General features: G+C 68.7%; 46 protein-coding genes and 2 pseudogenes (2 of these 48 only partly in view). 25 read left to right on the top strand and 23 right to left on the bottom strand.

What is annotated here, in order from left to right; genetic code table 11:
- Positions 1-246 carry the 3' end of a S10 family peptidase gene (locus BLV92_RS17315; protein ID WP_090547370.1) on the top strand. It extends 1,458 nt beyond the left edge of the window, so 246 of the gene's 1,704 nt are visible here — the last part of the coding sequence; its start codon lies beyond the left edge, outside the window; the stop codon is at positions 244-246.
- Positions 247-337: 91 nt separating this feature from the next.
- Here the strand turns inward: BLV92_RS17315 and BLV92_RS17310 are convergent, their stop codons facing one another.
- A complete protein-coding gene (locus BLV92_RS17310; protein ID WP_090547368.1) occupies positions 338-874 on the bottom strand; it encodes a nucleoside 2-deoxyribosyltransferase in 537 nt (178 codons plus the stop codon).
- Positions 875-1,436: 562 nt separating this feature from the next.
- On the opposite strand from BLV92_RS17310, the gene BLV92_RS17305 reads away from it, so the two are divergent.
- The 3 genes from BLV92_RS17305 (at position 1,437) to BLV92_RS17295 (ending at position 5,309) form a co-directional block, all read left to right on the top strand.
- Complete coding sequence (locus BLV92_RS17305; protein WP_090551108.1) at positions 1,437-2,741, top strand: MFS transporter; 1,305 nt, start codon at positions 1,437-1,439, stop codon at positions 2,739-2,741.
- A 234-nt stretch (positions 2,742-2,975) separates the two neighbouring features.
- Positions 2,976-3,896: a transporter substrate-binding domain-containing protein gene (locus BLV92_RS17300; protein ID WP_090551105.1), complete on the top strand. Its 921-nt coding sequence runs from the start codon at positions 2,976-2,978 to the stop codon at positions 3,894-3,896.
- A gap of 162 nt (positions 3,897-4,058) precedes the next feature.
- Entirely contained in the window at positions 4,059-5,309 is a 1,251-nt protein-coding gene (locus BLV92_RS17295) for an NAD(P)/FAD-dependent oxidoreductase (RefSeq protein WP_090547366.1), read from the top strand.
- A 41-nt stretch (positions 5,310-5,350) separates the two neighbouring features.
- Here the strand turns inward: BLV92_RS17295 and BLV92_RS17290 are convergent, their stop codons facing one another.
- From BLV92_RS17290 to BLV92_RS17265, 6 genes are all read right to left on the bottom strand, one after another.
- The gene (locus BLV92_RS17290) at positions 5,351-6,385 is read right to left on the bottom strand and encodes an NAD(P)-dependent alcohol dehydrogenase (protein WP_090547364.1); all 1,035 of its coding nucleotides are present in this window, start codon (positions 6,383-6,385) and stop codon (positions 5,351-5,353) included.
- A gap of 105 nt (positions 6,386-6,490) precedes the next feature.
- Positions 6,491-7,255, bottom strand: coding sequence for an SDR family oxidoreductase (locus tag BLV92_RS17285; protein ID WP_090547363.1), 765 nt, complete (start codon positions 7,253-7,255; stop codon positions 6,491-6,493).
- A complete protein-coding gene (locus BLV92_RS17280) occupies positions 7,236-8,261 on the bottom strand; it encodes a sugar-binding transcriptional regulator (RefSeq protein ID WP_090547361.1) in 1,026 nt (341 codons plus the stop codon). The genes BLV92_RS17285 and BLV92_RS17280 overlap by 20 nt, the downstream gene beginning before the upstream one ends.
- Before the next feature lie 87 nt (positions 8,262-8,348).
- On the bottom strand, positions 8,349-9,257 hold the full coding sequence (locus BLV92_RS17275) for a carbohydrate ABC transporter permease (RefSeq protein ID WP_090547360.1): 909 nt from the start codon (positions 9,255-9,257) through the stop codon (positions 8,349-8,351).
- A gap of 2 nt (positions 9,258-9,259) precedes the next feature.
- On the bottom strand, positions 9,260-10,174 hold the full coding sequence (locus BLV92_RS17270; protein WP_090547358.1) for a carbohydrate ABC transporter permease: 915 nt from the start codon (positions 10,172-10,174) through the stop codon (positions 9,260-9,262).
- 111 nt (positions 10,175-10,285) lie between these two features.
- The gene (locus BLV92_RS17265; RefSeq protein WP_090547357.1) at positions 10,286-11,635 is read right to left on the bottom strand and encodes an ABC transporter substrate-binding protein; all 1,350 of its coding nucleotides are present in this window, start codon (positions 11,633-11,635) and stop codon (positions 10,286-10,288) included.
- Between the two features lie 378 nt (positions 11,636-12,013).
- Here BLV92_RS17265 and BLV92_RS17260 point away from each other — a divergent pair, with 378 nt between their 5' ends.
- The 9 genes from BLV92_RS17260 to BLV92_RS17220 all read left to right on the top strand — a co-directional run bounded on the left by BLV92_RS17260 (position 12,014) and on the right by BLV92_RS17220 (position 20,630).
- Positions 12,014-13,141, top strand: coding sequence for an ABC transporter ATP-binding protein (locus BLV92_RS17260; protein WP_090547355.1), 1,128 nt, complete (start codon positions 12,014-12,016; stop codon positions 13,139-13,141).
- A gap of 57 nt (positions 13,142-13,198) precedes the next feature.
- A complete protein-coding gene (locus tag BLV92_RS17255; RefSeq protein WP_090547353.1) occupies positions 13,199-13,771 on the top strand; it encodes an SIS domain-containing protein in 573 nt (190 codons plus the stop codon).
- Positions 13,772-13,821: 50 nt separating this feature from the next.
- Complete coding sequence (locus BLV92_RS17250) at positions 13,822-14,904, top strand: alcohol dehydrogenase catalytic domain-containing protein (RefSeq protein ID WP_090551103.1); 1,083 nt, start codon at positions 13,822-13,824, stop codon at positions 14,902-14,904.
- Between the two features lie 253 nt (positions 14,905-15,157).
- Positions 15,158-15,652, top strand: coding sequence for a 2,4'-dihydroxyacetophenone dioxygenase family protein (locus BLV92_RS17245; protein WP_090551100.1), 495 nt, complete (start codon positions 15,158-15,160; stop codon positions 15,650-15,652).
- A complete protein-coding gene (locus BLV92_RS17240) occupies positions 15,649-16,389 on the top strand; it encodes an SDR family NAD(P)-dependent oxidoreductase (RefSeq protein WP_090547352.1) in 741 nt (246 codons plus the stop codon). Before BLV92_RS17245 ends, BLV92_RS17240 begins: the two co-directional genes overlap by 4 nt.
- A gap of 41 nt (positions 16,390-16,430) precedes the next feature.
- Positions 16,431-17,720, top strand: a complete 1,290-nt coding sequence (locus BLV92_RS17235) for an MFS transporter (protein ID WP_090547350.1) — start codon at positions 16,431-16,433, stop codon at positions 17,718-17,720.
- A gap of 28 nt (positions 17,721-17,748) precedes the next feature.
- The gene (locus BLV92_RS17230) at positions 17,749-18,477 is read left to right on the top strand and encodes an SDR family NAD(P)-dependent oxidoreductase (RefSeq protein WP_090551097.1); all 729 of its coding nucleotides are present in this window, start codon (positions 17,749-17,751) and stop codon (positions 18,475-18,477) included.
- Positions 18,478-18,559: 82 nt separating this feature from the next.
- Complete coding sequence (locus tag BLV92_RS17225; RefSeq protein WP_090547347.1) at positions 18,560-19,357, top strand: IclR family transcriptional regulator; 798 nt, start codon at positions 18,560-18,562, stop codon at positions 19,355-19,357.
- Positions 19,358-19,481: 124 nt separating this feature from the next.
- Positions 19,482-20,630 carry an iron-containing alcohol dehydrogenase gene (locus tag BLV92_RS17220; RefSeq protein ID WP_090547345.1) on the top strand — a complete coding sequence of 383 codons (1,149 nt, stop codon included), beginning with the start codon at positions 19,482-19,484 and terminating at the stop codon, positions 20,628-20,630.
- Positions 20,631-20,692: 62 nt separating this feature from the next.
- Here BLV92_RS17220 and BLV92_RS17215 read toward each other — a convergent pair whose 3' ends face one another.
- The 6 genes from BLV92_RS17215 to BLV92_RS17190 form a co-directional block, all read right to left on the bottom strand.
- Positions 20,693-21,922 (bottom strand): porin, encoded by a 1,230-nt coding sequence (locus tag BLV92_RS17215; protein WP_090547344.1) that lies wholly within the window; start codon positions 21,920-21,922, stop codon positions 20,693-20,695.
- A gap of 313 nt (positions 21,923-22,235) precedes the next feature.
- On the bottom strand, positions 22,236-23,420 hold the full coding sequence (locus BLV92_RS17210; RefSeq protein WP_167627106.1) for an acyl-CoA dehydrogenase family protein: 1,185 nt from the start codon (positions 23,418-23,420) through the stop codon (positions 22,236-22,238).
- Between the two features lie 48 nt (positions 23,421-23,468).
- A complete protein-coding gene (locus BLV92_RS17205; RefSeq protein WP_090547341.1) occupies positions 23,469-25,064 on the bottom strand; it encodes an ABC transporter substrate-binding protein in 1,596 nt (531 codons plus the stop codon).
- Positions 25,065-25,152: 88 nt separating this feature from the next.
- Complete coding sequence (locus BLV92_RS17200; protein ID WP_090547339.1) at positions 25,153-26,214, bottom strand: ABC transporter substrate-binding protein; 1,062 nt, start codon at positions 26,212-26,214, stop codon at positions 25,153-25,155.
- Between the two features lie 50 nt (positions 26,215-26,264).
- Positions 26,265-27,407: an LLM class flavin-dependent oxidoreductase gene (locus BLV92_RS17195; protein WP_243842557.1), complete on the bottom strand. Its 1,143-nt coding sequence runs from the start codon at positions 27,405-27,407 to the stop codon at positions 26,265-26,267.
- Between the two features lie 314 nt (positions 27,408-27,721).
- Complete coding sequence (locus BLV92_RS17190) at positions 27,722-28,504, bottom strand: MetQ/NlpA family ABC transporter substrate-binding protein (RefSeq protein ID WP_244283929.1); 783 nt, start codon at positions 28,502-28,504, stop codon at positions 27,722-27,724.
- A gap of 330 nt (positions 28,505-28,834) precedes the next feature.
- Here BLV92_RS17190 and BLV92_RS17185 point away from each other — a divergent pair, with 330 nt between their 5' ends.
- The 4 genes from BLV92_RS17185 to recD all read left to right on the top strand — a co-directional run bounded on the left by BLV92_RS17185 (position 28,835) and on the right by recD (position 39,969).
- Positions 28,835-30,052: an acyl-CoA dehydrogenase family protein gene (locus BLV92_RS17185; protein ID WP_090547334.1), complete on the top strand. Its 1,218-nt coding sequence runs from the start codon at positions 28,835-28,837 to the stop codon at positions 30,050-30,052.
- Between the two features lie 298 nt (positions 30,053-30,350).
- A complete protein-coding gene (recC, locus tag BLV92_RS17180; RefSeq protein ID WP_244283837.1) occupies positions 30,351-33,944 on the top strand; it encodes an exodeoxyribonuclease V subunit gamma in 3,594 nt (1,197 codons plus the stop codon).
- On the top strand, positions 33,941-37,768 hold the full coding sequence (gene recB, locus BLV92_RS17175) for an exodeoxyribonuclease V subunit beta (protein ID WP_090547329.1): 3,828 nt from the start codon (positions 33,941-33,943) through the stop codon (positions 37,766-37,768). Before recC ends, recB begins: the two co-directional genes overlap by 4 nt.
- Positions 37,765-39,969, top strand: coding sequence for an exodeoxyribonuclease V subunit alpha (gene recD, locus BLV92_RS17170; protein WP_090547328.1), 2,205 nt, complete (start codon positions 37,765-37,767; stop codon positions 39,967-39,969). The genes recB and recD overlap by 4 nt, the downstream gene beginning before the upstream one ends.
- Before the next feature lie 72 nt (positions 39,970-40,041).
- Here the strand turns inward: recD and BLV92_RS17165 are convergent, their stop codons facing one another.
- A complete protein-coding gene (locus BLV92_RS17165; RefSeq protein ID WP_090547326.1) occupies positions 40,042-40,872 on the bottom strand; it encodes a CerR family C-terminal domain-containing protein in 831 nt (276 codons plus the stop codon).
- 101 nt (positions 40,873-40,973) lie between these two features.
- On the opposite strand from BLV92_RS17165, the gene BLV92_RS17160 reads away from it, so the two are divergent.
- From BLV92_RS17160 to BLV92_RS17150, 3 genes are read left to right on the top strand one after another with little or no spacing between them, the layout of a single operon-like run.
- Complete coding sequence (locus BLV92_RS17160) at positions 40,974-42,110, top strand: HlyD family secretion protein (RefSeq protein ID WP_090547325.1); 1,137 nt, start codon at positions 40,974-40,976, stop codon at positions 42,108-42,110.
- Complete coding sequence (locus BLV92_RS17155; RefSeq protein WP_090547324.1) at positions 42,103-43,710, top strand: MDR family MFS transporter; 1,608 nt, start codon at positions 42,103-42,105, stop codon at positions 43,708-43,710. The genes BLV92_RS17160 and BLV92_RS17155 overlap by 8 nt, the downstream gene beginning before the upstream one ends.
- A gap of 20 nt (positions 43,711-43,730) precedes the next feature.
- Positions 43,731-45,227 (top strand): efflux transporter outer membrane subunit, encoded by a 1,497-nt coding sequence (locus BLV92_RS17150; RefSeq protein ID WP_090551092.1) that lies wholly within the window; start codon positions 43,731-43,733, stop codon positions 45,225-45,227.
- Between the two features lie 74 nt (positions 45,228-45,301).
- Here BLV92_RS17150 and BLV92_RS17145 read toward each other — a convergent pair whose 3' ends face one another.
- Positions 45,302-46,054 carry a dihydrodipicolinate synthase family protein gene (locus BLV92_RS17145; protein WP_244283836.1) on the bottom strand — a complete coding sequence of 251 codons (753 nt, stop codon included), beginning with the start codon at positions 46,052-46,054 and terminating at the stop codon, positions 45,302-45,304.
- A 388-nt stretch (positions 46,055-46,442) separates the two neighbouring features.
- Between BLV92_RS17145 and BLV92_RS17140 the strand changes: the two genes are divergently transcribed.
- Positions 46,443-47,057, top strand: a complete 615-nt coding sequence (locus tag BLV92_RS17140; RefSeq protein ID WP_090547320.1) for a VC0807 family protein — start codon at positions 46,443-46,445, stop codon at positions 47,055-47,057.
- Positions 47,058-47,248: 191 nt separating this feature from the next.
- Here BLV92_RS17140 and BLV92_RS17135 read toward each other — a convergent pair whose 3' ends face one another.
- Both BLV92_RS17135 and BLV92_RS17130 read right to left on the bottom strand, forming a co-directional pair.
- Entirely contained in the window at positions 47,249-47,986 is a 738-nt protein-coding gene (locus tag BLV92_RS17135; protein WP_090547319.1) for a FadR/GntR family transcriptional regulator, read from the bottom strand.
- 95 nt (positions 47,987-48,081) lie between these two features.
- Positions 48,082-48,561, bottom strand: a pseudogene (locus tag BLV92_RS17130) (IclR family transcriptional regulator domain-containing protein); the annotation flags it as partial.
- Here BLV92_RS17130 and BLV92_RS32600 point away from each other — a divergent pair.
- Positions 48,524-48,679, top strand: a pseudogene (locus tag BLV92_RS32600) (2-keto-3-deoxygluconate permease); the annotation flags it as partial. The pseudogenes BLV92_RS17130 and BLV92_RS32600 sit on opposite strands and share 38 nt — an antisense overlap.
- A gap of 82 nt (positions 48,680-48,761) precedes the next feature.
- Here the strand turns inward: BLV92_RS32600 and BLV92_RS17125 are convergent.
- The 5 genes from BLV92_RS17125 to BLV92_RS17105 form a co-directional block, all read right to left on the bottom strand.
- Positions 48,762-49,463, bottom strand: coding sequence for an energy transducer TonB (locus BLV92_RS17125; protein WP_244283835.1), 702 nt, complete (start codon positions 49,461-49,463; stop codon positions 48,762-48,764).
- Positions 49,456-49,854, bottom strand: a complete 399-nt coding sequence (locus tag BLV92_RS17120; RefSeq protein ID WP_090547318.1) for an ExbD/TolR family protein — start codon at positions 49,852-49,854, stop codon at positions 49,456-49,458. The genes BLV92_RS17125 and BLV92_RS17120 overlap by 8 nt, the downstream gene beginning before the upstream one ends.
- Positions 49,851-50,477 (bottom strand): MotA/TolQ/ExbB proton channel family protein, encoded by a 627-nt coding sequence (locus tag BLV92_RS17115; RefSeq protein WP_090547316.1) that lies wholly within the window; start codon positions 50,475-50,477, stop codon positions 49,851-49,853. The genes BLV92_RS17120 and BLV92_RS17115 overlap by 4 nt, the downstream gene beginning before the upstream one ends.
- A gap of 8 nt (positions 50,478-50,485) precedes the next feature.
- A complete protein-coding gene (locus BLV92_RS17110) occupies positions 50,486-52,675 on the bottom strand; it encodes a TonB-dependent receptor (protein ID WP_090547315.1) in 2,190 nt (729 codons plus the stop codon).
- A gap of 363 nt (positions 52,676-53,038) precedes the next feature.
- On the bottom strand, positions 53,039-53,950 hold the full coding sequence (locus tag BLV92_RS17105; RefSeq protein WP_090547313.1) for a LysR family transcriptional regulator: 912 nt from the start codon (positions 53,948-53,950) through the stop codon (positions 53,039-53,041).
- Between the two features lie 200 nt (positions 53,951-54,150).
- On the opposite strand from BLV92_RS17105, the gene BLV92_RS17100 reads away from it, so the two are divergent.
- The 3 genes from BLV92_RS17100 to BLV92_RS17090 are packed head-to-tail and all read left to right on the top strand — an operon-like array spanning position 54,151 to position 57,273.
- Positions 54,151-55,422, top strand: a complete 1,272-nt coding sequence (locus BLV92_RS17100) for a YbfB/YjiJ family MFS transporter (RefSeq protein WP_244283834.1) — start codon at positions 54,151-54,153, stop codon at positions 55,420-55,422.
- Between the two features lie 24 nt (positions 55,423-55,446).
- The gene (locus BLV92_RS17095; RefSeq protein ID WP_090547310.1) at positions 55,447-55,932 is read left to right on the top strand and encodes a YybH family protein; all 486 of its coding nucleotides are present in this window, start codon (positions 55,447-55,449) and stop codon (positions 55,930-55,932) included.
- A 57-nt stretch (positions 55,933-55,989) separates the two neighbouring features.
- Positions 55,990-57,273 carry an MFS transporter gene (locus tag BLV92_RS17090; RefSeq protein ID WP_090547309.1) on the top strand — a complete coding sequence of 428 codons (1,284 nt, stop codon included), beginning with the start codon at positions 55,990-55,992 and terminating at the stop codon, positions 57,271-57,273.
- Positions 57,274-57,299: 26 nt separating this feature from the next.
- Here the strand turns inward: BLV92_RS17090 and BLV92_RS17085 are convergent, their stop codons facing one another.
- Positions 57,300-57,519 carry the 3' end of an SDR family NAD(P)-dependent oxidoreductase gene (locus BLV92_RS17085; RefSeq protein WP_090547307.1) on the bottom strand. 647 nt of this gene lie beyond the right edge of the window, so the window shows 220 of its 867 coding nt (coding positions 648-867); its start codon lies off the right edge, out of view; its stop codon occupies positions 57,300-57,302.

Here is a 57,519-nt window from a genome sequence, read left to right as displayed (position 1 = left end):
GTCACGCCGTTCTACCAGACCGTGATCGACCTGCAGAAGATGCCGCTCGCCGATCAGAAGGTGCGCAACAACCTGAGCGCGCGGTTTTATCCGTCCGGGCACATGGTCTATCTGGACAACGGCTCGCGCACCGCGCTGAAGGCCGATCTCGCGCAGCTATACCAGAGCGCGGTGGCCGACGGGCGCGCGGTCGCGCGCATCCGCGCGTTGCAGCGGATGAGCACGATGAGCGGGATGCATCACTGACTTCGCCGGCGCGGCGCGGCGCGGCGCGGCCTGCGCGGCCGGCGTGGCCGGCGGGGCACGAAACGCGGCGGGTTTCGCCTTCCGTCGCGCGCTAACGCTTCTCCGCCGCGTAGTGGCAGTCGGCCATCGCCGCGAGGCACGCGTTCGCGTCGCCGTGCACGATCCGCGCGGCGCACGCGATCATCAGGTTCTTCGCGAGCCCGAAGTCCTCGACCAGATAACCGCGCTCGCACAGATGCCCCTGCGGCACCGGCTGCGAACGCACGCGGTCGAGCAGCGTGCCTGCGTCGGTCGTGTACGCCCAGATTTCCTTGCCGAGCGCCGCCGCGAAGCCGATCTCGAACGCGGTGCCGGAATCCGGCTCGCCGGGGCCGCGAAAGTCGTCCACGTTCGCCATCACGATGTCCGCGTTGCGGATCGCGTCCACGTTCGACCGGTAGATCCACGCGGCCTTGCGCGGGCCGTCGAGATCGGCGGGCGCCTGCGCGTCGAGCGGGTACAGGCCGTCGAAGCCGTGTTCGGTGCACAGCACGCGCAGTTTCGCGCCGTATTCGAGCGCGTCGCGGCGAAACACGTCAAAGCCGGCGAGATACACGCGCGGACGGCGCGGCAGTCGGGTGGTGTTCATGGAGTCCGTCCCTGTCGTGTGACGGCGGCGGCGCGCGACGGGCGCGGCCGGGCCGTATCGTTCGTTATGGAAGGCCGGCGCGCGGATGTTGCCGCGCCGATCGCACGATTCTAGCGACGTCGCGCTCGCGACGGCAGATCGTGCGCCGCAGTCGTGCTGGCACAGCCCGGACGGTGCTGCAAGCGGCATGCCGCCGCAGTTAGGGCGTCCGAATTATGCGGATTGACAGCAAATGTCGCAGGCGGCTACCATCGCGCGGTTTATTCTGCTGCGGTTTAAGAAAATTCCGACGCGCAGAGAGATGGGGCGGTGCAGTCCTCGGTGCGGACGAGTGCGGCCGCGATTATGGCTGCCATGGTACGCGGGCACTTCGATCGCTGCGCTACGCGGTATTCGACCCATCATCTCTCGCAGCGATCCGCCGCTCGCCGGGCAGCAGCGTCGCGCAGCATCCGGGCCAACCCGGGCGCGCTTTCTTTTTTGCAATCCATCGAAAGCGCAGACGGCGGGGCCGGTTTTCCGGCCTCGCCGCGGCAGCAATCGAATAACGAATGTGGAGACGATGAACACGATCGCCAAAGGCCTGTCGCAGGCCAATCTCAATCTGGAGGCCGGGGCCTATTCGAAGGTCACGCGGCGGCTTCTGCCCTTCCTGTTCCTGTGCTACGTCGCGGCCTACCTGGACCGCGTGAACGTCGGTTTCGCGAAGCTGCAGATGCTGAGCGACCTGCAGTTCAGCGAGACCGTCTACGGCCTCGGCGCGGGCGTGTTCTTCATCGGCTACTTTTTCTTCGAAGTTCCAAGCAACATCCTGATGCACCGGGTCGGCGCCCGCGTGTGGATCGCGCGGATCATGCTGACGTGGGCGGTGATCTCGGCCGCGTCGCTGCTCGTGAAGACGCCCACGCAGTTCTACATCGTGCGCTTCCTGCTCGGCGTCGCGGAGGCGGGCTTTTTCCCGGGCATCGTGCTGTACCTGACGTACTGGTTCCCGGCCGCGCGCCGCAGCCGGATGAACGCGCTGTTCATGATCGGCATTCCGGTCGCCGGCGTGATCGGCGGCCCGCTGTCCGGCTGGATCATCGCGGCGTTCAACGGCGTCGGCCACTGGGCGAACTGGCAGTGGCTGTTCGCGATCGAGGCGATTCCGTCCGCGATACTCGGCGTGGTCACGCTGTTCTATCTGCCGAACAGCATCCGCGCGGCGGCGTGGCTGACCGACGACGAAAAGGCGCTGCTCGCGCGCAACATCGAGGCGGACGGCGCGGGCAAGGCGCACGCGTCGATCGCGTCGGTGTTCACGAACGGCCGCGTGTGGCTGATGGCGGCGATCTACTTCTGCTGCATGATGGGCCTCTACGGGATCGGCTTCTATCTGCCGACGCTCATCAAGGCGAGCGGCGTGAAGAACGCGTTCGACGTGGGCCTGCTGACCGCGATTCCGTATGCGTGCGCGGTCGTCAGCATGATCGCGGTCGCGCGCAGCGCGGACCGCACCGGCGAGCGCCGCTGGCACTTCGCGATCGCGTCGGCGGCGTCGGCGGTCGGCCTGTTCCTGAGCACCGTGTTCGGCGCGAACGTGCCGCTCGCGATGGTCGCGCTGTCGATCGGCACGGCCGGGATGCTCGCGACGATGCCGGTGTTCTGGACGTACCCGAGCGCGATTCTCGCCGGCGGCTCGGCCGCGGCGGCGATCGGCATGATCAACTCGATCGGCAACCTCGCGGGTTTCGTCAGCCCGTCGATCATCGGCTGGATGAAGGACGTCACGCAGAGCACGAACGCGGGCATGTACTGCGTCGCGTTCGCGATGGCGCTCGGCGCGGCGCTCGCGCTGCTTCAGCCGAAGCAGATGGTGAACCGCTAATGCGCGCCGGCTCGCGGGACGCCCGGCTGCGCCGGCTTCTCGCGGGCGGCTGAACCGTAGGTTCGCATCGCGCCACCCCACGCCGCGCCTCGTGCGCGGCGTTTTTCTGTCCGGGTCAACCACGCGTGTCCGCGTGCATGGCCGCCCGAATATGTTGTACGCACATCCGCCATGGCACCATACGCATTCGACGAACCGACCACCCGCACCCACGCAACGACGGAGAACCAGCCGATGAGACCCCCCAGGCGATTGGCGGCCGTGGCCGCGCTGTGCGCGTCGTGCGTCGTGCTGTCGGTCGCGGTCGCGCCGCGCGCGTCGGCGCAGGTCGCGCAGCCGACGCTCGACAAGATCGCGTCGACGAACACGATCGCGATTGGTTACCGCGAGGCATCGGTGCCGTTCTCGTACGTCGATGCGGACGGCCGCGTGATCGGTTTCTCGCAGGACCTCTGCAACAAGGTGATCGACGCGGTGAAGGCGCGCACGAATCGCCCGCAATTGCAGGTCCGCTTCGTCGCCGTCACGGCGCAGAACCGCATTCCGCTCGTGCAGAACGGCACCGTCGATCTCGAATGCGGCGTCACGACGAACCTGAAGGCGCGGGAGAAGCAGGTCGCGTTCTCGTACACGTTCTTCGTCGCGACGACGCGGCTCCTGACGCGCCGCGACTCCGGCATCCGCGACTTCCCCGATCTCGCCGGCAAGACGGTGCTGACGAACCGCGGCGCGACGTCCGAGCGGATCCTGCGCACGATGAACGAGCAGAAGCCGATGCACATGGAGATCCTCAGCGCGAAGGACTACGCGCAGGGCCGCGCGATCCTCGAAAGCGGCCGCGCGGTCGCGTACATGATGGACGACGTGCTGCTCGCCGGCACCCGCACGCTGACCCAGCATCCGGACGAATGGATGCTCACCGGCACGCCGCAGTCGTCGGAGCCGTATGCGCTGATGATGCGCAACGGCGATCCGGCGTTTCGCCAGCTGGTGAACGACACGCTTGGCGGCTTGATGAAGAGCGGCGAGATCGGCGCGCTCTACACGAAGTGGCTCGAACGGCCGATTCCGCCGAAGGGCGTGAACTTCAGGTTTCCGATGACGCCGCAGTTGCGCGCGCTGTATGCGGCCCCGAACGACCACGCGTTTTACTAACCGACCGGCACGCGGACCCGGACGCGGACGTTGGCCCGCGTTTCATGGGCCTGTTCGCGTCGCCGCGCGCAAAGCGTGCGATGATGGCGCTCCGGTTCGCGGCCTGGCTCCGGCATGGGAGACAACGGGCGGCCGCGAACGAGAGATGAAAAGGAGCAAGGCATGGAGAACGGGGCAGCCGGCACGGTCGTGATCGTCGGCGGCGGACACGCGGGCGGCAATGCGGCCGCGCTGTTGCGGCAGTACGGCTATGAAGGCCGGATCGTGCTGGTCGGCGGCGAGCCGGTGCCGCCGTATCACCGGCCGCCGCTCAGCAAGGCGTATCTGAAGGGCGAGGCGGCGCTGGAGCGGTTATGGCTGAAGCCGCGCGCGTTCTACGACGACAGCCGCATCGAACTGAAGCTCGGCGTGAGCGCGGAGTCGATCGATCGCGCGGGCAAGACGCTCGGGTTGTCCGACGGCACGACGCTCGCCTATGACACGCTGATTCTCGCGACCGGCTCGACGCCGCGCGCGCTGACGATTCCCGGCCACGATCTCGACGGCGTGCTGATGCTGCGCTCGCTCGCGGACGCCGACGCGCTGCGCACGCGCGTGCAGCCGGGCGCGAAGCTCGCGGTGATCGGCGCGGGCTACATCGGCCTCGAAGCGGCCGCCGCCGCGCGCCAGCTCGGCCACCAGGTCACCGTGTTCGAAGCCGCGCCGCGCGTGCTCGCGCGGGTGGCCGGCGAGGCCGTGTCCGCGTTCTACGAGCGCGAGCATCGCGCGCAGGGCGTCGATCTGCGCACCGGCGCGACAATCGACGCGTTCGTCGGCGAAGGCGGGCGGCTGACCGGCGTGAAGCTCGCGTCGGGCGACCTCGTGCCGGCGGACTTCGCGCTGGTCGGCATCGGCGTCGTGCCGGAAACGGCGCTCGCGCGGCAGGCGGGCCTGCCCTGCGCGGACGGCGTCGAAGTGGACGACGACGCGCGCACCGCCGACCCGTCGATCTTCGCGATCGGCGACTGCGCGCACCGGCCGCTCGGCCATTACGGTCGCGCGGGCCGGCTCGAAAGCGTGCACAACGCGGTCGAGCAGGCGAAGCTCGCGGCGAGCGCGATCGTCGGCAAGCCGCGTCCCGCATGCGACGTGCCGTGGTTCTGGTCCGATCAGTACGACCTCAAGCTTCAGACGGTCGGGCTCGCGCACGGCCACGACACGACCATCGTGCGCGGCGACCCGGCCGCGCGCCGCTTCGCGGTCTATTACCTGAAGGACGGTGCGCTGCTCGCGGTCGATGCGGTGAATGCGATGCCGGACTTCCTGTGCGGCAAGAAGCTCGCCGGCACCGGCGTGAAGCTCGACGCGGACGCGCTGCGCGACCCGGCGACCGACCTCGGCCAGTTCGCGGCCGCCGCGCTCGCGCCGGGCTGATCGTCCGTCGCGCGCCGGCGCACGAGCCCCGGCGCGCGCCGTCATTCGAGCACGATCTGCACCTTCACGTCGTTCGGGTTGCCGCTCGCGGCTTCCTCGAACGCCTTGATGCCTTCCGCGAACGGGAACGTGCGCGAGATGAACGGCTTCACGTCGAGCCGGCCCGATGCGATCAGCTGGATCGCGCGCGGGAACATGTTGGCGTAACGGAACACCGACTCGATCTTCGCCTCCTTGATCTGCAATGCGACGACGTCGAGCGGCACCGCCTTCTGCGGCATGCCGACCAGCACGAGGCGTCCGCCGGGACACAGCAGGTCGACGATGCCGTCGAACGCCTTTTCGTTGCCGCTCGCCTCGAACACCACGTTCGCGCCCCAGCCGTCGGTCAGTTGCGCGACCGCGTCGCGCGGCGACTGCTCGCGGATGTTCACGGTCGTCACGCCCTGCACGCTGCCGATCAGGTCGAGCTTCTCCGGCACGAGGTCGCAGACGATCGCGCGGCTGCATCCGCCCGCGAGCGCCGCGAGCGCGCACATCATCCCGATCGTGCCCGCGCCGAGCACCACCGCGACGTCGCCCGGCCGGATCCCGGCCTTCGTCGCGGCCTGCAAGCCGATCGACAGCGGCTCGACGATCGCGCCTTCCGCGAAGCTCACGTTGTCCGGCAGCCTGAACGTGAACGCGGCCGGATGCACGACGAACGGCGTCAGGCAGCCGTGGATCGGCGGCGTTGCCCAGAAGCGGACCTTCGGGTCGAGGTTGTACATCCCTTCGCGCGAGGCGCGCGACTCCATGTCCGGCACGCCCGGCTCCATGCACACGCGGTCGCCGGGCTTCAGGTGATGCACGTCGTCGCCGACCTCGACGACCGTGCCGGCCGCCTCGTGGCCGAGCACCATCGGCTCGTTGACGACGAACGGCCCGATGCGGCCGTGCTGGTAGTAGTGGATGTCGCTGCCGCAGATGCCGACGGTGTGGATGCGGATGCGCACGTCGCGCGGGCCGACGACCTGCGGCAGCGAAAACGGCCGCAGGCTGATGCGCCGCGCTTCTTCGAGAACGAGTGCTTCCATGGTGATGCCTCCGGTTCGATGCGGCGTGCGTGTGTCGTCGTGGCGCGCATGCCCGCGTTCAGGGTGAATGGGGGATGGGTTGCGTGGGGCCGGCGCAGCGGGCCGCTAACGCGCGCGAAAACCTCCGTCGACCGGCAGGCTCACGCCGTTGACCATCGCCGCGCCGTCGCCGAGCAGCCAGACGATCGCGTGCGCGACGTCGAGCGGTTCCGCGAACCGCTGCAGCGGAATGCGCGCGAGCATCGGCCCGGACTTCGCCGGATCGCTCCATGCGCGTTCGGCCATCGGCGTCAGCGTGATGACCGGATCGACCGCGTTGGCGCGGATGCCGTGCTCGCCGAGTTCGACCGCCATCACGCGCGTCAGCGCGTCGAGCGCGCCCTTCGACGCGCAATACGCGGCATGCAGCGGCGTGCCGACCTGCGCCGCGATGCTCGACACGTTGACGATCGCGCCGCGCACGCCGCGCGCGATCATCGAGCGCGCGCAATGCTGCGCGACGAGCATCGGCGCGCGCACGTTCACGGCCATCACGAGGTCGAGCGCCTCGGCCGACGTCTCGACGAACGGCGCGAGGTGCGCGATGCCCGCGCAGTTCACCAGCAGATCGACGGGCGGCATCGACGCGAGCGCGGCGCGGGTCGCGCCGACGTCCGCGAGATCGGCGGCGAACGTCGCGCAGCCGGTTTCGTCCGCGAGCGTCGCGAGGTCCGCCGCCGTGCGGCTCAGCGCGACGACCCGCGCGCCGCGCGCGGCCAGCAGTTGCGCGGTCGCGCGGCCGATGCCCTTGCCCGCGCCGGTCACGAGCGCGGTCTTGCCCGCGAATTCGCGGGCCGCGTCGGCGCGGCGTTCAGCGGGTGCGTCGTCCATGCTTCGCTCCGGCCGCGACGGCGGCGCTGGCTTCCGGTTCGGCGCACAGCCGCTGCGCGGTCCGTTCGTCGGTGACGAGCACCGACGGATAACCGCCGCGCAGCGCCGCGCGCGTCGCGTCGTACTTCTGCTCGCCGCCCGACACCAGCACGACGCGCTGGATGCTGCGCAGGTCCGCGAGGCTCACCGCGACCGTGCGGCGGTTCAGCGGATGGTCAATCGGCTCGCCGTATTCGTCCATGAAGTGGCCGAGCATGTCGCCGACCGCGCCTGCCGCCTCGATCGCGCGGCGCTGCTCCGGGCTGCTGATCCCGTAGGTCACGACCAGCGATTCGGTCAGGTCGCCGCAGGTCAGCACCGCGAGGTCCGCGTGCCGCGCGCGTTCGTAGGTCTCGCGCACCGCGTCTTCCTGAAGGATGATGTCGCGCGCCTTCTGGCTGCTCACGTAGATCGGCGCGGCGAACAGGAAACCGTCGGCCTGGCACAGGTCCGCGAAGTCGGACACGATGTCGAACGTGTTGATGCTCGGGCAGTGCGGCAGCCCGCCTTGCAGCGACACCACCGCGAGCGGCCCGTAGCTGCGATGCGGCATCGCCCGCAGCGTCGCGCGGATCGTGCGGCCCCAGCCGAGGCCGACCGTCTGCCCGGCGCGCAGTTCTTTCGACAGGAAGTTCGCCGCGCCGATGCCGAGCGCGGCCTGGGTCGTGTCGCGATCCACGCCTTCCGGCACGACGATCGCGCGCTCCAGCCCGTAGCGTTTCATCAGCGCCTCTTCGAGCGCGACGCACGGCGCGATCCGGCTGTTGATCGTCACCTGCACGAGCCCCGACTCGCGGCTCGCCGCGAGCAGCCGGTTCACGCGCGCGCGGTTGCTGCCGATGCGCTCGGCGATCTCCTGCTGCGTCAGGTTGCCGACGTAGTAGTGCCATGCGACGCGCGCCTGAAGCTCTTCCTCCAGGTCGAGCGGATTGTCGGCTTCGGGCGCCGTCGAAATACTCTTGCTCATGGACTCGCTGTCCTTGCTTGCTGTTTTAGTGTGATCCCTGCCGGTCCATGTATTCGCCATGCGCCGGCTCGCCCCGTTTCGCCACGCTCACTTGACCGCGCCCATCGTCAGCCCCTGCACGAGCCGCCCGGACACGAGCAGCGCGAACACGACCATCGGCAGCACGATCAGCGTGCCGGTCGCCATGATCTCACCCCACGGCAGTTCGTACCCGCTCATGTAGCTCGTCGCGGCGACCGGCGCCGTCACCGCGTCGCTGCGCGTCAGCACGAGCGCGTACAGCAGGTCGTTCCACGAGAAGATGAACGCGAAGATCGCGGACACGACGATGCCGGGCATCGCGAGCGGCAGGTTGATCCGCCAGAACACGCGCCACGGCGACGCGCCGTCGAGCCGCGCGGCTTCGTCCAGTTCGATCGGGATGTTGTGAAACTGGTCGGTGCAGATCCATACGACGATCGGCAGCGAGAACGTCAGGTACAGGAGGATCAGCACGAGGTGCGTGTCGATCAGGTCGAGCTGCGTCGCGATCAGGAAGATCGGCACCGCGAGCACGACCGGGCTCACCATCCGGTTCGAGATGAACCAGAACCACAGGTCGCGCTTGCCGCGAAACTCGAAGCGCGCGAGCGCATACGCGGCCGGCGTGCCGAGCAGGATGGCGAGCACCGTCGTGCAACTCGCGACGATCAGCGAGTTCACGAGGCTCGACGCGACGTCGTGCTGGAACAGCGCGTCGATGTAGTGCTGCAAGGTCGGCGTGAAGATCCATACCGGCGGGTTCGCGAGCGCCTCCGCCTGGTGCTTCAGGCTCGTCATGACCATCCAGTAGAACGGGAACACCGACGACAGGAACACGACGACGAGGCCGACGAAATGCCAGAACGTCGCGCGCTGCCGCGTGCGGCGCGCGCGGCGGGCGCGCCCGGGTTTCTCGGCGGCGGCGGTGGTTGCGCTCGTGCTGCGCGCGTCGTCGTGAGTCGAGGATGCGTGCATGGTCAGGCCTCCCGGTACACGTAGCGGATGTAGAGCCGCGACAGCACGATCGTCAGCACCAGCAGCAGCACCGCCTGCGCGGACGCCATCCCCTGGTCGAAGATCCGGAAGCCGACGCGCTGGATATAGATGCTGATGAACTCGGTCGCGGTGCCGGGGCCGCCGCGCGTCATCGTGAACACCGCGTCGAACATCTTCAGCATGTCGGCCGAACGCAGGATCAGGATCGCGGTGATGCCGGGCAGCAGGTAAGGGCGCTGCTGATGCCAGAAGATCATGCTCCAGCGCGGCGTTTCGAGCCGCGCGGCTTCTTCCACTTCGCGCGGCACCATCGACAGGCCCGCGAGCAGGATTAGCGCGCAGAACGGCGTCCACTGCCAGATGTCCATGATCATCACCGACACGAACGCGAGCGTCGGGTCGCCGAGCCAGTCGAGCGGCGGCACGCCGAACAGGCCGAGGAGATAGTTCGCGATCCCGAACTGCCGGTTGAACACGAGCCGGCCGATCAGCCCGACGACCGCATAGGTGGTCGCCATCGGGATCACGAGGCTCACGCGCGCGATCGCGCGCACGCGCGGCAGCGCCTGGCGGTGCAGCAGCAGCGCGGCGAACAGGCCGAGGCCGAGTTCGATCGGCAGCGTCAGCAGCAGGAACGCCAGCGTGCGGCCGAGCGCGCCCCAGAACGACGGGTCGGTCAGCGTCGCAATGTAGTTGTCGAGGCCGACGAACGGCGTGCCGGACGCGAGATCGGTCAGGTTGTAGTGATGAAACGAGTTGTACAGCGCGACCAGCATCGGATAAACGCCGATCGCCGCGAGCGCGAGCACGGCCGGCGCGAGAAACCAGAACGCCGGCGAGCGCGGCACGAACGGGATCCGGCGCGGCGGCAGCGGACGGACGGCGGGACTGGACATCGGCCTCTCCACGGCAGGGATGCTGCGACAGCTTCGAAACATTCGGGCCGGCACGGAGCCGGCCCGCGGTTCGCGAAAGACGCGGCGAAAGCCAGTCTTTGCGCGCGGCTCCTACTTCAACAGCGGCTTCTTGCCGTCGTAATAGCCGGCTTTCTGCAGGATCACCTCCATCCGCTTGCCGATCTCCACCGAGCCGTCATGCACGGACACCTGGCCCAGCATCATCTTCGTTCCCCACTCGCCGATGATCTCGGAGATCGCCGGCCATTCGGGGAAACGCGGCCGGAAGTCCGGCACGCCGCCTTGCCACGACGTGACCATCGGCTTCACGAACGCGAACTTGTCCTGCACCGCCTTGTCCTGGTACACGGCCGTCCGCGCGCTGACGCCGCCCGCTTCCAGATAGGGCCGCGCCATTTCCTCCGACGTGATCCACTGGATGAACAGCCACGCGGCTTCCTGCTTTTTCTTCGGCGCTTTCGCGTTCACCGCGAGCGAGAAGCCGCCGAGCGCCGGCTTCAGCCCGGCCGGGCCGCTCGGCTCGGTCGCGACGCCGAGGCAGTTGCCGAGCTTCGACTTCGACGGATCGGTCAGCGTCGGATAAAACGCGGACCATTCGGTAATCATCGCGACCTGGCCCTGCGCGAGCGCGTTCACCGACTCCGCATGGTCGAAATCGACGATGCCGGGCGGCATGTACTTCATCAGCTTCTGCCGGAATTCGAGGCCTGCCTGCGATTGCTGCGACAGCAGGTTCGAACGGAACTTCGCGTCGAGCAGCGAGCCGCCGAACGGCCACAGCATCCGCATGAAGCTGTCCGCCGACTGCGTTTCGCCGCGCCGCGACTGCAACGCGAACGCAAACTGGTTCTTCGACGCGTTCGTCAGCTTCGGCGCGTACACGTTCAGCAGTTCGTCCCACGTTTTCGGCGGCCCGTTGAAACCCGCGCTCTTCAGCATGCACTGGTTGTAGAACATCAGCCCCGAGTAGTTGTCGAACGGCAGCCCGTAGATCGTGTTGTTCCAGGTGCCGAACGCGTTCAGCAGGATCGGGAAGAAGCCGGGCAGGTTCAGCTTCGGGTCCGCGAGTTTCGGGTTGTCGGTGAACGTCTTGATCGGCACGATCCACTTGTTGCTCGCGAACTCGCCGAGCCACACGACGTCGACGAGCGCGATGTCCTGATCGCCGCCGCTGACGAAGTTCAGCACCTGGCGCTCGCGCGTGTTCTCGTACGGAATCACGTCCCACTTCACCTTGATGCCGGTTTCCTTCTCGAACTGCGGGATCAGGCTTTCCGCGGCCTTGTAGCCGGGGCGGTCGAGAAAGATCGCGGAAATGGTGGTGCCGGAGTACGGCGCGGCGGCCTCCTTCAACGTCCACGCTGCTGCGTTCGACGCGGCGACCAGCGAAACCGTTGCGCCGAACAACGCAACGGCGGCCTGCCTGTAGCGATTCTTCATGCGTGTCTCCAGTCCCAACCAGGATGGTTGCTTTAGTTGTGGCTGCCGGTCGAAGCCGAAAGCGGCGCGGGGAACGCGTGCATGCTTCGCTTCGGCCTTGCTGGCGGTGGGTATCGAGCCTGTTGCAACGCGGGTTTTATCGGCTTTTAACCGGGTTTTCCCGCGGTTTGCCGACGGGGTGTTTCACTTGTAATTCGGCAATTACAATTGTATATTGGCCTCGAAACGCGTTGTCAAGGACAAATTGACTAACACGATGCTACGGACTCCGTGCTGTGTTGCAGCACGTGTCGCATCGCGCAACGGCGGTGACGAACGTTTCGTCACGCGCCGCCATTCAGCGGTTCGCGCACGCACGCGAACCGTCAGGAGACGCGCATGAGTGCAGTCGAGCTGAGCCAGATCCGCAAGTCCTACGCGGGCGCCGAAGTGCTGAAGGGCGTGGACATCGCGGTGCGCGATCGCGAGTTCATGGTGTTCGTCGGGCCGTCCGGCTGCGGCAAGTCCACGCTGCTGCGCACGGTCGCCGGGCTCGAACGCAGCGATTCGGGCCGCGTGCTGATCGGCGGCGAGGACGTGACGGACATCGAGCCGTCGCAGCGCGGCGTCGCGATGGTGTTCCAGTCGTATGCGCTGTATCCGCACATGTCCGTGTATGAAAACATCGCGTTCGGGCTGCGGATGATGAAGCTGCCCGAAGCGCGGATCAAGGAGCGCGTGCATGCGGCCGCGCAGATCCTGCAGATCGAGGCGCTGCTCGAACGCAAGCCGCGCGCGCTGTCCGGCGGGCAGCGGCAGCGCGTCGCGATCGGCCGCTCGATCGTGCGCGAGCCGAAGGTGTTCCTGTTCGACGAGCCGCTGTCGAATCTCGATGCCGCGCTGCGCGTGCAGATGCGGCTCGAACTCATCAAGCTGCATCGCCAGTTGAACGCGACGATGATCTACGTGACGCACGACCAGGTCGAGGCGATGACGATGGCGGACCGCATCGTCGTGCTGAACCATGGGCGGGTCGAGCAGATCGGCTCGCCGCTCGAACTGTATCGCGCGCCTTGCAACCGCTTCGTCGCCGGCTTCATCGGCTCGCCGAAGATGAACTTCATCGACGTGCCGGTGCAGCGCGCGGACGAAACGGGCGTGACGATCGGGCTGCCGGGCGGCGGCGCGCTGACGCTGCCGTTCGATACGGCCGGCGTCGCGCCCGGCGACACGGTGACGCTCGGCGTGCGCCCCGAGCATCTGACCGAGCCGGGGCAGGGGCCGGCGGACGCGCGGCTCGCCGCCGAGGTGTCGGTGGTCGAGCATCTCGGCAGCGAAACCCTACTGCATGCGCGAATCGCGAACGACGTGACGGTGCAGGCGAAGGGCTCCGGCGAGTCGCCGGCCGCGCTTGGCGACCGCATCGAACTGGGGCTGAACGTGCGGCACCTGCATCTGTTCGGCAAGGACGGCGGCGCGCTCGCGCGACGCGGCGCGACGGTGGCCGGCGATCGCGTCGCGGCGTGAAGCCGCGTTCGGGCCGCTGATCCGCTTCGCGAAGCCGCAGCGCCAAGAGGCATTCCCGTGACTTCTCTCGACGGCGATCTTCAAACGCTGGCCGAACGCGCGCTCGACGACGTGCGCGCGGTGCTCGGCCGTCTCCCGAACGATGCACTCGATCCCGCAATCGACGCGCTGGCGTCCGCCGCGCGCATCGTCTGTTACGGCGTGGGCCGCGAAGGGCTGATGATGCGCGCGTTCGCGATGCGGCTCTATCACCTCGGACTCGATGCGCATGTGGTCGGCGACATGGCCGCGCCGCCGGTCGGCAACGGCGACCTGCTGGCCGCGAGCGCGGGGCCGGGCGGATTCTCGACCGTCGATGCGCTGCTGCGCGTCGCGCGCGATGCGGGCGCGCGCACGCTGCTGTTCACCGCGCAGCCCGGCGGCAGCGCGGCCGCGCTGGCCGATGTCGTCTGCGTGCTGCCCGCGCAGACGATGGCCGACGACCGGCGCGCGTCCGCGTCGCTGCTGCCGATGGGCAGCGTGTACGAGGGCGCGCAATTCTTCATCCATGAACTGCTGGTGCTGAAGCTGCGCGAGCGGCTTCGCGTGTCGCCGGACGCGATGCGCGCGCGCCATACGAATCTGGAATGACGCGCGGCGGCTTGCATCATCGAGACGTGCGCAGCGAAACGGAGGCGGCGATGACGAACGACGATTCGACCCGGATGACGGCGGTGGTCTGCCATGCGCCGAAAGACTATCGCGTCGAGCAGGTGACGCGGCCGCGCGCGGGTCCGCGCGAGATGGTGATCCGCATCGCCGCCTGCGGAATCTGCGCGAGCGACTGCAAGTGCTACTCGGGCGCGAAGATGTTCTGGGGCGGCCCGAGCCCGTGGGTGAAGGCGCCGGTGATTCCGGGCCACGAATTCTTCGGCTATGTCGACGAACTCGGCGAAGGCGCGGCGGAACATTTCGGCGTGGAGGTCGGCGAACGCGTGATCGCGGAGCAGATCGTGCCGTGCGGCAAATGCCGCTATTGCCGCTCGGGCCAGTACTGGATGTGCGAGGTGCACAACATCTTCGGCTTCCAGCGCGAGGTCGCGGACGGCGGGATGGCCGACTACATGCGGATTCCGCCGACCGCGATCGTGCACCGGATACCGGACGGCATCTCGCTCGAAGACGCCGCGATCATCGAGCCGCTCGCGTGCGCGATCCATACCGTGAATCGCGGCGACGTGCAACTGGACGACGTGGTCGTGATCGCGGGCGCGGGGCCGCTCGGGCTGATGATGACGCAGGTCGCCCATCTGAAGACGCCGAAGCGACTCGTCGTGATCGACCTGCTCGACGAACGGCTCGAACTCGCGCGCGAATACGGCGCGGACGTGACGATCAACCCGAAGCGCGACGATGCACTCGAATTCGTTCGCTCGCTGACGAACGGCTACGGTTGCGACGTGTATATCGAAACGACCGGCGCGGCGGCGGGCGTGGGCCAGGGGCTGCAACTGATCCGCAAGCTCGGCCGCTTCGTCGAGTTCAGCGTGTTCGGCGAGGACGCGACGGTGGACTGGTCGATCATCGGCGACCGCAAGGAACTCGACGTGCGCGGCGCGCATCTCGGGCCGTACTGTTATCCGGTCGCGATCGATCTGCTCGCGCGCGGCCTCGTCACGTCGAAGGGGATCGTCACGCACGGCTTCACGCTGGACGAATGGGACGAGGCGATCAAGATCGCGAACTCGCCCGCGTCGATCAAGGTGCTGATGAAGCCGCGCTGAGCGTGAGCGCCGGCGCCCACGTTTACCCGGATTCCCGTTCTTCATCCGCAACGCTCGACCGGGCTCGATCCCGCGCCCGCCGTGCGTTGCGCGTCTTTTGTCCGCCGCGGTCCGAACGCTTTCGGGCCGTGGGGGCATCGCTTGACAACCGTCTCGCCGCAGTCGTAGATTGGTGTCCACGATACGATATGAATGTCCATATCATGGACAAGGAGACGCGGTGAGCGAGAAGGACACGGTGTACCCGGCGACGATGCCGTATCAACTGCCGTTCCCGGCGGAGGCGCAGAAGGAGATCGTCGTGCCGTCCGCGATTCCGGACGACGAGCGCGTATGGGTGCCGCAGGCGGAGAACGTGTGGTTCCGGCCGCTGTGCCTGAACGCGTCGCAGGGCTACTGGATGAACCTGCTGCGGGTGCGCCGCGCGGGCGTGCTGAGCCGGCACCGGCATCCGCAGTCGGTGCACGGCATGGTGCTGAAGGGCCGCTGGCGCTATCTCGAACACGACTGGGTCGCGACCGAGGGCAGCTACGTGTACGAGCCGCCCGGCGAAACGCACACGCTGTACGTGCCGGAAGACGTCGAGGAGATGATCACGTACTTCCAGGTGAACGGCGTGATGTATTACTGCGATCCGTACGGCAATCACACCGGCTACGAGGACGTGTTCACGAAGATCGACATGTGCCGCAAACACTACGCGTCGAACGGCCTCGGCGCGGGTTACGTCGACCAGTTCATCCGATGAGCGCGGCAACGCGCGGCACGCCGCGCTACGACTTCACGGGCTGCGTCGCGGTCGTCACCGGCGGCGCGCAGGGCATCGGCGCGGCGATCGTCCGCGCGTTCGGCGACGCGGGCGCAACGACGGTCAGCTGGGATCTCTCCGCAACCGACGAAGCGGGCCACGGTTATCGCGTGGACGTGTCCGACCCGGCGACGGTGGAGCGCGCGACGGCCGCGACCCTCGAACGCCACGGCCGCATCGACGTGCTCGTGAACAACGCCGGTTACGCGGGGCCGACCGGCCCGCTCGAACAGTCCGACCCGCAGACGTGGGCGCGCGTGATCGACGTGAACCTGCTCGGCGTCTACCACGTGTGCCGCGCAGTCGCGCCCGCGATGCGCGCGGCCGGCTACGGGCGCATCGTCAACCTCGCGTCGCTCGCCGGCAAGGAGGGCACGCCGAACGCGTCCGCGTACAGCGCGGCGAAGGCGGGCGTGATCGCGCTGACGAAGTCGCTCGGCAAGGAACTCGCGCAGTCCGGCGTGCTCGTGAACGCGATCGCGCCGGCGGCCGTCGAGACGCCGCTGTTGCAGCAGATGTCCGCCGCGCACGTGCAGACGATGATCGACAAAAGCCCGCTCGCGCGGCTCGGCACCGTGGACGAAGTGGCGTCACTGGCGCTGTGGCTCGGCTCTGCGGCCTGCACGTTCAACACCGGCGCGGTGTTCGACCTGTCCGGAGGCCGCGCCACCTACTGAAGCACGCAGCACCCATACATTACAAATATCAGGAGACAAACATGGCGGAGAGAAGCAGGCGCCTCAAGCGCACGCAGGTGTTGGCGATCGCGTTTTTGACCGTCGCCGGCACGATCAATTATCTGGACCGCAGCACGCTGTCGATCGCGAATCATTCGGTTAGCCAGGAACTCGGGCTGTCCGCTTCGCAGATGGGGCTGCTGCTGTCCGCGTTCTCGCTCGCGTATGCGTTTGCGCAGCTGCCGGTCGGCGCATTGCTCGACCGCTTCGGCTCGCGCGTGATGCTCGGCCTCGGGATGTTCCTGTGGTCGGTCGCGCAGCTCGCGGGCGGCTTCATTCAGACGCTGAACCACTTCCTGTATGCGCGCGTGCTGCTCGGCATCTGCGAGGCGCCGCTTTTCCCGGCCGGCGCGAAGGTCGTCAACGAATGGTTCGCCGCGAAGGATCGCGGCGGCCCGACCGGCATCTTCGTCACGTCGAGCACGCTCGGCCCGATGCTCGCGCCGCCGCTGTTGACGGTGCTGCTGCTCGCGTTCGGCTGGCGGCAGATGTTCGTCGTGATGGGCGTGCTCGGCATCGCGGTCGCGATCGGCTGGTATCTGCTGTATCGCAACCGCGCCGAAGTCGCGCTCACGCACGACGAAGTCGCGTATCTCGACCAGGGCGATTCGAGCGGAGAAAAACAGGGCGCGCCGGCGCTCGGCGAATGGCTCGGCCTGTTCCGTCACGTGAACACGTGGGGGATGATCTTCGGCTTCATGGGCGTGATCTACATGGTGTGGCTGTACCTGACGTGGCTGCCCGCGTATCTCGAACACGAGCGGCATCTGAGCATCGCGCGCACCGGCTGGGTGGTCGCGATTCCGTATGTGTTCGGCACGCTCGGGATGGCGACCAGCGGTTATTTCGCGGACTACCTGCTGCGCCGCGGCAGCGCGCCGATCCGCAGCCGCAAGTGGCCGATCTGCATCGGCCTGATCGGCGCGGCGGTGTTCACGGTGCCGGCCGCGTACACGCCGAGCACGACGCTCGCGGTCGTCTACATCTCGCTCGCGATGTTCTTCGTGAACCACGCGAGCGGCGGCGCATGGGCGCTCGTCAGCGTGGCCGCGCCGCGCCGGCTGGTCGCGTCGCTCGGCAGCATGCAGAACTTCGGCGGTTATCTCGGCGGCTCGCTCGCGCCGGTCATCACCGGCGTCGTCGTCGATCAGACGCACTCGTTCGTGAACGCGCTGCTGATCAGCGCGGGCATCGCGTTCGCGGCCGCGATGGTCTATCTGTTCGTCGTGCGCGAAGTGCACGAGCGCGAGCCGGTCGTCGTGCCCGCGTGACGGTTTTCGATTGAGGAACATGCAGAACATGACTTTCCAGAAGGACGTACTCGCGGGCAAGGTCGCGCTCGTGACCGGCGGCTTCTCCGGCATCGGCGCGAAGATCGCCGCGCAGCTCGACGCGCTCGGCGCGGACGTCACCGCGGCGGGCATCCTGCCGCCGGCCGGCGTCGATCCCGAACTGCCGGCCTCGGTGCGGCAGCGCGAACTCGACGTGGCGTCGCAACAGGACGTCGACGCGGCGCTGGCGTCGTTCGCGCGGCTCGACATCGTCGTGAACTGCGCGGGCGTGATCCGCCGCGTCGAGGAGTTCGAACTCGACGTGTTCGAACACGTGCTGAACGTGAACCTGACCGGCACGATGCGCGTGTGCTCGGCGGCGCGCGCGCGGCTGCGCGAGTCGAACGGCTGCATCGTGAACACCGCGTCGATGCTGTCGTTCTTCGGCGGCGGCCTCGTGCCCGCGTACAGCGCGAGCAAGGGCGGCGTGGCGCAACTGACGAAGTCGCTTGCGATCGCGTATGCGGCGGACGGCATCCGCGTGAACGCGGTCGCGCCCGGCTGGATCGCGACGCCGCTGACCGATGCGTTGCAGCACGACGACGACCGTTCGCGCGCGATCACCGAGCGCACGCCGCTGCGCCGCTGGGGCCGTCCCGAGGAGGTCGCGCAGGTCGTCGCGTTCCTGTGCACGCCGGCCGCGTCGTTCATGACCGCGACGGTCGTGCCGGTGGACGGAGGTTATCTGGCGGCGTGACGCGAGATGTCCGCGAGATGCCGCGCCGGGAGCGCAAACGGCGGCGGGCATAATGGCGTTTTCCTCCAGACCGTTATTTCCGATGCCTAAACTCAGCCCGGCCGGCGCCGACCCGAAAGTGGTGGCCGGCACCGCCGCCTTCTCGAAGTTCATGACCGTGCTGCAACGGATCTCGGACGCGGACGCGCCGCTGAACGTCGCCGCGCTCGCGGCGGCGACCGGTTTTCCGCGCCCGACCGTCTACCGGATCGTCGCGGCGCTGGCTGCCGAAGGGCTGATCGCGGACGGCGTGGACGAAGGCACGTACATGCTCGGGCCGCGCCTCATCAGCCTCGCGAGCCGCAGCTGGGAGCGGTCGAGCCTGCGCGTCGCGTCGGCGGAGGTGCTCGCGCAACTGCGCGACGCGACGCGCGAGACCGTGCATCTGGCGGTGCCGAGCGCGCAGGGCATGGTGTACATCGACAAGCTGGAGAGCCCGCAGACGGTGCGAATGGCGTCGCGGATCGGCACGCGCGTGACGCTCTATTCGAGTTCGGTCGGCAAGGCGTATCTGGCCGCGCTGCCGGCGGACGTCTGCGACAGCCTGATCGAACAGATCGAGTTCGCGCGCTTCACGCCGAACACGATCACGTCGCGCGCGAAGCTGCGCAAGGAGATCAGGGCGACGGCCGAGCGCGGCTACTCGCTCGACGACGAAGAAAACGAATTGCAGATTTTCTGCTGCGGCGCGGCGATTCTCGATGCGGACGGCGCGCCGGTCGGCTGCGTCAGCATCAGCATGCCGCTGTACCGGCACAGCGAAGCGGCGACCCAGGCGAACGCGAGCCGCCTGCTCGACGCGTGCCGCGCGATTTCGGCGAAGCTCGGGCGTCAGCGGTAGCGGCGAGGGATCGCCACGCGTCGTTGCCCGGGCCTGCGGTTCGCGCGGTCGTTCGCGCGGTCGTTATGGTTTCCCCACTCGCCGGCCTGTGCCGGCGATCAACGATCAACGAGGGTTTCGACAGATGGCGCTCATCAACTACATCACGCAGATCCAGTTCGGCTACGACTCGCTCGACCTGTTGCCGCAGGAGTGCGGGCGCATCGGCATTCGCCGTCCGCTCGTCGTGACCGACAAGGGCATTCGCGCGGCCGGCATCGTGGACCGCGTGCTGGCGAAGCTCGCGAACGCGGGCTTTGCGAACGATACGAGCGTGTACGACGGCACGCCGCCGAACCCGAACGAACGCGCGGTGCGCGCGGCCGTCGAGTTGTACCGCGCGGGCGGCCATGACGGGATCGTCGCGGTCGGCGGCGGGTCGTCGATCGACCTGGCGAAAGGCGTCGCCGTGTGCGCGACGCACGACGGCCCGCTAAAGTCGTTCGCGGCGATCGAGGGCGGCGTCGCGCGGGTCACGTCCGCGACCGCGCCGGTGATCGCGGTCCCGACCACGGCCGGCACCGGCAGCGAAGTGGGGCGCGGCGCGATCCTGATTCTCGACGACGGCCGCAAGGTCGGCATCCTGTCGCCCTATGTCGTGCCGAAGGTCGCGATCTGCGATCCGGGCCTCACGCTCGATCTGCCCGCGATGCTGACCGCCGCGACCGGCATGGACGCGATCGCGCATTGCATCGAGACGTTCCTCGCGCCCGCGTTCAATCCGCCCGCCGACGGCATCGCGCTCGACGGTTTGCGCCGCGCATGGGCGCACATCGAGCGCGCGACGCGCGAGCCGCACGACCGCGAGGCGCGGCTCAACATGATGAGCGCGTCGATGCAGGGCGCGCTCGCCTTCCAGAAGGGACTCGGCTGCGTGCACAGCCTCAGCCATTCGCTCGGCGGCATCAATCCGCGGCTGCATCACGGCACGCTGAACGCGATCTTCCTGCCGGCGGTCGTGCGCTTCAACGCGGGCGCGGACGGCGTCGTCGCCGAACGCAAGCTCGAACGGCTCGCGCAGAGCATGGGGCTGGCCGGGTCGGAAAGCGTCGCGGATGCGATCGCGCGGATGAGCGGCAAGCTCGGACTGCCGCGCGGGCTGGCCGAACTCGGCGTCGGCGAGGACCTGTTCCCGGCGATCGTGAAGGGCGCGCTCGCGGATCACAGCCACAAGACGAATCCGCGCGAAGCGAGCGCGGACGACTATCTGCACATGCTGCGGCAGTCGGTTTGACGTAGCGGTTCGAACGCGCAACGTCGTCATCAAACGACGTTGCGCCCATCACGCATCATGCATCAGAACAGATGCTTCACGCCGAGCGACAGCGCGACCTGCTTCGACGTCGCGGACGGCGTCAGATAACCGATGTCCGCGACGGCCGGGCGTCCCCATGAATCGACGCCGCTCGCGTGCTGGTAGGCGGCGCTCAGATAAAGCTCGGTCGCCTTCGACAGCGAATAACCCGCGCCGACGTTCAACTGCCCGTATTTCGCGCTGCCCTTGCCGCTGACGTTGCCGCCGTCCGTGTAGTCGAACGACGTGCCGACGCGCAGGAACGGCGTCACCTGATAACGGACGCTCACGCCGACCGTGTTGAACGACGCGTTGCCCGAATAGTTCAGCGGATTCAGCGAAGCCGTGTAGCCGAGGTTGCGGAACTGCGTATTCGACCATACCGCGCCGAAGATCGCGGAGCCGAGCGTGTACGTGCTCGCGACCGAGACGGTCTGCTGCGTGCGCGCGGACGCGAAGCCGGCGATCGAAGGACTCGTTTCCGGCGACGTCGCGGAGCCTTGCGAGCCGAGATTGTTGCCGGTCGCGCTCGCGTTCGCGTTGGTGCCGTACAGCGAGGTGTTCGGATTGCGCGCGTTGATGATCGACGCGGCGAGCGCGAAGCTGCCGCCGGTATAGCTGACGCCGGTCGACCAGTACTGGTTCTGCGATACGTTGCCCGCGACGCCGCCGAAGCTGTACAACGCGCCGAAACGGAAGCCGCCGAACGAATCGGACGCGTACTTGACCGCGTTGTTGATCCGGTGCGTGAAGTTCAGGTTGTCGTAGTCGGACGGGTGGATCGCCATGTTGCCGAAGTACCACGCGTACAGCAGCGGCGACACGTAATCGACCGCGAGGTCGCTCTGGCGGCCGAGCGTGACCGTGCCGTAGCGGTTCGCGCTCAACCCGACCCACGCCTGGCGGCCGAACAGCGTGCCGCCCTGGCCGATCGCGCCGTTGTTGATGCTGAAACCGCCCTCGACGTTGAAGATCGCCTTCAGCCCGCCGCCCAGATCCTCGATGCCCTTCAATCCCCAGCGGCTCGCGCTCGGGCCGGACGTGCCGCCGTCGAGCACCGCGACCTGGGTGCCGCCGCGCGGGCGGCCGCCGGGCGTCGTCGCGGCGGTCTGCGCGTTGTTCAGGTAGGTGACGTTGCCGGTGAGCACGCCGTACAGCGTCACGCTGCTTTGCGCGTGGGCGGCGACAGGGGCGAGCGAAACGGCGGTCAGTGCGAGAAAGACTCTTTTCATAGTTATCCGAATTTATAGGTAGCGACGTATGACGGTGAGACGGCCGGACGGTTTCGCGCGATGCGAGCGGTGTCGTTCGGCGAGGCTATTTTGTTGATTCTGTCTTTGACCGGTCAACACGAAACTGCCTGTCGTTTCGATCGATTTCTGCTACTGATATTCGAGCCGGAATGCTACGGGTTCATGCGTTCGAAGCTATGCAACAACGGCCTGGACGAATCGTTCGCCCGATAGAAAAAAGCGCGGTTCGAGCAGGCGAACGTGCCTGTTCGAACCGCGCTTTCGATGCGAAAGAGCGGGGCGGGTCGCGCGTCTATACGCCCAGCGCCGCGCGCCCGGCGTTCACGCGGATCAACTGATTGGGCGGTGCATGGATGCGGCTGCACAACACATTGCGATGATGCCGTTCGAGCGGATGGCGGCGCGCGAGGCCGTGATTGCCCGCGAGTTCGATCGCGGCCTCGACGGCGGCGACCGAATTGTCGATAACCGTGTGCTTGATCGCGGCCGCGAGCGATACCGGCGGGTCGCCGGCGTCGAGCGCATCCGCGTGACTGCGCAACAGCCAGTCGTTCGTCGTCAACAGCACGTCGATGCGGCCGACGGTTTCCTGCACGGTCGGCACGGTCGCGAGCGACGCGCCGCCAAGCACGCTCGGCCTGCGTTCGTTGACGAACGACACCAGCCAGTCGCGCGCGGCGCGCGCCGCGCCGTCGTATATCGAGCCGATCAGGCTGAAGTACCACGCGGTCGCGTGCGGGTCGCGTTGCAGGCCGAGGCGCGCGGGTTTCAACGCGACGACGTCGCCGTGCGGAACCGCGACGTCTTCGAGCACGACGTCGTGGCTCGCGGTTGCGCGCATGCCGATCGGGTCCCAGGTCTCGACGATCCGCACGCCGGGTGCGTCGCGCGGCACGAGGAAGTGACCGAGGCGCGGCTCGGGCTCGTCGGTGCGCGCGAGCACGTTGATCCACGACAGCAGCGGCACGCCGGTCACATACAGCTTGTGGCCGGTCAGCCGCCAGCGGTCGCCGTCGCGTTGCGCGATCGTGTCCGGCAAGCCGCCATGCGACGGCGAGCCGAGCGCGGGTTCGACCTGCGCGGCGTTGATCAGCGCGCGGCCCGTCAGCGACGCGCGCGTGAGCCGTCGCGCGAGATCGTGCGGCCATTCGCCGAGGCCGTCGCGTTCGGACCGCACGATCATCGCGTGCTGGCTGTAGTGCATCGCGAGGATCAGCGCGACCGACGGATCGCCGCGCGCGATTTCGCCGACGATCGCGCGCGACACCGCGAGGCCCGCGCCGAAACCGCCGTCGGCAGCCGCGATGTTCGCGCGCAGCAGGCCCGCCGCGAGCAGCGCGTCGAATTGCGCGGCAGGCGGGTCGCCGGTGCGGTCGTGGTCGGCGGCCTGTTCGGCGAACGCCTGGCCGAGTTCGGTCGCGGCCGCGATCAGCGCGTGATGATCGGCGTGCAGCGGGTGACGATGAGGGGCGTTCATCGGTGTTTCTCCTTCTGGTCGGTCGGTGGCCATCGCGAAGCAGGCCGTTCAGCGTTGCAGCCACACGTCCGCGAAACTCGCGGCGGTGCCGTCCGGCGACGTCGTCGCGTCGTGCACGCTGCGCGCGTAGACGGTCACGTATTGCGGCGATACAAGGTTCAGGTCCGGCAGGTCGCGTTCGAGAATCCGCTGGATCTGCGAGAACGACTGCCTGCGTTTCGTTTCGTCGGTTTCCTGCGCGGCCTGCGCGAACAGCCGGTCGATCTCCGGGTTGCTGTAGTGCGAGCCGTTCGTGAACGGCACGCCGGGCCGGAAGTTGTCGGTCGTATAGAGCCGCGCGACGCCGACGACCGGATCGAACAGGTTGCTCATTCCGTTCACGCTGAAGTCGAAGTCGCGGTCGGTGTAGATCCGCTTCAGATACGCGGGCAGGTCCTGGGTGCGGATCGTCACCGCAATGCCGACGCGCGCGAGCGCCGACTTCAGGTACGCGGCGGTGCGCGCGGGCAGGTCGCCGATCGGCAGCGGGTCGAGCGTCAGCGAAAAGCGCGTGCCGTCCGCGTGGCGCGGATAACCGGCGTCGTCGAGCAGGCGGTTCGCGCGCGCGACGTCGAACGGATACGGCGTCGGCGCGGGATCGTAGTACGGGTTCGACGGCATCAGCGGACTCGCGCTGGCGGTCGCGTAACCGTAGTAGATCACCTTGCGGATCACGTCGCGGTCGATTGCCGATGCAATCGCCTGGCGCACCTTCAGGTTCTTCAGCACCGGGTTGTCGAGGTTGAATTCGATCCGCGCGACGCCGGCCTGGAATTCGTAGCCGCGCGTCTCGATCGCGAGTTTCGGATCGGCCTTCAGCCGCGCGAGGTCGGACAGCGGCACCGGCGTGTCCGCGCCGAGATCGACCGAGCCGTTTTCGAACGCGACCGCGCGCGCGGCCGGGTCTTCGATCACCTTGACGATCACGCGGTCGAGATACGGCTTGCCCTTGTCCCAGTAGTCGTCGTTGCGCGCGTACTCGATGTAGCTGCCGCGCACCCACTTCACGAAACGGAACGGGCCGGTGCCGATCGGCGCGTTGTTCGCCGGATTCGACAGCACGTCCCGGCCCTCGTACACGTGTTTCGGCAGGATCGGCGTCTCCGACGACGAGAACGCGCGGATCAGGTACGGCGCGGGTTTCGACAGCGTGATGACGACCGTGTACGGGTCGGGCGTCGCGATGTCGGTCACGTTCGCGAAGGTCGTTTTCGCGCGCGGATGCACGGAGCGCAATGTTTGCAGCGACCACGCGACGTCGGCCGACGTGAACGGCTGGCCGTCCTGCCATTTCACGCCGCGGCGCAGGTGGAACACGTAGCGGCGGCCGTCGTCCGCGACTTCCCATGACGTCGCGAGCGACGGTTTCGGCCTGAAATCGAAGTCGTAGTCGAGCAGCCCTTCGACGACTTTCGGGCTCACCTTCAGCACGTTTACCGCCGTTGTCGCGACGTCGACGAGCGCGGTCGGCTCCGGCGTGACGACGAAGTTCAGCGTGCCGCCGCGCGTCTGCGCGAACGCGGCGGGGCCGGCAAGCGCGCACGCGCCGGCCAGCGAAAGGACACCGCACCGCACGAGCGCGGTGCGCAGCAGGTTCTGGATCATCGGGTCGAAGAAGGAAGAGCGTGGGGGGGCGGACCCGGCGCGCGCGGCCGGTCCGTGCGTAGTGGTCAGGCGAACGGCGAGGCGACGCTCACGCGGCGGCCCGGCCTGCCGCTTGCCGCCGTTCGAGCGCGGCGGCGAGCGGCGCTGGATCGACCCATTGCGCGAAATCGAAGTCGTTCGGTATGAACGCGTGTTCGAACAGGAAGCGTTTGAAGTTCGACAACGCGTCGAGCGCATCGGCGTCGAGGCCGATCGCGAGTTGCCGGTGCAGCCCGCCCGGATAGGCGCGGCGCACCCAATGCTCGGCGCTGCGCACTTCGCGGCCGACGTAACTTGCGACCTCGACCGGATGCGCGCCCGCCCAGTCGCCGACGTCGAGCGTGCGGACCAGCACGCGCTCGACGAGGTCGGGCCGCTCGCGCAGCAGTTGCGCATCGACGGTCAGCGGGCGCGGCGTGCCGTTGTTCGCATGCAGGCGGCGGTCGCGCTGCGCGCCGATGTCGATCAGCACGCGCGCGCCGGTCACGTTCGCGATGTCGAGCCCCGTCGCGCCCTTCACGAACACCACGTCTACCTCGCCGCGCAGCAGCGCCTGCGCTTCGCGCGCGAATTCGTGCGAGCGTTGCGCGTCGAGCCACGCGCCGATCGGCGCGTCGGCGGCCGGCTTCGCGTCTTCGAGGCCGCGCGGCGCGTGCGGCAGGTCGATCAGTTCGACGTCGGCCAGCGACGCGCCGGCCGCGTCGAGCAGCGAGGCGAAGCCGCGTAGCGCGGTCGCGCGATGAAAATCGACGACCTGCGCGCGCGTGTTCAGCGGCAGCCCGAAGCGGCGTCCGGCGAGCGACGCGCGCGTCGCTTCCAGGTGCGGATCGAGCGTGAGCAGCGCCTGGAACTCGTCCACCCAGCTGACGCCGATGAGCCGCGTATCGCTGCCTTGTGAGCGTGCCCACAACGCCGGAATGTTGCCGCCCTGGCGGAACGACCATGGCTGCGAATGCGTGAAGTGCGAACGGCGGATCAGCACGTCGTCGGCGTCCTGCAACGCGGCGACGTCGATGCCGTCCGCGGCGAACTCCTGTTGCAGCAGACCCTGCTGCGCGGCGATGCCGAACGGCGTCGGCGCGGGGCAGCGGGTGTACCAGAGGCGGCTCATGTGTTCCCCTTTGTGTGGAGGCGCGCGGCGGCGCGTTGGCGCTTACTGGATCAGTGGCGCAGTCCGGCTTCGCGCAGCAGCGGCAGCACGCGTTCGCCGAAGAAGCGCAGGTCCGGTTCGAAGTCGAAGAAGCTCAACTGCACGCCGTCGATGCCGGCGCGATGCAGCCGCACGATGTACGCCGCGATCTCCTCGGGCGAGCCGACGATCGAGATGTTGCCGCCGACCGCGCGCGCCGCCGCGGCCTGGCGCTGCGCGGCGTTGCCGCGCCAGGCGTGCGCGTCGCTGTCGAAGCGCTGGAAGCTGCCTTCGTCGCCGTGGGCGACGATCGCGTCGCGATACGCGCGCGCCTCGGCCGGCGTCTCGCGGCAGATCACCATCGGGTTAATCAGCGTGCGCACCGGGCGGCCGTGGCGCGCGGCGGCCGCTTTGACGCGGGCCGTGTGTTCGGGCAGCGCGGCGAGCGCCGCTTCGATCTCCGAACCGGCGGGGCTGGTGATGAACACGACATCCGAATAACGCGCGGCGAATTCGATCCCCGCGTCGGAGCCGGTGGCGTTCACGAGCAGCGGACGGCCATAACGCGGCTTCGGCGTGACGAACGCGCCGTTCAGCCGCCACGACGATTGCAGCGGGTGGCAGGTGAAGTTGTCCGGCTGCGCCCACAACTGCTGCACGGCGTCGAGAAACTCGGCCGCGAGTTCGTAGCGGCGGTCGTGCTCGATCCGCTGCCAGCCGAACATTTCGTGCTCGACCGCGCGATGGCCGGTGACGACGTTGATCCCCCAGCGGCCGTTCGAGATGTGATCGAGCGTCGCGCAGAACTTCGCGAAGTGCAGCGGATGCCACGGCCCGTACAGCACGTGGCTCGTCGCGACCAGCACGATCCGTTCGGTGCGCGCGGTCAGCGCGGCGAGCGTCATGAACGAGTCGAGCGCGTGGCCGTCGAACACGCCGCCGTAACCGCCCTTCGGCAGCCATTGCGACAGCGCGAACACGAGGTCGAAGCCGAAGTCCTCGGCCTGCTTCACGAGGCCCGCGTTGTAGTCGAACGACCAGTCCGTCGTGCGCGGCAGTGTCGATGCGCTCCAGCCGCCCGCCTGGATCGGCAGGAACAGGCCGAGCATCAGTGGCTGCGCGAGAATGCGCGACGCGGGGCTGTCGATGAACGACGCCGGCGAGGGCACCGGCACGAACGGCGTGTGAACGGGGTCGCCGACCGGAACGCGATCCGGCGGCGAGGCTGGGAGCGAGGCAGGAAGCGAAGCAGGGCGGGCGAGGGTCGATTGGGTCACGTTGGCTTTCCGGTTCGGTCGCGGGGGCGGACGTTGCGCGCCGCAGGACAAAAAGTTAAGCACGCGATGCGGAGCCGGCAAAACAACGATTTGTGATTTTCTAAGCGTGCGGTGCACACCTGTTTCGCGACTCCGACGACATAACGCGCGTTGTCGAACTTTCGCGGATGCCCACGCTGCGATAACGATCGCCGCGCATGCAATCGCGCCGCTCAATGCCCGAAATAATCGGGCAGCCGGAACCCGTCATAAACGTGATTGCCGAGAATCGCGCTGCGGAACGCGTCGGAGCGATACGCTTCCACGATATCCGTCGTCGTGCGCGAATTGCGGTTCGTCGCCTTCACGACCACCTGGTTTACATACGGCGACGTCATCTGTTCGAGCGCGAGCGCCTCGGTCAGCCGGTGGCCGCTCGAAATCGCGAAGTTGCCCTGGATCGCCGCGTAGTCGACGTCGTCGAGCGCGCGCGGCGCCTGCGCGTTTTCGAGCGGCACGATGCGGATGCCGGCCGGGTTCGCGATCAGGTCGCGCTCGGTCACGTCCACCGGATTCGGGTTCGGGCGGATGCGGATCCAGCCGATCCGCTGCAGGATTTTCAGCGCGCGTTCGAGGTTCACCGGATCGTTCGGCACCGCGACGGTCGCGCCGGACTTCACGTCGGCGAGCGTGCGGTGCTTCGTCGAATAGAGGCCCATCGGCGGCGTCGGCACCTGCACGACGCCGACCAGGTCGGTGCCGTTGCGGTCGTTGTACGACTTCAGATAGACCTCGTGCTGCATCACGTCGGCGGCGATTTCGCCGCTGTAGACGGCCTGGTTCGCTTCGAGGCCGGTCCTGAACTCCACGTATTTGATCTTGTAGCCCTTGCGAACCAGTTGCGGTTCGACGCCTTCGCGGAACTCGTCCGCATACGGTCCCGGCACGAAGCCGATGCGCAGCGTGCGCTGCGCGTCGTCGTTCGCGGCGGACGCGAAGCCCGGCAGCATCAGCATCGCAAAAGCTGCAATCGCAGCGAACGGAAAGGCAGCGGCAACGCGGCGCATCATCGGGCTCCTGAACGGGAAAAGCGCCGATTATCGAAACGCGTCGTGCGCGCCGTCAAAGAACGAATCGAGCGATCGTTAAGCATCGCGACGTGATTTGCATCGCGCGAATCAGCGCGTTTTTCGCAGCGCATTGCGCGGCCGGACAGACGCATGCTTTTGCATCCGCGCGAATAACATTAGCGCAAATCGGTGGTTATCCGTCGTGACGCGCGTCCCTATACTTTCAGGCTTCGCCGGCAGCGCGCCGGCCCGCATGGTCAGATAGAGGAACGACGGATGGCTGCTGCACAGAACACCGCCGCGAACGCGCGGCTCGAAGCGGCGCTTGCCGCGCTGCCCGCGCTCGCGAAGGCGATCGGCGAAGGCGCGGCCGCGCGCGAGGTCCGCCGCGAACTGCCGTTCGACGGCTTCCGGCTGTTCCGCGAGTCGGGGCTCGGCAAGCTGCGGCTGCCGGTCGAGTGGGGCGGCCTCGGCGGGTCGCTGGTCGACGAGTTCGACGTGATCGCCGCGCTCGCGGCCGAGGACAGCAACCTCGCGCACGCGTTGCGCATCCACTTCGACCAGACCGAGGCGCTGCTGCTGTCGCCGCGCACGCCGTTCAACGAATTGCAGATCCAGCGCGTGATCGACGGCGCGATTTTCGGCGGCGCATCGACGGAACTCGGCACGTCGCGTCCGGGCGAGATCACGACGCAGCTCGTGCGCGAGGGCGACCATTACCGGCTGAACGGCCGCAAGTATTACGCGACCGGCACCGCGTTCTCCGACTACGCGCGGCTCAACGTGCAGGACGACCACGGCAACCCGGTGGTCGTCGTGATCCCGGTGGCGCGCGACGGCCTGAACGTGCTCGACGACTGGGACGGCATGGGCCAGCGGATGACCGCGAGCGGCAGCCTCGTGTTCGACAACGTGCGGGTGCAGGACGACGAAGTCACGCAGCGCACGCTGACGACGCTGGTCGGCCGCCATGGCGGCGCGCTGCGGCAGCTCCATCTGGTCGCGACCGCGGCGGGCATCGTGCGCAACGCGGTCGCGGACGCGCAGCGTTACGTGCTCCAGCACGGGCGGCCCGCGCTGCACAGCCCCGCGCCGTCCGCGCGCGAGGATCTGTTCATCCAGCAGGTGATCGGCGACCTGACCGCGCACAGCCACGCGATCGACGCGCTGGTGCGCGACAACGCGCGCGTGCTCGACCGTTCGGCGCGCGCGATCCGCAACGGGGAAGCGAACGCGGATGCGCTCGTGCTCGAAGGCGCGCTCGCGACCGCACGCACGCAACTGGTCGTCAGCAAGCTCGCGCTGTACGTGGGCGAGAGGATGTTCGAGGCGGGCGGCGCGTCCGCGACGTCGCGCGCGCACAACTTCGACCGCCACTGGCGCAACCTGCGCACGATCTTCAGCCACAACCCGCTGTCGCACAAGGCGCGCGTGGTCGGCGACCATGCGCTGAACGGCACGACCACGCACCTGACCGAAGGGCGCGTGTTCTGATCGCCGCGTGAGCGCGCGGCAGCGGGCCGCGCGCGACCGGCGTTTCGCGGCCGGCGTCGCTCGACGCGCAACGGCCGCGCGGTCATTTGCGGGCGGTCGCGCGCCGATGTCGTAGTATGTCGCTTCGGGCGGCGGTGCAGAGGCCGTCGCCCCCGCTGCATATGCTTTCGACACGACCCGCCGACATGGCCGCACGACTCCGCTATCCCGTCTTTTCCCCGCTGTTTCGCAGCGCGTTCGCGCGGCAAGCCCGCGCTGCCGTTCGTCCTTTCGACGCCGTTCGCATGAGGAGCGCCGCTTGAGCGCGCGCGAACTGCCCGCCGGCCTGATGCTGGTCCACGGCAACCAGCCCGAGCGGCTGCGCGACCTGATGGTCCAGTGGATCACGCAGAACCCCTTGGCGCCGCTCGAAAAGGAAGTGATCCTCGTGCAGAGCAACGGCATCGCGCAGTGGCTGAAGCTCGCGTTCGCGGCCGATCCGGCCGACGGCGGCTGCGGGGTCGCGGCGGCGCTCGAAATGTCGCTGCCGTCGCGTTTCCTGTGGCAGGCGTACCGCGCGGTGCTCGGCGCGGATGCGGTGCCGGAGGTGTCGCCGTTCGACAAGTCGCGGCTCGTGTGGCGGCTGATGCGGATGCTGCCCGAGCGGCTCGACGCGCCCGGCTACGAACCGCTGCGCCGCTTCATGGCGAGCGACGACGATCAGCGCAAGCGGTTCCAGCTCGCGCAGCGCGTCGCGGATCTGTTCGACCAGTACCAGGTGTATCGCGCGGACTGGCTCGCCGCGTGGGCGAACGGCGACGACGTGCGGATCGACGCGCGCGGCGCGCGCATGCCGCTGCCCGACGACGCGCGCTGGCAGGCCGAACTGTGGCGCGCGCTGCTGGCCGACGTCGAGGCGCAGTCGCCGGGCGCGGCTTCCGGCGGCCGCGCCGGCGTGCACGATGCGTTCATGCGCGCGGCGCAGCAGTGGCGCGAGCGCGATGCGCGGCCCGCCGGGCTGCCCCGCCGCGTCGTCGTGTTCGGCATTTCGAGCCTGCCGCGGCAGTCGCTCGAAGTGCTCGCGGCGCTCGCGCGCTGGACCCAGGTGCTGATGTGCGTGCATAACCCGTGCATGCACTACTGGGCCGACATCGTCGCGGACAAGGACCTGCTGCGCGCGCAGCACGCGCGGCAGCGGCGTCGCGCGGGCTCGCCGGCGGTGCTCGACGCGGCGCAACTGCATCTGCACGCGCAGCCGCTGCTCGCCGCGTGGGGCAAGCAGGGCCGCGATTTCATCGGGCTGCTCGACGAATACGACAGCGACGACGCGCGTGCGAGCTACGCGCCGCAGTTCACGCGGATCGGCCAGCGCATCGACCTGTTCGACGGCGGCGACACGGACACGCTGCTGCGCCAGATGCAGGACGACATCCGCGATCTGCGGCCGGAACAGGAAACCAGCGAGCATTGGCCCGAAGTCGATCCTTCCGTCGATGCGTCGATCCGCTTTCACGTCGCGCACAGCCCGCAGCGCGAAGTCGAGATATTGCACGACCAGTTGCTCGCCGCGTTCGCGGCGGACCCGACGCTGCGTCCGCGCGACGTGATCGTGATGGTGCCGGACATCGAGGTCTACACGCCGCACATCCAGGCGGTGTTCGGACTGCTCGACCGCGACGACCGGCGGCACATTCCGTTCAGCGTCGCGGACCGCGCGCAGCGCGCGTTCGATCCGCTGATCGGCGCGCTCGACATGCTGCTCGCGCTGCCGCAGTCGCGGATCACCGTCGGCGACGTGCTCGACCTGCTCGAAGTGCCGGCGCTGCGCGCGCGTTTCCAGATCGACGCGGACGACGTGCCGACGCTGCGCCACTGGATCGACGGCGCGAACATCCGCTGGGGTCTGCACGCGGCGCAGCGCGCGAGCCTCGGCTTGCCGCAGGCCGACGACATGCTCGCGCCGAATAGCTGGCTGTTCGGGCTGCGGCGGATGCTGCTCGGTTATGCGGCCGGCGACCGCGCGGGTCCGTGGCAGGGCATCGAGCCGTATGGCGAGATCGGCGGCCTCGACGCGGCGCTGCTCGGTCCGCTGATGCGCGTGATCGATGCGCTCGACCGCGCATGGCAGACGCTGCGCACGCCGGCGACCGTCGACGCGTGGTGCAAACGGCTGCGCGCGCTGAAGGACACGTTTTTCGAAGCCGTCGACGGCGACGACGCCTACACGCTCGACAAGCTCGACGACGCGCTCGAAGCCTGGCGCGACGCATGCAGCGAAGCGGCGCTCGCGGGCGAGCTGCCGCTGTCGATCGTCGCGGAGAACTGGCTCGCGGAACTCGAAGGCAGTGGCCTGTCGCAACGGTTTTTTGCGGGCGCGGTCACGTTCGCGACGCTGATGCCGATGCGCGCGATTCCGTTCCGCCGCGTGTGCCTGCTTGGGATGAACGACGGCGATTATCCGCGCAGCCGCACGCCGCTCGACTTCGACCTGATGCGCGGCGACTACCGGCCCGGCGACCGCTCGCGCCGCGAGGACGACCGTTATCTGTTCCTGGAGGCGCTGCTGTCCGCGCGCGATCATCTGCACGTGTCGTGGGTCGGGCGCAGCGTGACCGACAACACGCCGCGGCCGCCGTCGGTGCTGGTCGGGCAGTTGCGCGAGCATCTCGCGAAGGGCTGGCGGCTCGCGGACGGCGACGCCAGGCCGGCTGCGCTGCTCGACGCGTTGACCGTCGAGCACCGGTTGCAGCCGTTCAGCGCCGACTACTTCCCGGCGCGGCCCGACGCGTCGCCGCTCTTCACGTATGCGGCCGAATGGAACCGGCCCGCGCCGCAGCCGGCCGCAACGGCCACGGCCGCCGCGCGGCTCGTCTTGCCGCCGGTCGCGCGCGACGAGCCGCTGTCGGTGCGCGAACTCGCGGAGTTTTTGCGCGATCCGGTGAAGGCGTTTTTCCGGCAGCGATTGCGCGTCGCGTTCGAGGCCGAGGACGCGGCGAGCGAGAATCACGAGCCGTTCTCGGTCGATGCGTTGCAGGCGTGGCAGTTGCAGAACGAGTTGATCCGCGCGCAGGTCGCGGCGCTCGCGCGCGGCGACGACGATGTGGAGCCGGCCGCGTTAGCGCGTCTCGAACGGATGCATCGCAGCGGCGACCTCGCGGCGGGCGGTTTCGGCGAGGTGATCGCGGAAGAACTGATGGAGCCGATGGCCGACCTGTTCGAACGTTATCGCGCCGCGCTCGCGCGCTGGCCGGACCTGCTCGAAGGCCAGCACGAAGTGCGGATCGACGCGCTGCTCGACGGCCGTGCGCTGTCGGTCGACGACTGGATCGACGACCTGCGCGCGAATCCGGACGGCGGGCGCGGCCGCGTGATCCTCGATCCGGGCACGCTCGTGAAGGAGAACCGTTATCGCGGCGAACGGCTGGTCGCGTACTGGGTCGCGCATCTCGCCGCGCAACTCGCGGCCGGCGACGTGACGACGGTCGTCGTCAGCAAGGTCGGCGTCGTCGAGTTCGCGCCGTTATCGGCGGACGACGCGCACCGTCATCTGCTCGCGCTGCTGCGCGCATGGGACGACGGGATGCGCCGGCCGTTGCCGCTCGCCGCGAAAACCGCATTCGCATGGCTGCGCCGGCTGCCGGATGGCATGACGAACGCGGCCGATGCGCCGGCCGAAGCAGTGGATGCCGCGCGCGCCGCGTATGAAGGCGTGTCGCGGCAACTCGGCGAGCGCGACACGAACGCCTATCTGCAACGCGCGTATCCGGACTTCGACGCGCTCGCCGCGAGCGGCGAGTTCGGGGCGTTCGCGCTCGAACTGCTGTTGCCGCTGCATCGCGCGATACCGGCCGGCTCGAAGTCGAAAGGCGCGGCGAAGATCGCGACGCCGAACCCCGCAGGAGAAACCGCATGAGCGCGCGCATCGAACCGGCCCGCGACACCGCCGCCGAAGTGCTCGACCCGCTGCATTTCCCGCTGCACGGCAGCCGTCTGATCGAGGCGAGCGCCGGCACCGGCAAGACGTTCACGATCGCGATGCTGTACGTGCGGCTCGTGCTCGGCCATGGCGTCGGGCGCGACGACGCGCGCGCGCTGATGCCGCCGGACATCCTCGTCGTTACGTTCACCGACGCGGCGACGAAGGAGTTGCGCGAGCGGATTCGCGCGCGGCTCGTCGAAGCCGCCGGCTACTTCCGCGCCGCTGCGGACGACGTGCCGTCGCTCGCGCCGGGCGAAGACCTGCTGCACGATCTGCGCGGCACATATGCGGAGGAAGCGTGGCCGCTTTGCGCGCGCCGGTTGGTGGACGCGGCCGAATGGATGGACGAGGCGGCCGTCTCGACGATCCACGGCTGGTGCAACCGGATGCTGAGCGAGCACGCGTTCGACAGCGACAGCCTGTTCTCGCAGACGCTGGAGACCGACCAGAGCGACCTGCGCGCGGAAGTCGTGCGCGACTACTGGCGCACGTTCCTCGCGCCGCTCGACGCGTTGTCGGCCGCCGAGGTCCGCGAGTGGTTCGAGAGCCCAGCGCGGTTGCAGTTCGCGATCCGCGGCCTCGTCGGCCTCGCGGACCGGCTAGACGAAGCGCCGGAGCCGGCCGACGCGCTGAACGCGGCGCGCGCGCGTCAGCGTGCCCACTTCCAGGAACTGAAGCAAGACTGGCCCGTGTGGATCGACGAAGTAAAGACGCTGCTCGACGAAGCGCGCGCGAAGAAACGTTTCGACGCGCGCAAGCTGAACGTGCGCAACTGCGAAACGTGGATCGACAAGCTGCGCGTCTGGGCGAACGATCCCGATCTCGAATGCCCGGACCTCGACGACAAGTCCGCCGCGTGGACGCGGCTCACGCCCGCCGGTTTGAAAGAGATCTGGACCGACGGCGAGCCGCCCGATCATCCGGCGTTCGTCGCGATGGAGATGCTGCGCGAGAAACTGGCCGCGCGTCCGCATGCGTATCACGATCTGCTGCGCCACGCGGCGCGCTGGGTCGCGCGGCGCTTCGACGAAGAAGAGGCGCGCCGTTCGCAGATGGGTTTCGACGATCTGCTGACGCGTCTGCGCGCCGCGCTGAAAAAGCCGAACGGCGCGCGGCTCGCGCAGATCATCCGCGACCAGTATCCGGTCGCGCTGATCGACGAGTTCCAGGACACCGACCCGATCCAGTACGACATCTTCGACGCGGTCTACCGGATCGGGGACAACGATCCATCGACGGCGATCGTGCTGATCGGCGACCCGAAGCAGGCGATCTACGCGTTTCGCGGCGCGGACATCTACACCTACCTCGCCGCGCGCCGCGCGTGCGAAGGGCGGCTCTACACGCTGAAGAAAAACTTCCGCTCGACGCGCGCGATGGTCGCCGCGGTGAACCGCTGTTTCGACGCGGCGGAGCAGCGCCCGGAAGGCAGCGGCGCGTTCCTGTTCCGCGCGGCCGACGGCCGTGACAACTCGCTGCCGTTCGTGCCGGCCGACGCGCATGGCCGTCGCGATGCGCTGCGCGCGGCCGGCGACGCGTTGCCCGCGCTGACCGTCTGGTGGCTGCCGCCCGCGCAGGACGGCAAGCCGCTCAGCAAGGAAGCGTATTTCTCCGCGATGGCCGCGAGCTGCGCGACCGAGATGGTGCGGCTGCTGAACCTCGGACAGACCGGCGAGGCGGGCTTCGCGGGCGAACGCGGCGTCGCGCCGTTGCTGCCGTCCGATATCGCGGTGCTCGTCAACAACCGCGACGAGGCGCACGCGATCCGGCGCGCGCTCGCGGAGCGCGGCGTGCGCAGCGTCTATCTGTCCGACCGCGACTCGGTGTTCGCGACGCCGCAGGCCGACGAGATCAAATACTGGCTCGCCGCGTGCGCGGAGCCGGACGACGGCCGCCTCGTGCGCACCGCGCTCGCGACGCCGACGCTCGGCCTCGACTGGCGCGCACTCGAAGCACTCGGCCACGACGAGATCGCATGGGAAGCGCGCGTGCTGCAATTCCGCGCGTATCGCGACTGCTGGCGTCGCCAGGGCGTGCTGCCGATGCTGCGCCGTCTGCTGAACGACTTCCACGTGCCGCAGCGTCTGCTCGGCCACGCGGCGGGCGCGGCCGTCGACGGCGAACGCGCGCTGACGAACCTGCTGCATCTGGCCGAACTGCTGCAACAGGCGAGCACGCAACTCGACGGCGAGCACGCGCTGATCCGCCATCTGGACGAGCAGCGCGGCGACGCGGGCGCGGCCGGCGGCGATGCCGCGCAACTGCGGCTCGAAAGCGACGCGGGGCTCGTGCAGGTCGTGACGATCCACAAGTCGAAGGGGCTCGAATATCCGCTCGTGTTCCTGCCGTTCGCGTGCGCCTATCGCGCGGCCAGGCCCGACGACATGCCGCTCAAGTGGCACGACGACGAAGGGACGCTGCACGTGACGCTCGGCGGCGATCCGGACGCGCTGCGCGTCGCGGACCGCGAACGGCTCGGCGAGGACCTGCGCAAGCTGTACGTCGCGTTGACGCGCGCGCGTTACGCGACGTGGGTCGGCTTCGCGCCGGTGGCCGGCGTCGAGCACAGCGCGTTCGGTTATCTGGTCGGCGGCGGCGCGGCGTTGGCGGGCGACGATGCCGTGACGCAGCTCGACGCGTTGCGCGGCGGATGCGACGACATGCTGATCGCGCCCGCGCCGCCGCCTGCCGCCGACGCGTTCGCGACGCGCGGCCCCGCGCCAACGCGCGGCGCGGCGCGGACGTTGTCGCGGCCGGTGCGCGAACACTGGTGGATCGCGAGTTATTCGAGTCTCGGCAAGGATGGCGGCACGATCGGAACCATGGGCGCCGTCGGCGGCGGTGCGTCCGATGCGAACGCGGACAGCGCGCGCGACGCGCCGGACACGCGCAGCGAGGACGTGTTCCTCGAACTGCTCGAAGCGCAGACGGTGCAGGCCGACGAGACCGACGACGACTACGGCGCGCCGGTCGTGCCGTCGGTGGAAACCGTGCACGGCTTCGAGCGCGGCGCGGACGCGGGCAGCTTCCTGCACGAACTGATGGAATGGGCCGCGAACGAAGGTTTCGCGACGATCGCGAACGAGCCGCAGCGTCTGCGCGACACCGTCGCGCGCCGCTGCAACCTGCGCGGCTGGGCGCGCTGGATCGACACGCTGACCGAATGGCTGCTGCATCTGGTGCGCGAGCCGCTGCGGCTGCCGCCGCTCGACGGCGAGCCGGTGCGGCCCATCGCGCTCGGCGCGCTCGGGTCGTACATGGCGGAAATGGAGTTCTGGGTCGCCGCGCATCGTGTCGACACGCGCGAACTGGATGCGCTCGTGACCGACTACACGCTCGACGGCGCGGCGCGCCCGGCGCTCGATCCGAACCTGCTGAACGGGATGCTGAAGGGCTTCATCGACCTCGTGTTCGAACACGACGGCCGTTATTACGTGGTGGACTACAAGTCGAACTGGCTCGGCCCGGACGACGCCGCGTACACGCCGGCGAAGATGCGCGCGCAGATCCTGCATTCGCGCTACGAACTGCAATACGTGCTGTATCTGTTCGCGCTGCACCGGCTGCTGAAGGTGCGGGTGCCGGACTACGACTACGACGCGCATATCGGCGGCGCGGTGTATGTGTTCCTGCGCGGCGCGCGCTCGCCGGGGCAGGGGCTGCACGTCGAGCGGCCGCCGCGCGAACTGATCGAGCAACTGGACGAACTGTTCGCGCGCGACGAAGCCGGCCACCCCGCGATCGAGGACGCGGTATGAAAAAACATTCCGACGATCGCATCGGCGTGACCGGCGATCTGTTCGAAAACCTGGACGACGCGGCGGATACGTCCGTGGAAAAAGCGCCCGCGAAACGCGTGGCGCCATCGAAGCCGACGCGCGCGGATACGCTCGACGACACGCAACGGCTGCTCGACGTGCTCGACCGCTGGGTCGAACGCGGCTGGCTGCGCACGCTCGACGCCGCGTTCGCGCGGTTCCTGTGGAGCGAGGTGCGCGAAACGCCGCCGCTGCTGCTGCTCGCGGCGGCGCTCGCGAGCCATCAACTGGGACGCGGCCACGTGTGTCTCGACCTGCGCGCGACGCTCGACGATCCGGCGTTCGCGTTGTCGCTGCCGCCCGACGGTCCGCCGCTCGCGGCCGAGTCCGAGCCGCCGCCCGCGCCGGCCGAGGTGCTGGCCGGCGTCACGCTCGCGCAATGGCAGGCGGCGCTCGACACGCCCGCGCCCGTCGCGGACGGTCCGGGCAGCACGCCGCTCGTGCTGTCCGGCACGCGGCTTTATCTGCGGCGCTACTGGCAGTACGAGCAGGATGTGCGCGCCGGCATCGAGCGGCGGCTCGCGCGCTCCGCGCAACTCGAAGCCGATTTGCCGCCCGCGTCGGTGCGCGGTGCGCTCGACGTGTTGTTCCCGCCGCGCGATGCCGACGCGCGCGGCGCGGACTGGCAGAAGCTCGCGTGCGCGCTCGCGGCCCGCAGCGCGTTCAGCATCGTCACCGGCGGCCCCGGCACCGGCAAGACGACGACCGTCGTGAAGCTGCTCGCGCTGTTGCAGACGCTCGCATTGAACCGCGCGGGCGGCGACGGACACACGGCGCGGCCGCTGCGTATCCGGCTCGCCGCGCCGACCGGCAAGGCGGCCGCGCGGCTGAACGAATCGATCGCGGGCGCGGTTGCACGCCTGCCGCTCGATGGACTTACCGATGGCGACGCATTGCGCGGCGCGATCCCGACCGTCGTGACGACGCTGCATCGCGTGCTCGGCACGCGGCCGGACAGCCGGCGTTTCCGTCACGACGCGGCGAATCCGCTGCCGGTGGACGTGCTGGTGATCGACGAAGCGTCGATGGTCGATCTGGAGATGATGGCCGCGGTGCTCGATGCGCTGCCCGCGTCCGCGCGGCTGATCCTGCTCGGCGACAAGGATCAGCTCGCGTCGGTCGAGGCGGGCGCGGTGCTCGGCGAACTGTGCGACCGCGCGCACGAAGGCCATTACACCCTCGCGACGCGCGACTGGCTGGAAGCCGCGACCGGCGAGCGGATCGACGCCGCGATGCTCGATGCAAACGGCACGCCGCTCGACCAGTCGATCGCGATGCTGCGCGAGAGCCATCGTTTCGCGGCGGACAGCGGGATCGGCGCGCTGGCCGAACTGGTCAATGCGGGCGATGCGGTCGGCGTCGCCAAGGTGTGGGCGCGCGGTTTCGGCGACCTCGCGCGGGTCGTGTCGTCGGCGACCGATGACGCCGCGTTCGGCGCGCTCGCGATCGACGGCGTGGCCGGCGACGCGATGCAGCCGCGTCGCGGTTATCGGCACTATCTCGACGTGATGCGCGAGCAGCGCCCGGACGCGGACGCCGATGCGGACACGCTCGCGCGCTGGGCGGCGGCGGTGCTGGACGCGCACGGCGCGTTTCAGCTGCTGTGCGCGCTGCGGCGCGGGCCGTGGGGCGTCGAAGGGCTGAACCGGCGCGTCGCGCGGCTGCTGCATGCGCAAGGGCTGATCGAGCCGCGCGGCGAATGGTATGCGGGGCGGCCCGTGCTGGTCACGCACAACGACTACGAGCTTGGGCTGATGAACGGCGACATCGGCATCGCGCTCGCGCTGCCGGGCGGCCGGACCGATGCGCCGGTGCTGCGCGTCGCGTTCCCGGCCGGCGACGGTTCGGGCGGCATCAAGTGGGTGTCGCCGAGCCGGTTGCAGTCGGTCGAGACGGTGTTCGCGCTGACCGTCCACAAGTCGCAGGGCTCGGAGTTCGCGCACGCGGCGCTGGTGCTGCCCGACACGTTCAGCCCGATCCTCACGCGCGAACTGGTCTATACCGGGATCACGCGCGCGCGGGCGTTCCTGACGCTGGTCGTGCCGGAAGGCCGGTCGGTGCTCGACGACGCGGTGCAGGCGAAAGTGCAGCGCGCGAGCGGGTTGATGACGGGGCTGGTGGGCGGAAGCGCGCGCGGTTAATGCGGCAGCGGTTCGTTCGAACTGGATGCCGCCATGCGCTCGCAGCGGCATCCGCTAGTGCAGCACGCGCCGTTATGCGGCCGTCCGCTTTGCAACCTTCGCGGCCTTCGCGCGTTTCGCCGGCACCCGCTTCGCGGGCGCTGCTTTCACCACCACCCGTTTGACGGCCGGCGGCCGGTTCGCGCGCGCGCGTTTGCGCGCGTCCCGCTCGCGGCTCCAGTGTTCGAGCAGCACGCGGCTCTGCGCGCGCATGTTCGCCTTGATGAACTCGGTCTTGTTCTCGTCCATGTCGTCCCAGCCGAGCATCGTCAACGTCGTGCTCTGCGCGACGTGGAACATGACCAGCTGGCCGTGCAGGCTGAACATCCGCACGAGCGTCTGCGGGTTGTCGGCCGCGAGGCCGGTGATCCGTTCGAGCAGTTGCGCGCAGACCTCGTTGAGCGGCATCCGCACCTGCTTCATCAATATCTGCGTCGCGATCGCCGGTTCGCTGCCCGCCTGTTCGCGCGCGAAGAACAGATGCTGGTCCGTCGTGTGGCGCTTCATGAAGATGCGGTCCGCGACCGCTTCCTGGATGCCGATGAACGCGTCGATCAGCGCGGCGGTGTCCGCGTTGCGCTTCAACGCTTCCCTGCCGCGCGTGACGGACGGCTCCAGCGCGCGCCACGCTTCTTCCGCGAACGTCTCCGCGCACGCGCGATACACGCCTTCCTTGTTCTCGAAGTAGTACTGCAGCGCCGGCGCGTTGACGCCCGCGCGCGCAGCGATGTCGCGCGTGGACGCGCCGTCGAAGCCGTGTTGCCCGAACAGCGCGATCGCGGCTTCGATGATTCGCCGCCGGGTTTCGTCGCCGCGCGCGTAGCCGCCGTCCGGTGAGCGGCGCGGTCGCCGGGTTGCGCTCATGTGATCTGACCTCCTGCGTTGACCGCCGAAATATAACACTTGACAGATTTTTTCCGGCTGGAATAATTCTTCCGGCTGGAATAAATTGGACCGGAAAAATCATGTCAACGACCACTGGCGCGCCTGGGCGCGATACGCCTCGCGACGAAGGCGCGCCCGCGCGGCGTCCGTCGAGGCGCACGTTTTTGATCGCGGCGGGCCTCGTCGCGCTGATCGCCGCCGCCGCGTGGGGCGTGCGCTGGTGGACCGTCGGGCGCTTCATCGAAACGACCGACGATGCGTATCTGCAGGCCGACAGCGTGACGATCGCGCCGAAGGTGAACGGCTACATCACCGACGTATACGTCGCGGACAACCAGACCGTGAAGGCCGGCGACGCGCTCGTGAAACTCGATACGCGGCAGTACCAGGTCGCGCTCGACCAGGCGCTCGCGACCGTCGACGCGCGCGGCGCGGACATCCAGCACGCGCGCGCGCAGATCGAACAGCAGCGCGCGAACATCGCGCAGTCCGAAGCGCAGCAGCAGGTCGCGCGCGTGAGTCTGCGCCATGCGAACGACGAGGTCGCGCGTTATGCGCCGCTCGCCGCGACCGGCGCGGAGACGGCCGAACGGCTCGCGGAACTGAAGAGCACGCGCGACCAGGCGCAGGCCACGCTCGCGGCCGACGCGGCAGCGGCGCAGGCCGCGCGCACCCAGGTGGCCGCGCTCGAAGCGGAACTCTCGCAGGCCAACGCGCAGCTCGAAGCCGCGCGCGCGAACGCGGCGCAGGCGAAGCTCGATCTGGAGAACACGGTGGTGCGCAGCGCGCTCGCCGGCCGCGTCGGCGACCGCTCGGTGCGCGTCGGCCAGTACGTGCAGCCGGGCACGCGGATGATGACCGTCGTGCCGGTGCAGAGCACCTATCTCGAAGCGAACTTCAAGGAAACGCAGATCGGCCGGATGCGGATCGGCCAGCCGGTCGAGCTGCGCGTCGACGCGCTGCCGGGCCACACGCTGCACGGCGTCGTGGACAGCTTCTCGCCCGGCACCGGCGCGCAGTTCGCGCTGCTGCCGCCGGAGAACGCGACCGGCAACTTCACGAAGATCGTGCAGCGGGTGCCGGTGCGCATCCGCATCGACACCGGTCCGGAGACGCGCGCGGTGCTGCTGCCGGGCATGTCGGTGACCGTCGACGTCGATACGCGCTCCGCGCGCGCGCTCGACGACCGCATCGACGCCGAGAACCATCGTGGCTGATACCCCGGACGCTCCGGCCGCCGCGAACCCGGCCAGCGCGCCGCGCGGCGCGCACGCGGAACGCGCGAGCGCGGCCGACTGGATCGCCGTCGCGGCGGGCGCGCTCGGCGCGCTGATGGCGACGCTCGACATCTCGATCACGAACTCGGCGCTGCCGCAGATCCAGGGCGAAATCGGCGCGACCGGCACCGAGGGCACGTGGATCTCGACCGGCTACCTGATGTCCGAGATCGTGATGATCCCGCTCGCCGCGTGGCTCACGCGCGTGTTCGGGCTGCGCAACTTCCTGCTCGCGAATTCCGCGCTGTTCATCGGCTTCTCGATGATGTGCGGCTGGTCGCACACGCTGCCCGCGATGATCGCCGGCCGGCTCGGCCAGGGCTTCACCGGCGGCGCGATGATCCCGACCGCGCAGACCATCATCCGCACGCGGCTGCCGGTCTCGCAGTTGCCGGTCGGGATGACCGTGTTCGGGCTGATCGTGCTGCTCGGCCCGCTGCTCGGGCCGGTGCTCGGCGGCTGGCTCGCGGAGAACATCAGCTGGAGCTGGTGTTTCTTCATCAACCTGCCGGTGTGCATCGCGCTCATCACGCTGCTGATCGTCGGGCTGAAGCCGGACCGGCCGCACTGGCGCGAGTTTCTTCACGCGGACTGGGTCGGCATCGCGGGCCTCGCGATCGGCCTCAGTTCGCTGACGGTCGTGCTCGAAGAAGGGCAGCGCGAACGCTGGTTCGAGTCGGACCTGATCGTGTCGCTGTCCGCCGTGTCGTTCATCGGCATGGTGCTGATCGGCATTTCGCAGGTGACCGCGAAGAAGCCGATCATGCGGCTGTCGCTGATGCGCAACCCGCGCTACGCGAGCGTGATCGTGATCGTGTCCGCGGTCGGCGCCGCGCTGTACGGCGTGTCGTATCTGCTGCCGCAGTTCCTGTCGATCGTCGCCGGCTACAACGCGGAGCAGTCCGGCGCGATCATGCTGCTGTCCGGGCTGCCCGCGTTCCTGATGATGCCGGTGCTGCCGCGCCTGCTCGGCAAGGTCGATTTTCGCGTGCTGGTGGTCGGCGGGCTGCTGCTGTTCACGCTCAGTTGCATGCTCGACATCGGCCTGACCGCGCAGAGCGTCGGTCACGATTTCGCGTGGTCGCAGGTGATTCGCGGCGTCGCGCAGGTGCTCGCGATGATGCCGCTGAACCAGGCGTCGATGGCTGCGGTGTCGCGCGAGGATTCCGGCGACGCGGCCGGCCTCTACAACATGGCGCGCAACCTCGGCGGCTCGGTCGGCCTCGCGATCATCGGCACCGTGATCGACCGGCGCACGACGTTCCATGACGCGATGCTGCGCGAGTCGCTGTCCGCGAACTCGGTGATCGGCCAGGATCGCGTCGCGTCCGGCGCCGCGAACTGGCTCGCGCAGACCGGCGACGCCGCGTATTCGCAGATGCGCTCGCTCGCGCAGATCGCCTCGCAGATCCACGTGCAGGCGACTGTAATCACGTATTCCGAAACGTTCTGGCTGCTCGGCATCGCGCTGCTCGCGTGCGTTCCGCTCGCGCTGCTGCTGAAGAAGCCGGCGCCGCATGCGCCGTCCGCCGGCCACTGACGCGGGTCTTTCTTTCGATGATGATGGCTCTTCGCTCCTCGCTTTTTCCTGTCACCGTGCTGGCCGCCGCCTGCGCGCTCGCGGCCTGCACGGTCGGCCCCGACTATCGCGGCGCGCCCGCCGTCGCGCCGGAGGCCGCCAGCGCCGCGTCGTTCGTGCGCACGCCGGCCGCCGGCATCGCCGCGACGCGCGCGCCGGGCCAATGGTGGCTCGCGCTGAACGACCCGCAACTGAACGCGCTGATCGCGGCCGCGCTCGCGCACAACCCCGATCTGCGCGCCGCGCAGGCGCGGCTGCGCGAGGCGCGCGCGCAACTGCAACAGCAGCGCGCCGACCAGGCGCCGAAGGTGTCCGCGAGCGCGGCCGCCGTGCGGATGCGTTCGCCGGACCTGAGTTCGTTTGCTTCGCAGGGGCAGAGCGGCCCGGACGACGGCAGCGGCAGCCAGTCATCGTCGGCGTCGTCGGGGCGCGGGCCGTTGCAGTTGTACACGGCGGGTTTCGACGCGTCGTGGGAGATCGATCTGTTCGGCGGCACGCGGCGCGCGGTCGAGGCGGCGAACGCGGAAGCCGATGCGGTCGATGCGGATCTCGCGGACGCGCAGGTGTCGCTGACCGCCGAGGTCGCGCAGGCGTACATCGATCTGCGCGACCAGCAACAGCGGCTCGCGCTCGCGCAGCGTTCGGCGGAACTGCAACAGCAGATGCTCGCGCTCACGCAGCAGCGTCGCGCGGGCGGCACCGCGGCCGAGGTCGACGTCGAGCGGCTGACCACGCAGGTCGAGAACACGCGTTCGACGTTTTCGCCGCTCGAAGCGCAGGTAGCCGGTTCGCTCGATCAACTCGCGGTGCTGACCGGCAAACCGCCGGGCGCGCTCGACGCGGAACTGTCCGCGTTGCAGCCATTGCCGCTGCTGCCCGCGTCGGTCGCGGTCGGCGATCCGGCGACGCTGCTCGCGCAGCGCCCGGACATTCGCGCGGCCGAACGCCGGCTGGCGTCGAGCAACGCGCAGATCGGCGAGCACGTCGCGGACTTCCTGCCGAAGCTGACGCTGTACGGCGACCTCGGCTTCACGGCGGCCGATCCGGGGCATCTGCTTCGCAAGAACAACTTCAGCTGGCTCGGCGTGCCGTATCTGCAATGGAACGTGCTCGACTTCGGCCGCACGCTCGGCGCGGTGCGCGGCGCGGAAGCGTCGCGCGACGAAGCCGACGCGCGCTACACGAAGGCCGTGCTCGCCGCGTTGCAGGATGCGAACGGCTCGCTGTCGCGCTACGGGCATCAGCGCGAGCATCTGGTCACGTTGCAGCGCGTGCAGGCGTCGGCCGAACGCTCGGCTACGTTGATGCGGCAGCGCTATCGCGCGGGCGCGTCGAGCCTCGTCGATCTGCTCGACACGCAGCGCGTCGAATTCTCCGCGCAGCAGGACGTCGTCGCCGGGCAGGCCGAATTGCTGAAGGACTTCGTGTCGTTGCAGAAGAGCCTCGGGCTCGGCTGGCGCAGTCCTTCGGAAAGCTGAGTCAGGTCGTTGGCGGCGACGTGGGCTGGAACGCGTGCGTCGCCGTCTACCTGGCTACCTGTCAAGCGATGCGCTTAAGCCAGCGCATCCGCGTTTAGCGCCACGAGTTGCGTCGCCGCTTTTTCGATGTCGGCCAGCGTGCGCGGATCGTCGATCGTCGAAAGGAATTCGCCGATCGGCCCCGTGTTCGCGATCCCCGCTGCCGCGACCGCCGCGTGCAGCACGCGGATCGGCGACCACGCGTCGCGCGCGTTTTCGAGCGGAACGAAATGCTCGCGCAACGCCGCCGCGTCGTCGAAGCGCCCGTCGTGCAGCGCGACGCGAATGCCGTTCGACAGCGCGGGCGCGACGCAGCACGAACCCGACGTGAACGCACGCAACCCGAACGTGCGGAAGTGGTCGATCACCGGCCGCTCGCCGATGCCGCTGATCAGCGGATCCGTGCCGATGCACGCGATGAGGTCGCGCAGCACCGCGTCCTCGCGCGGATCGTCGCGCACGATCGCGTACTTGACCGCGCACACCGAGCCGTCCTTCACGAGCGCGGCCAGGTCCTCGTTGCGGATATACCCTTCGTCCTTCACATACGCGATCACCGGGCGGCCGTACCGCTCCGCGAGTTTGCCGATGCCGCTCGCGACGCCGGCCGGCGTCGCCGGGAAGCGCAGCGGCAGCACCATCGCGGTCGGGAACGCGCGCTCGCGCAGCAGCGCGATCTGCTCGGCGGCCTTGCCGAAGTCCGCGCCGATCGACGGGATCAGCCAGTCGCTGGCTTCGAGCAGCGGCGTCAGCGTGTCGAGTACGCGGCCGAACTCTGCGACACCCAAGTTGTAAAAATTTGCGTTTCCACCGTACATATAGGTGGTGATGCCGCCTGAGCGCAGGTGGGCGAGGAGGCGGCGGTTTCCTGCGTCGTCGGGGGTGCCGTCAGGGCGGCGTGCCAGTGGAGGAACGGCCAGTACGGAGGCGCGCAGGTCGGCGGGAGTGAGGGGGGTGGTTTTCACGGGTGGGCCTTGATCGGGTGGACGGTTGCAACGATATCAATGTGGACGCTTATTTGTAAAGTGTAATTACAACTTGGTGGGATGGGGGCAGGCCGGCCGAACGTCATCAAGAACACTCGCCGGTGATTGGCCCATCGAAAGCAGCGCAACGCACGGACACCGATCGGCCTTTTCTGCGACGCTCCGGAAGTGACGGCTCGACGAGCGCCCCATGGTCCCCTCCGCCCGCTATATCTTCGCAATCGTCGTCAACGTGGCGTTGCCCGCGACGACCTACTGGATCGCGAAAGGCCGCTTCGGGCCGTCGGGCGCATTGATCGCGTCGGCCGTGCCGCTGCTCGCATGGATGGGGCTCGACTTCGCGAGGTTTCGGCACTTCGACGCGTTGAGCGCGGTTGTGCTCGCGGGTATCGTCATGTCGGTGCTCGTGCTTGTGCCCAGGTCATGGCCGTGGCTGGGCGAAGTTCGCGAGCCGTTGGTCAGCGGCATCGTCGGCGTGTTTTTTCTGTTGTCTCTTTCGATGAAGCGACCGCTGGTGTTCTATCTCGCGCGCTCGACGATGGCGCGCGAACGGTCGGGGCAGGAGAAGGCGTTCGATGCGATGTGGCAGAGCCGGCCGGCGCTCAGGACGTCCATCCGGCTGATGACGGTGGTTTGGGGGCTGGGGCTGGTCGGCGAGAACGCGGTGAGGTTCTGGATGGCTATCGCTATGAACGGTTCAAATGGTCAGCGGTGGTCGATGGCCGTCAGGTATGCGACTTATGCGGGATTGATGCTTTGGACGGTGGGGTATCGGCGGTGGTATGTTCGGAGGCAGGGGGGGTAGCTGTTTTTTCGGAGATGGGATTCAGGGCGGCGTGCTGATTGGCCTGGTGATATTCCGGCGAGGCTCATTGGGATCTGGAAGTATACGGCGACATGCGAAAAACGGATGAGGCCACGTTCGATCGTTTTTAGCCAAAAAGCAGACCGGCGAAATGTGCGAGCGAAAGGTTCATTTTGGGTCGATCTGCCCCCTCACCGATCCAGCTGCCCATCCAGCAACCGGTTCCTCGCCTGATCCAGGTGATACCGCATCGCAATCTCCGCGCTATCCGGGTCCCCAACCCCGATCGCATGAACGATCCGCTCATGCTCATCGAGCACCCGCGCGCGGCGCTGTTCGGACGCGTCGTGCGTGAGCGACAGCGTCACCCGCATCCCGTCCTTCAGCCGCTCCGCGATGCCGTCGAGCACGTCGACCAGCAGCGCATTCCCGCTCGCCTCCGCGATCGTGCGATGGAACGCATAGTCGGCGTCCTTCTCCGCGTCGCGCGACACGCCGGCGGTGAACGCGTCGCGCAGCGCGGCGGCGGCCGAAACGATCGCGTCGAGTTGCGCATCCGACCGGTTGCGCGCGGCGAGCCGCGCGGACAGCGGTTCGAGCGACAGCCGCAGTTCGAACCCCTGTAGCACTTCTCCCAGCCCGGGCGCGTTGCCGGTCAGCTCGACGACGCGCTGCGACGGCTTGCGCTGCACGTAGGTCCCGGAGCCTTGCCGCGACACGACGATGCCGTCGGTCTGCAGACGCCGCAGCGCCTCGCGCACGACCGGCCGCGACACCGCGAAATGCTCGGCAAGCTGATGCTCGGTCGGCAGCCGGTCGCCGATCTGGTAGCCGGCGCCGACGATCTCGTTCAGCAGCCGTCCGTAGATCGTGTCGGACAGGCGCACCCGTTCGATCGCCGCCGCGCTGGACGGCCGTTCGTCGCGCATGGTGAGTCGTTCCTCGCAGATGATTCGCGCGCGATTTTACCGTAGCGCCCGCGCGTCCACGCGGGCGCGATGCCGTGGCGGCAAGGTCAGCCCGGTTCGGCGGACGCAAGCGTCTTCTGCGTGGACTTCCTGAACTCGACGTGCGACAGCACCTCGCGCGCGTCGGCGGGGTCCATCCCCGCGAGCAGCACCTTGCCGATCGCGGTGCTGTAAAGCGGATTGCGCCGGCCGATCCGCGACTGCATTCGCAGTCCGTAATCGGCGTCGATCTTGTGGATGTCGATGATCGCATTCTCGTCGAACGCGCCGAGATGCACGGCCTCGCGCGTCGCCTGCGCGATGCCGCGCATCTCGACGTCGGTCTCGACTTCCTGCACGACGTAGCCGGGCGCCTTCAATGCCTGCAATACGCGATGCACGGTGGTCTTCGACAGGCCGAGCCGCTGCGACAGTTCGCTGATGCCGATCCGTCCGGTGTCGCCGGGCGCGCGGGGAATCGCGAACACGCGTCCGACCGACGACGCCGATTCGCGCTTGTCGAAACCCGCCGCGGCGGTCTCGAACCCGGCGATCATCGGCGAGATAATCCCGCGCTTCAAGCCGATGGTGCCGGCGGCGACCGCGTGTCTCGTCACCGCGATTCTCGTGCCGGTGCTGACCGCAATGTGGGTGCGCCGGCGCGCGGCGCGTTGATGGAGCCGCCGCGGGTGCGGCCGGCGACCACCGGGCACGACGGACATTTCCAGGTCCGTAGCGCGTGTGCGGTCCGCGCTGTCTAGCTCACGTTGAAGTGCACGCGGACGTCCTGGCGGCTCTCGACCGGGCGTCCGTTTTCGATGGCGGGTGCAAAGCGCCACTGATGCAGCGTGTCGAGCAGGATCTGGTTCAGGCGCGGCATCGGCGTGGGACGGATCAGTTCGACGTCTGCGCTGCCGTCCGCATGAATCGTGAAGCGCGCGATGGCCGTCGCGCGGTAGCCGTCCTCGCGAAGATCGTCGGGCAGGTCGGGCAGCGGCTGCGACAGCGGCCGGGCGGCAGCGTTGCCCAGGTTCGCTGACGACGACGAGGTCGCGGCGGACGATGCCGTCGACGGTTCCGCCGCTTGAGCCGCGCTTTTCGTTTCCTGTTGCGATTGAGGCGTTGCCGAAGGCGGCGCGGCTTGCTGCTGTCGTTCGGGCGCGGGCGTCGGCGGTACGGTGGCGCGCGTAACGGCCGGACGATGCGCAACCCTCTCGCGCACATGTTGTTGTATCGCGGCCGGTTTTTGCGGCGCGACGGCCAGGTGTGCCGTATCCGCCGCCGCAGCAGCAGGCGCGGCGAGTTCGACCAGCTTCATGTCGAGCGGCGGTTCCGCGACCGGCTGCGTCCGCATCGGCGCCCACAGCCAGCCCGCGTTCGCGACGAAAAAAATCCACAGCGCTGACGCCAGCACCGTCGCGATCGCCAGCCTCGCGCGCTGCGCGCGACCGCTACTCACGATGAACGGCGATGAGAAAATGCACGGCTCCGCCCGCGCGCGCGGCGAGCATCGCCTGCACGACGACGCCGTGCGACGCGTGATCGTCCGCCGCGACGACGAGGTCGCCGTCCGCGTGGATCGCGCGTTTTACGCTGGCGGCCAGCTGGTCCGGCTCTACCTGCCGTCCGTCGATGAACAGATGGTTCGCGGCGTCGATCGCGAGCGTGACCGGCTGCGTCTGCGCGAGCGTTTGCGCGCGGCCCTGCGGCAGATCGATGTGCAGCGCGTTCACGCGCTGCATCGCGAGCGACGTCAGGATGAACGTCGCGAGCAGGAAGAACATCACGTCGATCATCGGGATGATCTCGATGCGCCCGCGCTTCGATTTCCTCGCACGGCGCAGCTTCATCGCGCTGCGCCACTGCGGCCGCCGCGTTCGGCCGCGACGCGCAACACCGCGAGCCGTTCGTTCGCGAAAATCTCGACGTCCTCCATCAGCCGGTCGATGCGCCGCGCGAAGTAGTTGAACGCGAACAGCGCGACGAGCGCGATCACGAGGCCGAGCGCGGTCGCGATCAGCGCCTGAGCGACGCCGCCTGTCACGCCGGACGGATTCACGAGACCGTCGCCGCCGATCAGCCGGAACGCGTGCATCATCCCGACGATCGTGCCGAGCAGCCCGACCAGCGGCGCGGCGGTCACGATCGTTTCGAGCAGCCACAGGCCGCGGCTCATCTCGCGCTCGATCCGCAGCGCGGCGGCCTCGACGCGCGCCTCGATCTGCGGGATCGGCAGCGCGCCGTCCGCGAAGAACGGCGCGATGCGGCGCAACGCGTGTCCGCGCGGCAGCCGCTCCACGGCGAGAGCCGGGTCGTCGGATGCGTCGGCCACGTCCGGCACGCGCGCGAAGCGCCACAGCGCATACGCGCGGTCGAACGTGATCGCGAGCGCGGCGACGGCGAGTCCGGTCAGCGGATACAGCACCCAGCCGGCCGCGCTGATGGTGGCGTCGATATCGTTCCAGTGGTTCATCGAGAGGCTCAGAAGTGCTTCGTCAGGCCCGCGTAGATCGCGCGCTGCGGCCCGTACTGCGGCGCGCCGACGCCGATGCCCGAGCCGTCGCGCAACTGGTACACGCGGCCGAACGCGTTGACCAGCACGAGCCGCGCATCGAAGTTGCCGACGAGCGGTTCGTCGAAATGCTGGATCACGCCGAGGTTCACCTGCGCGTACCACGGCAGGCTGTCGGTGTTCGCGAAGCCGCTGCGCAGCCCGCTGCCGACGATGCCGTCCGCGGTGAACGTCGTGCGGCCGAGCGTATATGCGCCGCCGAACGACGCCGTCACGCGCTGGTCGTGGTCGAGGGACACCCAGTGGTTCGCGATGTACGCGAGTTCGTCGGGTTCGAAGTTGAACTGCGCGGACTCGATGTCGGTGCCCTGCGCGCGGCTGTACGCGACGTTCAGGTACGCGGACACGTTGTCCTGGTGGTAGCTCGTCGTCAGCTCGACGCCGTACACGCGGCCGCGCGCGTAGTTGAACGGCGTGAAGATCAGCGCGGAGCCGAACTGGCCTTCGTCGAGCAGGTCGGTCGCTTTCTTGTAGTACGCGTCGAGGCCGACGGTCAGCGCGGGCGTCAGCCGCTGCGTGATGCCGATGTCGAAGTAGTGCGAACGCTCCGGCTTTACCAGGCTGTTCTGCGAACTCGGGCTCTGGTTCGTCGTGCCGTTGAAGAGGCCGATCGTGGAGTCGGACACGAGTTCGAACGCGGGCGGCGTGAAGTAGCGCGAGTAGCCGGCGTGCACGGTCGTCGCGTTGGTCGGCTGCCAGACGACGCCGATGCGCGGGCTCAACTGGCTCGCCTGCACGAACTCGTCCATCCGGTCGTAGCGCAGCCCGTAGTTCACGGTGACGCTGCGCGCGACCTTCCATTCGTCCTGCACGTACGCGCTGTAGAGGTAGCCGGTTTTGCTGCTCGCGTCGGCGAGCGTGAACGGCTGGTTCGACAGGGGATTGCCGTCCGCGTCGGCGGGGAACACGGCGACGTTGTCGTCGAACGTCGCGTGTTCCTGCTGCATCATCAGGCCCGCGCGCAGCGTGTGGCTGTTGTTCAGTCGGTAGGTCGTGTCGACCTGCACGCCGTTCGCGCGGTTGCTGTGGAAGTCCGACGACGCGACGCCGTTGAACATCAGGTCGCCGACCGGATCGGGGTTGAACTGCGTGCGCGTGTAGCGCGTGAACAGCGCGACCTGGTAGTCGAACGCGCCGCCGTTCGTCCCCTGCAACGCGAGCACCGCGAAGTTGTTCAGCTCCGACTGCGTTTCGTTCAACTGGGCCGAGTCGAACGACGTGCGGCCGTCGAGCGTGAACGCGGGCGTGAGGCCCGGCGTGTTCGGCAATTCGAACTGGTTGGCCGCGGTGCCGAACATCAGGCTCACGCGCGTGAGCGGGTTCAGCAGATACGACATGTAGCCGAAGCCGCTGCCCTGGCGCGTGTGGTCGTGCAGCGGACTGCCGTCCGACGTCGGCGCCTCGATGCCGAGATTGTTCTCGCCGAGCGAACCCGCGAAGTAATAGCTGAACGCGCCGCTCGAACCGAACACGTCGGCGCTGGTGCGCAGCGTCTGGTGGCTGCCGCCGAACACGTCGAGCGTGCCGCCGTTGCCGGTGTCGCCGGACTTCGTGCGGATATCGACGATGCCGGCGGTGCGATAGCCGTACTGCGCGGGCAGCGCGCCGGTGATGAGGCTCATCTGGTCGATGATCCGCGAATCGAGCGACTGGCCGAAGCCGCTGATCGGCTCGGGGATGACGATGCCGTTCAGCCGGTATTGCAGGTCCGCGTGGTCGCCGCGCACGTGCACCTGGCCGAACGAATCGTTCGCGACGCCGGGCGCCTGCAGCAGCACCTGGTTCAGCGGCGTGTTCGCGCCTTGCGGCATTGCGTCGATGTCGGCCTGGGTGATCCGGTACACGCTGCTGCCGACTTCCGGCGACAAGCCGTTGCGCGCGCGGTTCAGGCGCTGCGCGTTGACGGTGACGTCGAGCGTCGGGTCGTTCTTCCTGGTCTGCTGCGGTGACTGATCGGCCGCAGTGGCGGGCTGGGTCGGGCCTGTCGCGTCGGCGGGCGCGGACGTGCCGGCGTCGGCGGCGAACGCGTGCGACGCAATCGCCTGCGCGAACAGCAGCAGGCTCGCGCGGGCGATCAGGGAGCGGCGGGTCGTTGTCATTGTTGTCCGGTGTAGAGGTGCGTCTGGTCGGGATGCGCTCTGGCGGCGCGTCGGGTTGTAATGCGGCGAGAATGTTATAACATAACAAACAAGACGCGCAAGACGCCGATTCATGCGATGGCTGGAGTGAGGCGGGATGATCGAGGCGCGGTTATGCGCTCACGCGGGACGAGGTAGTCCACCGCGCTGGCGGACGCGCGCGAGCGGACGCAGGAAGGGGAAGCGGGGTTATGAGGACGCTGAAGGACGGCTTCGAGCCGTTATTTTCAACACAGGGATGAGAAGCGGAGCGCGACGACGCACGCGACCCGCGCCGCGTGCCTTGCGCTGAAACGATTCAGCGTCGTGCCGCGAAACACCGAATCAGGACGCTTCCGCGTCGCCGGATTTCTGCTTCGGCGTCTGTGCCCGATAAACCTTCCGCGCCATCTCCAGAAACGCGGCCAGTGCGCTCGACACATATCCGTCGTGACGGCGGATGAACAGCGTCTCGACGCGCGCGAGATCCTTCGGCAGCCGATGGATCGCGACCTTGCCCGCGTCGGCGACGGCCGCGACGATGCCCTTCGGCAGCAGCGTGACGCCGACGCCCGCCGACACGCAGCTCAGGATCGCATCGAGCGAACCGAACTCCAGTGGCTTCGCGACGACGATGCCTTTCCCCGCGAGAAACGTTTCCAGCCGCTGCCGGTACGAGCAGCCGAACTGGAACACGATCGTCTTCAGGTCGGGAATCTTCGTCAGGTCCTTCAGCGATTGCACGGCGGGGCTGGTCACGAGCATCAGTTCCTCGACGAACACCGCTTCCTGATGCAGCTCCGGATGATCGATCGGCCCCGCGACGAACGCGCCTTCGAGCCGGCATTCGACCACGTCCTGCAACAGCCGCGCGGTGGTCCCCGAACTGACGACGAGGCGCACGTCGGGCCATGTGCGCGCGAATTCGGTCAACAGCGGCGACAGCCGCAGCGCGGTCGTCGTTTCGAGCCCGCCGATCACCAGCGAGCCGGCCGGCGCGCCGTCGTCGCGCGCGGCCGCCTGCACCTCGTCGATCAGCCGCGTGATGCGGCCGACGAACGGCAGCATCCGCTGGCCGGCTGGCGTCGGCGTGACGCCGCGCGCGTGGCGCTGGAACAGCGGCAGCCCGAGTTCTTCTTCGAGCGCGCGGATGCGCGCCGTCACGTTCGACTGCACCGTATGCAGTTCCGACGCGGCCTTGTTCATGCTGCCGTGCCGGGCGACGGCTTCGAAGGTCTTGAGATCGGCGACGTCCATAAGCGGGCGAATAATCCAGAAATAACCAGCAATTGCGGTGTACGTGCGCCGATTCTACCGGCCCTGGCGCCGGCCGACGCGCGCAAATTCAGCATAGCACGTATCGACAAAGCAGATACCTGTTATCAGATCAATTCAGTTCTTAAGATTAGTGATCGCGCGTACGCTCCGGCTATCGAATCGAGTGAACGGAGCGTCGGATGGACAGGGTGATGGAGCGCGACGGCCGGCGGCCGGACAGCGCGCAGGCAACGAAGGCAGTCAGTGCGAAGTGGGCGACGGTCGCCGCTTTCTGCGCGAGCCTCGTCGGCATCGGGCTCGCGCGTTTCGCGTATACGCCGCTGCTGCCGGCGATCGTCGGGGCGCACTGGTTCGACGCGTCGATGGCCGCGTATCTCGGCGCGGCGAACCTCGCCGGTTATCTGGTCGGCGCGCTGGCCGGCCGTCCGCTCGCCGCGCGGGCCACGGTCCCCGTCACGCTGCGCGCGATGATGCTGGTCGCGACCGTCGCGTTCATCGCGTGCGCGTATCCGGTGTCGTTCGCGTGGTTCTTCGCGTGGCGCTTCCTCGCCGGCCTCGCCGGCGGCGCGTTGATGGTGCTCGCCGCGCCCGCGGTGCTGCCGCATGTGCCGGCGTCGCGCCGCGGCCTCGCCGGCGGCGTGATCTTCATGGGCGTCGGCATCGGCGTCGCCGCGTCGGGGACGCTCGTGCCGCTGCTGCTGCAACACGGCCTGCGCGATACGTGGCTCGGCCTCGGCGCGATCTCGCTCGCGCTGACCGCGATCGCATGGCAGGGCTGGCCGGCCGATACCGCCGCCAGGCCCGATACGTCGGCGCCCGCGCATCATCGTCGTCCGCCGCGTTCCGGCGCGCTGCGCGCGCTGTACGCCGAGTACGCGCTGAACGCGGCCGGCTGGGTGCCGCACATGATCTTTCTCGTCGACTTCGTCGCGCGCGGGCTGCATCGCGGCCTGCAGGTCGGCGCCGAATACTGGGTGCTGTTCGGCATCGGCGCGACGGTCGGCCCGCTGTTCGCCGGCGCGCTGGCCGACCGCACCGGCTTCGGCCGCGCGCTGCGGATCGCGTTCGTGCTGGAGATCGCCGGCGTCGCGATGCCGGCGCTCGGGCTCGGCTCGTCGTGGCTGATCGTGTCGAGCGTCGTGGTCGGCGCGTTCGTCACCGGCACGGTGCCGCTCGTGCTCGGCCGCGTGCATGAACTGCTCGAACATCATCCGGCGCAGCAGAACTCCGCATGGCGGACGGCGACGGTCGGTTTCGCGCTGTTCCAGGCCGTCGCCGCGTATGGGCTGTCGTTCGTGTTCTCGCACGACGGGGGCGACTACCGGCTGCTGTTCGCGATCGGCGTCGTCGCGATGGTGCTCGCGCTGGTCATCGATCTCGCCGCCGCGTTCGGCAACCGCAACGACGGTGCAAAGGAACGTCTCGCGCCGACTCGCGCGGACCTCGGTTAACCAACCCCACAAGGAGCGTTTCAAATGGTGATGCAGGGACTCGAAATTTCCGGCGCCGAACCGCGCGCCGGCGACGGCGGCGCGCTCGATGCGCTGATCGACTTCTACCGCGCGTTCAACGGCCGCGACCTCGCGGCGCTTGCCGCGAACTGGGCCGACGGCGAGCAGCCGAGCATGGACAACCCGATCGGCGGCATACGGCGAGGCTGGCCGTCGATCCGCGACGGCTACCGGAAGCTGTTCGAAGGGCCGGCGCGCGTGCAGGTCGCGTTCCACGACTTCACGAGCCAGGGCGGCGGCGACTGGCATCTGTTCGTCGGGCGCGAGAAGGGCGCGTGCGTGATCGGCGGCACGACGATCGAATTGCGGATCCGCACCACGCGCTGGTTCGTGAAGATCGACGGCGCGTGGCGGCAGCTTCATCACCACGGCTCGATCGAGGAACCCGCGCTGCTCGCCGACTATCAGCGCGCGATCTTCGGCGCGCCGCTCGCGAAGCCGGTCGCCTGAATGCGGCCGGCGGAGTTCCGGCGGCGCGGACGCCGCCATCAACGGATGAGGGATTCGATGGTTTTGCCTGCTTCCTCGCCCGCGTCGCCGTTGTCCGGCACGTCGCCGTCTCCGGGTTATGCGGAGCGCAACCGGCCGCACTGGCGGCGCAATCTCGCGGTCTGCGTGTTCGGTTCGTTCACGACGCTCGTGAGCCTCAGCATGCTGCTGCCGTTCCTGCCGCTGTACGTCGAGCAGCTGGGCGTGACGTCGCCGGCCGCCGTCGTGCAGTGGTCGGGCGTCGCGTTCGGCGCGACGTTCTTCGGCACCGCGATCACCGCGCCGCTATGGGGACGTCTCGCGGACCGCTACGGCCGCAAGCCGATGCTCGTGCGCGCGGCGCTCGGCATGGCGGTCGTGATGTCGCTGATCGGCGTCGCGCGCAGCGTGACCGACCTCGTCGCGCTGCGGCTCGTCGCCGGGCTGATCGGCGGGTATGCGTCGGCGTCGATCGTGATGATCGGCACCCAGGCGCCGCGCGAGCGCGCCGGCTGGGCGCTCGGCGTGCTGTCGACGGGCGCGCTGGCCGGCAATCTCGTTGGCCCGCTGGTCGGCGGGTTCCTGCCGGGCTGGGTCGGCCTGCGCGGCACCTTTTTCGTCGGCGGCGCGATGATCGCGGTGGCCGCCGCGGCGACGATCCTGCTGGTGCGCGAGGACTTCGACCGGCTTCGCGACACCCAGGCGCGCGCGGCGTCGGCCGGCGCGCGGGAGCCCGGCGCGGGGCGCGCGGTGATCGTGGCGCTGCTCGCGACCGCGATGATGGTGCTGCTCGCGAACATGTCGATCGAGCCGATCATCACCGTGTACATCGGGCAGCTCGGCGTGCCGCGCGCCCATCTCGCGCGCGTCGCTGGTTTCGTGATGGCGTGTTCCGCGTTCGGCAGCATGCTGACCGCGCCGCGGCTCGGCGCATTGGCGGATCGCATCGGAAGCTGGAACGTGATCGTCGGCTGTCTCGTCGCGACCGCGCTCGTGATGGTGCCGCAGGCGTTCGTCACGTCATGGTGGCAACTCGCGGCGCTGCGCGGCCTGATGGGGATGACGATCGCGGGCCTGCTGCCTTCGATCGCGAAGCTGGTCCGGCAGTCGGTCGACGAAAACCGCTCGGGCAAGACGCTCGGTTATCTGCAGTCCGCGCAGTTTTCCGGGCAGGTGGTCGGGCCGTTGATCGGCGCGCAGATCGGCGCGCACGTCGGGCTGCATCAGGTGTTTTTCGTGACCGGCGCGCTGCTGGTCGTGTGCGCGGTGGTGAACCACCGGGTTCGCGCGCGTTCGGCGGCGGCGCAGCGGGTCCGCGCGTGAGCGGCGTCGCGCGCCGATATCGCCGGTTATTTCGGCGCGCGTTCGATGTCGCGCATCAGCGCCTGCAGTTTCGGCTGTGTTTCGATACGCCTGTCGGTCACGATGCTGACGATTCCGCGCAGCCACGACACCGGCGTCCACCGGCCCGGCACGATGATGCGGGCGCGGCGCGTGCGCAGACCGTCGATCATCGCCGCGGCGACCGTCTCCGGCGGGATCGGCTGACGCAGCGAAACCGGGTACGCG

Source organism: Paraburkholderia caballeronis (assembly GCF_900104845.1).
GTDB classification, from domain to species: domain Bacteria; phylum Pseudomonadota; class Gammaproteobacteria; order Burkholderiales; family Burkholderiaceae; genus Paraburkholderia; species Paraburkholderia caballeronis.
Note: the sequence above shows the minus strand (reverse complement) of the source record. Positions and strands in the feature narration are given on the sequence as shown.

Excerpts from the sequence above, each read along its gene's own strand:
- BLV92_RS17160 (WP_090547325.1), top strand. The coding sequence starts at position 40,974 with ATGTCAACGACCACTGGCGCGCCTGGGCGCGATACGCCTCGCGACGAA.
- BLV92_RS17110 (WP_090547315.1), bottom strand. The coding sequence starts at position 52,675 with ATGACAACGACCCGCCGCTCCCTGATCGCCCGCGCGAGCCTGCTGCTG.
- BLV92_RS17285 (WP_090547363.1), bottom strand. The coding sequence starts at position 7,255 with ATGGACGACGCACCCGCTGAACGCCGCGCCGACGCGGCCCGCGAATTC.
- BLV92_RS17095 (WP_090547310.1), top strand. The coding sequence starts at position 55,447 with ATGGTGATGCAGGGACTCGAAATTTCCGGCGCCGAACCGCGCGCCGGC.
- BLV92_RS17300 (WP_090551105.1), top strand. The coding sequence starts at position 2,976 with ATGAGACCCCCCAGGCGATTGGCGGCCGTGGCCGCGCTGTGCGCGTCG.
- recB (WP_090547329.1), top strand. The coding sequence starts at position 33,941 with ATGAGCGCGCGCATCGAACCGGCCCGCGACACCGCCGCCGAAGTGCTC.
- BLV92_RS17295 (WP_090547366.1), top strand. The coding sequence starts at position 4,059 with ATGGAGAACGGGGCAGCCGGCACGGTCGTGATCGTCGGCGGCGGACAC.
- BLV92_RS17150 (WP_090551092.1), top strand. The coding sequence starts at position 43,731 with ATGATGGCTCTTCGCTCCTCGCTTTTTCCTGTCACCGTGCTGGCCGCC.
- BLV92_RS17275 (WP_090547360.1), bottom strand. The coding sequence starts at position 9,257 with ATGCACGCATCCTCGACTCACGACGACGCGCGCAGCACGAGCGCAACC.
- BLV92_RS17240 (WP_090547352.1), top strand. The coding sequence starts at position 15,649 with ATGAGCGCGGCAACGCGCGGCACGCCGCGCTACGACTTCACGGGCTGC.
- BLV92_RS17220 (WP_090547345.1), top strand. The coding sequence starts at position 19,482 with ATGGCGCTCATCAACTACATCACGCAGATCCAGTTCGGCTACGACTCG.
- BLV92_RS17115 (WP_090547316.1), bottom strand. The coding sequence starts at position 50,477 with ATGAACCACTGGAACGATATCGACGCCACCATCAGCGCGGCCGGCTGG.
- BLV92_RS17250 (WP_090551103.1), top strand. The coding sequence starts at position 13,822 with ATGACGAACGACGATTCGACCCGGATGACGGCGGTGGTCTGCCATGCG.
- BLV92_RS17235 (WP_090547350.1), top strand. The coding sequence starts at position 16,431 with ATGGCGGAGAGAAGCAGGCGCCTCAAGCGCACGCAGGTGTTGGCGATC.
- BLV92_RS17265 (WP_090547357.1), bottom strand. The coding sequence starts at position 11,635 with ATGAAGAATCGCTACAGGCAGGCCGCCGTTGCGTTGTTCGGCGCAACG.
- BLV92_RS17230 (WP_090551097.1), top strand. The coding sequence starts at position 17,749 with ATGACTTTCCAGAAGGACGTACTCGCGGGCAAGGTCGCGCTCGTGACC.
- BLV92_RS17280 (WP_090547361.1), bottom strand. The coding sequence starts at position 8,261 with ATGAGCAAGAGTATTTCGACGGCGCCCGAAGCCGACAATCCGCTCGAC.
- BLV92_RS17100 (WP_244283834.1), top strand. The coding sequence starts at position 54,151 with ATGGACAGGGTGATGGAGCGCGACGGCCGGCGGCCGGACAGCGCGCAG.
- BLV92_RS17305 (WP_090551108.1), top strand. The coding sequence starts at position 1,437 with ATGAACACGATCGCCAAAGGCCTGTCGCAGGCCAATCTCAATCTGGAG.
- BLV92_RS17120 (WP_090547318.1), bottom strand. The coding sequence starts at position 49,854 with ATGAAGCTGCGCCGTGCGAGGAAATCGAAGCGCGGGCGCATCGAGATC.
- BLV92_RS17245 (WP_090551100.1), top strand. The coding sequence starts at position 15,158 with ATGCCGTATCAACTGCCGTTCCCGGCGGAGGCGCAGAAGGAGATCGTC.
- BLV92_RS17215 (WP_090547344.1), bottom strand. The coding sequence starts at position 21,922 with ATGAAAAGAGTCTTTCTCGCACTGACCGCCGTTTCGCTCGCCCCTGTC.
- BLV92_RS17210 (WP_167627106.1), bottom strand. The coding sequence starts at position 23,420 with ATGAACGCCCCTCATCGTCACCCGCTGCACGCCGATCATCACGCGCTG.
- BLV92_RS17140 (WP_090547320.1), top strand. The coding sequence starts at position 46,443 with ATGGTCCCCTCCGCCCGCTATATCTTCGCAATCGTCGTCAACGTGGCG.
- BLV92_RS17225 (WP_090547347.1), top strand. The coding sequence starts at position 18,560 with ATGCCTAAACTCAGCCCGGCCGGCGCCGACCCGAAAGTGGTGGCCGGC.
- BLV92_RS17135 (WP_090547319.1), bottom strand. The coding sequence starts at position 47,986 with ATGCGCGACGAACGGCCGTCCAGCGCGGCGGCGATCGAACGGGTGCGC.
- BLV92_RS17200 (WP_090547339.1), bottom strand. The coding sequence starts at position 26,214 with ATGAGCCGCCTCTGGTACACCCGCTGCCCCGCGCCGACGCCGTTCGGC.
- BLV92_RS17090 (WP_090547309.1), top strand. The coding sequence starts at position 55,990 with ATGGTTTTGCCTGCTTCCTCGCCCGCGTCGCCGTTGTCCGGCACGTCG.
- BLV92_RS17165 (WP_090547326.1), bottom strand. The coding sequence starts at position 40,872 with ATGAGCGCAACCCGGCGACCGCGCCGCTCACCGGACGGCGGCTACGCG.
- BLV92_RS17260 (WP_090547355.1), top strand. The coding sequence starts at position 12,014 with ATGAGTGCAGTCGAGCTGAGCCAGATCCGCAAGTCCTACGCGGGCGCC.
- BLV92_RS17105 (WP_090547313.1), bottom strand. The coding sequence starts at position 53,950 with ATGGACGTCGCCGATCTCAAGACCTTCGAAGCCGTCGCCCGGCACGGC.
- recD (WP_090547328.1), top strand. The coding sequence starts at position 37,765 with ATGAAAAAACATTCCGACGATCGCATCGGCGTGACCGGCGATCTGTTC.
- BLV92_RS17270 (WP_090547358.1), bottom strand. The coding sequence starts at position 10,174 with ATGTCCAGTCCCGCCGTCCGTCCGCTGCCGCCGCGCCGGATCCCGTTC.
- BLV92_RS17205 (WP_090547341.1), bottom strand. The coding sequence starts at position 25,064 with ATGATCCAGAACCTGCTGCGCACCGCGCTCGTGCGGTGCGGTGTCCTT.
- BLV92_RS17310 (WP_090547368.1), bottom strand. The coding sequence starts at position 874 with ATGAACACCACCCGACTGCCGCGCCGTCCGCGCGTGTATCTCGCCGGC.
- BLV92_RS17185 (WP_090547334.1), top strand. The coding sequence starts at position 28,835 with ATGGCTGCTGCACAGAACACCGCCGCGAACGCGCGGCTCGAAGCGGCG.
- BLV92_RS17290 (WP_090547364.1), bottom strand. The coding sequence starts at position 6,385 with ATGGAAGCACTCGTTCTCGAAGAAGCGCGGCGCATCAGCCTGCGGCCG.
- BLV92_RS17190 (WP_244283929.1), bottom strand. The coding sequence starts at position 28,504 with ATGCTGATGCTGCCGGGCTTCGCGTCCGCCGCGAACGACGACGCGCAG.